Origin of the sequence: Alloprevotella sp. OH1205_COT-284 (assembly GCF_003859795.1) — a bacterium.
Lineage (GTDB): Bacteria > Bacteroidota > Bacteroidia > Bacteroidales > Bacteroidaceae > Alloprevotella.
The window spans coordinates 1-57,671 of the sequence record NZ_RQYI01000011.1 but is presented as its reverse complement, the minus strand read 5'-3'; the positions used below and the strand labels follow the sequence as shown (position 1 = coordinate 57,671).

Sequence of the window (57,671 nt, the reverse complement as noted above, 5' to 3'; positions counted from 1 at the left end):
AAATCCGTGGTTTCAACGGCATGAAATCTTTTGAAAACACAACCAACCTCAACGCCACCTACGTCAGCGACAACAATCGCCTCGGCTTCACCATTTTCGGACAAAACCGTCATCGCTCCGGCTACGACCACGACAACGACGGCTACACCGAAACCCCCGTGCTCCAAGGCCGCACCGTGGGAATGCGCGCTTTCGCCAAATTCTCCGACTATTCGCGCCTCACGGGAGAACTCCACAGCACCGGTGAATATCGTCGCGGAGGCGATCTCCTCAAAAACGAACCCCACAACGCACACATCGCCGAACAACTCCGCCACAACAACCTCAGCGGAAGCCTCAACTACTCACAGGTATCCGAAGACGGACGTCATCGCTTCAACGCCTACACTTCTTTCATGAAGGTGGATCGCAACAGCTACTATGGTGGTGGAGATCTGCTCGTTTCCGATCTTATCGAATCGGCAAAAACAGCTCCTCTGACTCCCGAACAGGCCGAAGAAATGCAAAAACGCCTCATCTCCTACGGACACACCGAAGGCATGACGTATGTCGGCGGCGGACAATACTCTTACGATTTCGAGCGTTTCCTCTTCATGCCCTCTCAACTCACGGCCGGATTGGAATATTCTCACGACCAACTTGATGACAAGAGCGGCTATCGTCCTTCTTTCATCAGCCAAACTGTGCATACATCGAGCGGATTTCTGCAAAACGAATGGAAGACCGATGTATGGAGCTTCCTCATCGGCGGACGCCTCGACAAGCACTCCATGCTCAAAAAAGCGATTTTCAGCCCTCGCGCCAATATCCGCTTCAACCCCTCTCGCGATCTCGTGCTCCGCGCCAATTACAGCTCCGGCTTCCGTGCTCCTCAACTCTTTGACGAAGACCTCCACGTAGACAATGCCGGCGGCGATCTCATTATCTCCGAAAATGCCGATAACCTGCGCGAAGAACGCTCCAACAGTTTCAGCGCATCGGCCGACTGGTACACGCGCCTCGGCAATAATTGGCAGCTGAACCTCACTCTCGAAGGCTTCTTCACGCATCTCAAAGATGCGTTCAGCTCCGTACAGTCGAAACGCGACATCAACGGCACGGAACACATCGTGAAAACCCGCACCAACTCCGATGGAGCGAAGGTCTACGGCACCAACCTCGAAGGCCGCCTTTCCTACCGCAACTTGTGGAGTTTGCAGGGTGGCGTTACACTTCAAAAGAGCCAATGGGACGTGGAGCAGCAATGGAACGAAGACGACAGCTACAAAACTCGTCGCATGTATCGCACGCCCGATACTTACGCCTACTTCGTGACCACTTACAGCCCCAACAAGCGTTTGGACATCTCCCTGACCGGAAACTACACCGGTTCGATGTTGGCCGGCCACGAAATCCCCACCGAAGATGATGGCAGCCTCACCCAATTCAACGGTGCTCCTGCCGCCATTATCCACGCCGACCGCATGATGACGGGCGAAGGACAAACCGCCACCACCTATGGCCCTCGCACGTTTAAGACGCCTTCGTTCTTCGAGCTGGGCATGAAGGTGCAATACACGATCCCCGTTTACAAATACTACTCCATGCAGTTGTATGCCGGCGTTCAAAACATCTTCAACGCCTACCAAGACGACTTCGACCGCGGTCCCGGTCGCGACTCGGCCTACATTTATGGCCCGACCGCTCCTCGCAGTTTCTTTGCCGGTATCAAAATCAACTATTGATCTCACACGCCCATGGGGCGCACAGTATAGCTTCAAAAGAGTTCGTGTCAAAAGCTTTATCTTGACACGAACTCTTTCTTGTCGGTAGCCTATGTCTGCCCCGCAAGCACTTTTCGGACATGACCGGTGGGAAGCCGACATCCGACCGGCGGACATCCACAAAATGAGCGAAAGGGCAGGGGGAAATTCTGCAAAACACCTGTCATTTGCTCAGAAATCGTTATTTTTGCAAAACACAACCCGACGCGCCTGCGCAAAGACGCGGCGAAAATCACAAAGACACGATGAGCAAAGACCCGAAAGACACGGAATTTCAAACCGAAGACCTCACCGCACAGCGCGAACTTCACGAAACGGAAGACGTCGATACGGACGCTCCGGCCGAGCATTCCGGCTACGACCCCAATGCCGCCGACGGCGAAGAGAACATCAGTGTGCATCCCCTCAAAGGAATGTACCAAAACTGGTTTCTCGACTATGCCTCCTACGTTATTCTCGAACGTGCCGTTCCGCATCTTTACGACGGATTGAAACCCGTGCAGCGGCGCATTCTCCACACGATGAAGCGCATGGACGACGGCCGCTACAACAAAGTGGCCAACATTGCCGGCGAAACCATGAAGTTTCACCCTCACGGCGACGCCTCCATTGTCGATGCGCTCACGCAGATGGGACGACAAAATCTGCTCATTGACTGCCAAGGGTCGTGGGGCAATATCCTGACCGGCGACGAGGCGGCCGCTCCCCGATACATCGAAGGGCGGCTGACGAAGTTTGCGCTCGACGTGCTCTTCAATCCCAAAACCACCGAATGGAAACTCTCCTACGACGGCCGCAACAAAGAACCGGTCGCACTGCCCGTGAAGTTCCCTCTCCTGTTGGCGCAAGGAGCGGAGGGCATTGCCGTCGGACTGAGTGCGAAAATCCTGCCCCACAATTTCGGTGAGCTTTGCGATGCGGCCATTGCTTACCTTCGCGGTGAGGAGTTTAAGATTTATCCGGATTTCCAAACGGGCGGTCTGATCGATGTTTCGCGCTATAACGACGGACTTCGCGGCGGCAGCGTGAAGGTGCGCGCCCGAATCGAAAAGCGCGACAGCAAAACCATTGCCATTACCGAACTGCCTTTCGGAAAAACCGTCGACAGCCTTTGCGAAAGCATTAAAAAGGCGGCCGACAAAGGGCGTATCAAAATCCGGCAAATACAAGATTTCACCGCCGAACAAGTGGAGATATTGGTGCATTTGGCACCCGGAGTGTCGAGCGACAAAACGCTCGATGCCCTCTATGCGTTTACCGACTGCGAGGTGAGCATATCGCCCAACTGCTGCATCATCGACGATGCCACGCCGAGATTTGTGACGGTGAGCGAGGTGCTCAAAGCCAATGCCGAAAACACCAAGGAGTTGTTGCGCCGGGAGCTTGAAATCCGCCGCGGCGAACTCTTGGAAAGCATGATGTTTGCCTCCTTGGAACGCATCTTCATCGACGAACGCATCTATAAGGACAAGGCTTATGAAAACGCGGCCGATCTCGACATCGCCTTGAAGCACATCGACACACGGCTCGAACCGTTCAAAAAGGACTTCGTGCGCGCCGTCACTCGCGACGATCTTCTCCGCCTGCTCGAAATCAAAATGGCGCGCATTCTCAAATTCAACAAAGCCAAAGCCGACGAACTCATCGCGCGCATCAAAGCCGAAATTGCCGAAATCGACCACGACCTCGCCCATCTCACCGATGTAGCCATCCGTTGGTTCACCCTCATCAAAGACCGCTACGCGGCCGAACATCCCCGATTGACGGAAATCCGCTCTTTCGACACCATCGAGGCCGCAAAAGTGGTGGAAGCCAACGAAAAACTCTACATCAACCGCGCCGACGGATTTATGGGGACGTCTTTGAAAAAAGACGAGTTTGTCGAAAACTGCTCCAATATCGACAATGTCATCATCTTCTATCGCGACGGCACCTACAAAGTGACGCGCGTGTCCGACAAGGTTTACATCGGCGAAACCGAGCGTTCGAAGGCCGAAAAGCGAAAGGCCGAAATCATCCACATCGCCGTCTTCAAGAAAAACGATCAGCGCACCATCTACAATGCCGTTTATCGCGACGGCAAAGACGGAGCCTACTACGTGAAACGCTTCAACGTGACGAGCATCACGCAAGATAGGGAGTACGACCTGACGACGGGTGCTCCCGGCTCCAAGGTACACTATTTCACGGCCAATCCCAACGGCGAGGCCGAAGTCATCAAGGTCACGCTCAAACCCAATCCCAAGCTGCGCCGCATTTTCTTCGACAAGTCGTTTGCCGAGTTGGCCGTGAAAGGTCGTGGTTCAAAGGGAAATCTGCTCACGCGCCTTGACGTACACCGCATTACCCTCAAAGCCCACGGTGCTTCAACCCTCGGCGGCCGAAAAGTGTGGTTCGATCACGATGTGCAGCGGCTCAATTTCGACGAACGCGGCGCATTTTTGGGCGAGTTTCACAGCGGCGACATGGTGTTGGTCGTGCTCGAAAACGGAGATTTCTACACCACCAACTTCGACCCCAACAACCACTATGAGGCGTCGGGCATATTGCGGGTGGAGAAGTTCTCGGAAGAAAAGGTTTGGACGGCCGTCCTTTATGATGCCGACAACGACAACAACCTCTACGTGAAACGCTTCACCCTCGAACGCACCGCTCAAACGCGCCATCTCAATTTCATGGGCGAAAATCCCGATTGCCGTTTCGTGGCACTCTCCGACCAAGCCTTTCCGCGCTTCCGCGTCACCTATGCCGCCCCCGACGATTTCCGAGAACCCTTGGAAATCGACGCCGAGGAGTTTATCGGCGTGAAAAGTTTCAAGGCGAAAGGCAAACGCGTGACCACCCTCAACGTGGCCAAGGTGGAAGAGCTCGAACCTACCCGATTTCCGGAAATCGAGGAGCAGGTGTCCGACGATGAAACCATCGAACCGGAAACCATAGATCCGGACAAAAGCATCGCCACGCCTCCCTCACAAACCGAAAACGACATCATGGACGAACTGACGGGGCAACTCAAACTCTTCTGATTTCCCCCGTTTCGCATTGACAGCCGACCCACAGAAGCGGCAGGCCTCTCTTGATCGGGAAGGCCTGCCGTTTTCAGATCGGACATTTGTCGGGGGAGAACTCTTCAAAAGACGACGATGCAATTCGGGCGGAAAAGCGCGACAACCTGCGAGTTGAAAAAAACTGCCTTTGAGCCGGGAGGTTCTACCTCTGAGTTGGAAAATTCTACCTCAAAGGTAAATCATTCTGCCTCCTGTCTGCGCGCAGCACCCCCTGCTCTCGCGCGCACGCGCGTATACCTATGGATAGCATTTTGCCTTCACTGCCTTCGCAAAACGAATCAAATCGTTGAATGTCAGTGAATTTCGTGCGAAGGCAAGTGAAGGCAAAATAAAATTTCCTCTCCCAACTGCTTGTTGTCCAGTTTGTTATCGCGAAATTTTGCTTTCACACCCTCGAAAAAGGCCGCTTTGCGCACCGCCATGGTGAAAGCAGGTGAAAGCAAAACGAGGATTTTGCCTTCACCGAGAGTTTTTGATTTTCAGTTTGTTACAAATTCGTCGGGAAGTTTGCCTTCACTTGCCTTCGCACGAAATGCGCTGAAAATCAAATCGGTATTCGCTTTTGCGAAGGCAAAACGGCAAAAAACAAAATTATGGGGTGAAAGCAGGGGTGTCGGCCTTGCCGGACGATGCAAAGGCGAACAAAAATAGGTGTGCAACGCTCCGAGGTTGTCGCAAAAGTTTCCGACCGATAATCAAACACGTTTTTTCGGTGTGGCAAGCTTCGAAGGGCAGGGGAGTGGCGGTCAGAAAATCGTCAAAACAATCCCGCTCCGGTCTTTGGTCGGGGCGAACAACGGACACGCCTCTTTGAACGATTGGAGGACGGGGCATTCTTGCATCGCGAATTTCCGTGCCGACGGTGTTTCTTGTGTTTGAGAAACATTGGAGGACACCGAGAGGAACGCCCTACATTTCTATGGCAGACCTTCCCCTCAAAAAAAGTAAGTTCGGACATCTGCCCGTCAATCCGTTTCGTAGGGAACGAGAAAGACATCAGCGGAAGGAATGACGAGCGGGCTTCCGCGTGGCATAAGTTTGTGAACGGTCTTTCGCTCCTGCTCAACTCCGCGTTGCCTACCGATAAAAAAATAAAAGGAATTTGGGCTAATCACCCTTTATTTTTAACTTTGCAGAGAACCCCGATCTTCCCTCTTCCTTTGACGCTCTTCATGGACAAACGGCAAGAAGGAAAGGCAAAGAAATGTAATTTTTCCATGATACGCATTCACCCCTCTTGGCATCAACGTCTGAAATCGGAATTTGAGGCTCCTTATTTTCAAGAGCTTTCTGCTTTTGTCCGCACGGAATATGCTTCAACGAGATGTTTCCCTCCGGCGTCAAAGGTTTTTGCCGCTTTCGACCATTGTCCTTTCGATGAGGTGAAAGTCGTGATCCTCGGACAAGATCCTTATCACGAACCGGGGCAGGCCGAGGGTTTATGCTTCTCCGTTCCCGACGGCGTCGCAAAACCGCCCTCGCTGCTCAATATCTTCAAAGAAATAGAGAGCGATCTCGGCACACCTTCTCCCGAAAGCGGCAGTTTGTTGCGCTGGGCGGATCAAGGCGTTTTGCTGCTCAATGCCACACTCACCGTCAGAGCGCATCGCGCCGGCTCGCATCAAGGCCGCGGTTGGGAACTGTTCACCGATGCCGCCGTGCGCCGCCTTGCCGAAGAACGGGAGGGCTTGGTGTTTATTCTTTGGGGGAGTTACGCGCAGAAAAAAGGCGCTTTCATCGACACTTCCCGACATCTGGTGCTCAAAAGCGCACACCCCTCTCCGCTGTCGGCCTATCGCGGTTTCTTCGGCAACCACCACTTTTCGCGCGCCAATGCCTATCTGTGTCAAAACGGCAAATCGCCCATCGTTTGGTAGGCTGCTCCGCATCACCGTAAAAAGTAAATCGAGCACAGCTTGCAATGCTTTGCCAAACCTCATTATTCCCCAACATCTGCCATGCTTCCCATTCTTCAAGTGGGCGACGTTTTGCTCTCGCCCGACATCCTGACCGAACATTTTTGCTGCGATCTCGAAGCCTGCGGCGGTGCTTGTTGCATTGAGGGAGATGCCGGCGCGCCGGTGACGGTCGATGAAATCGGGCATTTGGAGCGTGTGTTGCCGGCTGTTTGGCATGATCTCGATCCACGTGCCCGAAAGGTGCTCAACAAACAAGGAGTGGCCTATCGTGATCCCGACGGAGAGCTTGTCACAAGTATCGTCGGAGGAAAAGATTGCTGTTTCACCTGCTATGATGAGCGGGGCGTTTGTTTGTGTGCCACGGATCGTGCCCATCGGGAGGGGCGTATAGATTGGGCGAAACCCATCAGCTGTTATCTCTATCCGATTCGTGAAAAACGCTTGTCTAATGGCACCGTTGCCCTCAATTATGACCGTTGGACGGTGTGCGCGCCGGCACGAAAATTGGGAAATGAACTTGGACTGCCCATTTACGTGTTTTTGAAAGAACCGCTCATTCGTCGTTTTGGCAAAGAGTGGTATGCCGAACTCGAACAACTTGTGGCCGCTCTCAAAGAAGAAGGGCTTTTAAGCTGATTTCATCGGGCGTAGAAACAGAAATTGCCGATGAAACCATCATTTTTTGAACAATATCCGATACTATGAGAAAAAAACTTTGCAAATTCTTGCTTTCCGCATCGTTTTTGCTCGTCGCCTTTTCGGCGGCCGCACAAAACTATGACCGACAATGGAAAGCGGTGGAAAAAGCCCTCGACGAGGATCTTCCGAAAACGGCACTCACCCATCTTGATGCCATCCGAAATGATGCACTGCGCACAAAAAACACGCCCCAACTCATTCGTGCGCTTTTCACTGCCCAAGTCTTGCAACAAGAGGTTGCACGCGACAGCGGAGCCGTTTATCTCAAACATATCGAGACGGCATTGGCACAAGAAACGCGTCCGGTGGAACGTGCGCTCTACCAAAATGCTTTGGCGCGTTTGCTGCTTTTGCAAACGGTTGATGATTCCGATGAAACCGCCATTCACGTGAAAAAACTATTGGTTTCATCGATGGAAGAGGTCGATAGGCTCGGAAAGGCTCGGACGAAAGATTTTTTCCCCCTTTTTGAAGTCGGAGGTAGCAGTAGAACTGTTTATCAAGACGACTTGCTTTCCGTGCTGACCTTGTCTATGATTGAAATCATTGATGAGCATGATGTCATGAAAACCATGTTTTCCAATGGTTTTATCGATAGTTTACTGCTCAAAAACCTTGAATTTTATGAGCGTGAGCAAAATCTCCGGGCAATGCTCTTCACAGATTTGCACAGAGCTGATTTGCGAGCTGACAAAGAGCGAAGCGCATTTTTAGAGAAAATACGTCTTCGATATATAGAACTTCCGGAAAATGTGAATACTTATTCCCGACTTTGTCAAGAATTGGAAGCAGATCGTTTGGATGAAGCCGTCGCCTTGGCGAGAGAAGGGATGAATCGTTATGGCAGAAATCGTACCGTCGAACTTGATGATTTTTTGAAAAGAGTGGAGAACCCTCAACTTGTACTTTCTTGGGAAAATTTGTTGTCATTTTCTGAAAATACGGCTTTTTATCCCGGTTTGAAATACAAGGCCAAGATACGTTCACAGAACATTCGGACGCTTCAAGTGCGTTTTCATCGTCTCAATGGTGTCCGTGGCAACGATCCGCGTTTGATCGATGCTTTTGAAAGTAATCGAATAGAACGGTTGTTCCGGCAAGTTTCTTCCACCGAAGAACTTTCGCTTCGTCGTACACTCAAATCTGTTCCGGCATATCGTGAATATGAAGATTCTATTTCGTTTCATTTTCCAAAAGCCGGCGTATATCTGATCGAATTGTTGGCCGACGGGCATCGTAAAGATGTACAGTTGGCGTATGCCGCTAAGGCGCAGCGTCTGATTTTTCATGCTGTCAGCCATGACGGTTCTGTTTTACGCACTCGTTTTGTGGATGCCGTCAGTGGAAGTGCCGAAAGTTTAGATAACGACAGTATTTATCTTCCGCCGCTTGACTACGGTAATTATAATTCCTATGGAGATAAACTTCCTTTGACTTCTCCGCGTCGTGAGGGAAAAGTCAGGTTATTCACTGATCGCGCAATTTATCGTCCGGGGCAGGCCGTGGAAATTTCCGGATTGGTCTATGCGCAAATGGAAGATAACATTGAAGTGGTGAGCGGATGGAAGGGGGAATTGATTGTCTTTGATGCCCAAGGTAAAAAGCTTGATGCACTTTCGGTTTCTTCCGATGAAATGGGGGTTTTTTCTACAAAGATCATCCTTCCTAAGTATTGCAGGCCGGGACGTTTTTGGGTATTTCTTCCGCCGAAAAGAGATTTCCAAGCTCGTATTCATTTTCGTGTAGAAGAGTATAAACGTCCCACTTTCAGCGTGACTATCGATACTCTTGCCGCTACACCGTATTTGGGGGATCGTGTGACGTTCAGAGGGCATGTCCGTACTTACAATGATCTTCCTTTGGAAAAAGCGCGTGTAAAGTGGCAACTGAAATCCAACTCTTTGTGGAGAAATCACGCTCAGAACCAATTGGTTTACAATCAGTCTGGTGAGCTGTCGACCGATGAAAACGGCTTTTTTCAAATCGAAGTACAATTGGGAGATACTATTTCCCCAAAAAACTCCCACTATTTCACGTTGTCGGCCGAAGTGTTGGCAGAGAATGGGGAAACACAAATTGGCACCAGAAGCGTGCTCGTGCGTTCATCGAAGCCTTTCCCAAAACCGACAGAAGCAAGAAAGCCGATAGAGGTGATTGCCGATAAAGAGAAAGGAATTTTCAAGGTCGCTATCAGTGCTCCGATGTTTGTACACTACGATCTTGTTTCCTTTGAGGGCGGATTGCTTGAAAGCAAAATTTTCGCCGTGACTGACAGTGCTACTTTTATTCATCAATGGAAAGATACTTATGGAGATGCTGCCGTGGCTTATTATGCTGCCGTTAAGAATGGAAAGCTTATTTCCCAAAAGATACTTCTCGAACGGCCACGCCCTGATAAGCGTCTCGTTTTAAGTTGGAAAACTTTCCGCTCTCGATTGCAGCCCGGGCAGGAAGAGGAATGGACGCTTTCGGTGAAACATCCTGATGGAAAAACTGCAACCGCGAATGTGTTGGCCACATTATACGATGCCTCGCTCAATACTTTTGCCACGAATAAATGGAACTTCTCTCTTTATTTCAGTCGCAATAAACCTCTTGTTCATACGCAATGTTTTTCTGCTTATACACCTTCGCTTTCCGCAACTTACGAGGTGAAATATCGCGACGTCCCCCTGCTTTCTTGGACACGATGGCGCGAAGATATGTTTTCCTACAATCGGAGATACACCGTAGGATTCGGAGCGAAGAAACCGGCTCTGCGTATTCGCGGATTGTCGAAAGTGAACGAGATGACCGGCAATATTTCTGTGTCTGTGTCTGAGGATGCAGAAACAGCTCCTCAAACAACCACGGCAGAAGAAAAAAGCGATACTTTCGATTTCGACGCAATGACGATCAGACGAAATTTCGATGAAACCGCCTTTTTCCTTCCTCGCTTGCGCACCGATAAGAAAGGAGAAGTCACTCTTCGTTTCACGCTCCCCGAAAGTCTTACGCAATGGCAACTGAATGTGTTTGCTCATGATGCCGAGTTGCGGCATGCGCTACTGACGGAAAATATCGTTGCCCGAAAACTCCTCATGGCAGAAGCCGCCCTGCCTCGTTTTCTGCGTGAAGGCGATGAAACCGACTTTTCGGTGACGGTGAGAAATGTCGATGAAATCGAGCAAAAAGGCATTTTGCATTTCATATTGAGCGATTCCAACGGAAAGATGCTGAAAAAGTTCCGTAAGCCTTTCGAGCTTGCTCCCGGCAAAAGCCTAAACACGTCTTTTTCTTATGCCGTGCCCACGGGACACACCGAACTCATTGCCCGAGTCATCGCAAAATCCGAAACTTACAGTGACGGAGAAGAGCGCGTTATTCCGATTCTTTCGCGCCAAATTACGCTCACCCACGCTGTTCCTTTTACGGTGAAATCGGGAGAGAATTACACGCAAAAAGAAACGGAAGCTCGCCGACGCCTATTAGGAGAGTTGGAAGCCGGTGTACATCCCGAATTATCCGTGGATACCTGCCGTGATGCCCGAAGTGAAGTGACGAATGTCGTACCGAAATTATTAGAAAATAAAGGCGAATCCTCCATAGACAAGGCCATCGCCCTTTATGCCATTGAATTGGTCGCTGCTCTTCCGCAGTATCTTGCGATCGAATCTGCTGAATTGGCCGCACGGCGTGCCGAAGCGGTCGATCGTTTGCGAGAACTTCAAAGTGGAGAAGGTGGTTGGGCATGGTATCCGGGCATGCACACTTCCGCATGGATAACGGCGGACATCACCTTGTTGCTCGCTCGTCTTTCCGTACTGACCGGAGAACAGCATTTCCGCCCGATGTTGCAGCGTGCCGTGCGATATCTTGATCATTTTATTCGCAATGAGGTGGAAAAGATGAAAGAAGAAAAACAACCTTCTTTTTATCTCGGAGAAGTTCATTGGCGATATCTCTACATCGATTGTTTGCTCGGTCGCAAGCCGTCGTCCGACGTGAATTATTTGCTTTCGCGCGCAGCACACCACCGTAAGGAAATGTCAATGTATGGCAAGAGCGGACAAGCTGTGGTGTTGGCCGGAACAAAGCACGATGCCGAAGCTCGATTGGCACTCCGAAGTGTGATTGAACACACGGTCTTTTCGGAAGAAATGGGACGTTATTTCGACACCGATCGAGCCTTGCAGGGATATGCAAGCTATCGTATCCCGACGCAAATCTTTGCCATGGAGGCTCTCGATCGTCTGACAAATCCGGAAGAAGCATTGGGCGGAATGAGCGTCCGGCAACTTGTGGACGAAATGAAACTCTGGCTTCTTCAATCGAAGCGCACGCAGGTTTGGAACACGTCGCGCGCCACGGTCGACGCCGTTTACGCTCTGCTGCGCCAACCCGATGACGCCAACGCAGGTTTGGCATGGGGCGCCGTGACGGCCACCTATCGCCTGCCCGCAGCCAAGGCCGCAGCCAAGGGCAACGGTTTGCACCTCGAACGCCGTCTTGAAATCAAAAAAGGCACTGAGTGGCAGCCTGTCGCGCTCAATCAAAAGGGCGAAACCGACACTCCGATCCACATCGGCGACCGCGTTCGCTGGGTTTACACTCTCGTCGCCGATCGCGATTTCGATCACGTCGTTTTGCGCTCTTCACGCCCGGCCTGCTTCGAAACGGCTCATCCGCTTTCGGGCTATTCTTGGCAACATTCATTGGCTTTCTACCGCATGGTGCGCGATAGTGCAAACGAGTATTTCACGGAGCATCTTGCCAAAGGCCGCCACGTCTTCGCCGAGGAGATGTTTGTCGATCGCGCCGGCCGCTTCGACGGTGGTCTCGGAACGCTCGAATGCGTCTTTGCTCCCGAATTTACGGGCAACTCCTCCCACATCGTAGTCAAGACCCTCGGTCGATAACTTTTTCTTTATGCCGGACATGGCCTTTGTTGGTCGTGTCCGGCTTTTTATCGCTGTTTTTGCAACCTTTGGAATGTCAAAAGCTATGGGTATAAAAGTTAAAACCCTGATTATGTTGCAGAAAAGGTTGCTGCCGCTTTTTTGATGTAGTACCTTTGCCGACGCTAATATGGCAAGGCCGAGTCGAAAGTCCTGTTGCGACAACGACTCCTCATTTTTTGAGTGCAGGCCGATAGAGCGTGGAATGCGTTCTCGTCGCCACCTTGTCGGAAATCAAATTATAATGACTTTTAAAACTCTTTTCCTCTGTTCGATTGCAGTTTTGGCTTTTGCCAAACTGTCAGTGGCACAGAACGAAACGACGAAAGTGGGCAACGCCACTTACTACGGCGACAAATGGCATGGCCGCCGTGCCGCCGATGGTTCAATCTTCAATCAAGACTCTTTGACTTGTGCACACCGCACGCTGCCTTTTGGCACACTGCTCCATGTGCGCAATCCGAAAAACGGCAAAGAAGTCGTGGTGAGAGTGACCGACCGCGGCCCTTTCCGCCGCAACACCGTGATTGACCTTTCCAAAGCCGCTGCCAAAGAAATTGACATGATTCGCGTCGGAGTGGCCAAAGTGGAAATCACCAAGGTTGGCTTCATCCCGAAAGATTCCGAAAAGGGACAAGCTGAAGAAACTCCTGCACTTCCCGAACTCCAACTTTTGGATCCGATGACGGGACGCTACTTCACGATGACCGAATGGCAGCAACGCGCCAATCATCGTCGAGAAATGGCCAAAAACAATGTCGCGAAACAAAGCGAAAATTTCGTAGCCAAGAAGGAGCAACCACGCTATCGCGTGCAACCGCAACGCTCCATGGCCGCGGCGCAGAAGAAATAACAAGATCGTCCAAGATCTCCGTTCGGGCTTGTTCGATCACTTCCAACAACAAAGGGATGCTTCCGAGGAGGCATCCCTTTGTTGTGTTTTTCGATCTCACTTGTTTTGAGCGGGCGGTTTTGAAACCGCTGCAAAACTACGCCGTCACTAAAATATGAAAATTGATTATCAGATTATTATGTGCGTGGAGTTGGGTGTTTTGAAGGGGCGGGCTGTTTTGAGGAGTTGGGCAGTGTCCTTTGAGGCAAACTCCGCCCAAGAACGAGGCGTTTTTCAAGAAACGACTTTCAGCGTGTTGCCGTATGGTTTGAAGCGATAGGTCTTGCCCTTTTTTGTCGGTATGACGATGGTCTTTTCTCCATAGCGCAAAGTACAATCTTCGCCGGCCAGCGAGGTCACGCTGACGCTGCTCAGCTTACCGTTGCTCCATGTCATATCGACCACAAATGCCCCACGCGCACGCAGACCGCTCACACAGCCGTTTGCCCAAGCATCGGGCAGGGAGGGGAGCAGGTGCAGGCAGCCGGCATGACTTTGCAGGAGCATCTCGGCAATGCCGGCCGTGCCGCCGAAGTTTCCGTCGATTTGAAAGGGTGGGTGCATATCCCAAAGATTGTCGGCGGTGCCGTCTTTCAGCAAATTGGCAAAGAGTTTATAGCTTCTGTTGCCGTCGTGCAGTCGTGCCCATTGATTGAGTTTCCAGCCCATAGACCAACCCGTTGCTCCGTCGCCGCGATGATTGAGCACCACGCGCGAGGCTTCGGCCAGTTCGGGAGTGGTGAGCGGTGAAATCGTCGATCCCGGATGAAGCCCGAACAGATGATTGACGTGTCTGTGCGAAGATTTCGGGTCGTCGATGTCCGTGCTCCATTCCATGAGCTGCCCGTAGCGTCCGATTTTGTAGGGCAGCAAACGGTTGAGAATGTCCATCCAAGTGGCCACATCCCTTTCGTCCACTCCGAGTGCGTCGGCGGCCGAAATGGCTTGCAGCAGGTTTTCGCGTATTACGCCGTGGGTGAACGTCGTTCCCTCATCGACGGGGCCGTGTTCGGGCGAAGTGGAGGGTGCGGCGGTCAGAGTGCCGTCGGCCTTTTGCCACAGAAAATCTTCTGAAAACTGTGCGCACTCTTTGAGTACGGGGTAGGCCACTTCGCGAAGAAACTTCTTGTCGCGCGTAAACTCATAGTACTCCCACAGGTGCGTGGCGAGCCAATGCGCAGCCACGGGGTTGTAGTTCCACGACATATCTTTGTCGCGCAGCGGCGCGGTGAAGCCGAACGGGTTTCCGCTGATTCCGGCCATCCAGCCGCGGGCGTTGAAATAGCTTTTGGCCGTTACGGCACCGGGTTTGCGAAGCGTGTTGATGAAATCGGTGAGCGGTTCGGTACACTCCGGCAGGGCGGTGGTGAGTGCCGGCCAGTAGTTCATTTGGAGATTGATGTTGTTGTGATAGTCCACTCTCCACGGCCCATCGACGTTGTTGTGCCAAATGCCTTGCAGATTGGCCGGCAGGTTGCCGGGGCGCGAGGATGCGATCAGCAGATAGCGTCCGAATTGAAAATAGAGTTCTTCAAGCCCTCTGTCAATCGCGCCTTTTCGATAGGCTTCCAGTCGTCGGTCTGTCGGCAAGGCATTGGGCTGTGCGGCCAGATCAAGACGGACGCGGCGATAGAGGGCGTGATAGTCTTTGAGGTGTGCGGCAAAGAGCTTGTCGTAGCTTTTGTGGGCGGCACGCTTCATCCATTGTTCGGTCGTGGCGTCGGGATTGGTGCCGACATAGGCCTTGTCGTCGGTGAAGTCGGGATTGTAGTTGATGCGATAATCCGTGTCGGCGGTGAGGAGAAAGAGCACTTCATCGGCTCCCGAAACGGTCAATCGGCCGTTGGCGTTGGAGAGGTGTCCCCCTTTCGCGATAGCCCGCAGGCGCACCACAAAGGCCATGCCGTTGTTGTCGAGTTTGGCGCGATACACCAGGCCGTTGTCGCCCTCGGCACTGATCATACCCTCGGCGCAGGGATTGGGCGAATAAGACAAAGACAGGTTTTGCCGACCGGGTCGTGAGGCCGAGAAACGGATGGCGATGACATTGTCGGGATAGGAAGCAAAAGACCGCCGCTCGTAGCGAGTGCCGTCGGCCGCGGTGAAATTGACCGTCGCAAAAGCCGAGTCTACCGAAAGCGCGCGTACATATCGGCTCACGCCGCTCTCTTCGATGCCGGTGCCGATGAGCAATTCGCCCATCGTGGTGAACGAACCGAAGCGGAAGCTCTCTTCTCCGCGGGCATTATAGGCCGCTTTTCCGTTGAAGTTGTCTTGTGTGAGCCGTGCGGCCTTGTCCCAATCTCCGTCGGTGAAGGCACGGCGTATTTCTTTCAACACGTGTGCGCTCTGCTTGTTGGTGTCCCAATAGTGGGCAGCACCTCCTTTCACGCCCGGCCCGCCGCGCCAGAGTGTTTTTTCGTTGAGTGTGATGCGCTCTGTCGTCACCGACCCCAGCACGTTGGCTCCCAAGCTGCCGTTGCCGATCGGCATCGATCGCCGTTCCCATTCTTGGTCGGGATTGCGTGCTCCGTCGCCGGCCGAAACGGGCTTGTTTTGCGCATTGAACTTTTCGGGCTGTCCGCCGAACCATACGGATGCTCCTTTGAGCGAAGAGGGGGTGTCGAGCCAAATGGTGTGTCCGGCCGGCACTTGGGCAAAAGCCGCCATTGCGGCGACGGAGAGAAAAGAGGTGAGAAGTTGTTTTCGCATAAAGTCGATAGGCTTATTGTGCGTTGAAATGAGTGTAAATCGCCTCGGCGAGAGCTTTCATCTCTTCGGCGGCGAGTTGAAGTTTGGGTTTTCGGAAATCCATGTCGCTCTCCTCGCGAATGGGAATGAGGTGAATGTGTGCGTGAGGCACTTCGAGCCCGATCACGGCCATTCCCACCTTGCGGCAGGGCACGACGGTTTCGAGCGATTTGGCCACGCGTTTGGCGAAAATGTGCATTTCGGCGAGTGTGGCGTCGTCGAGGTCGAAGATATAGTCGGTTTCCTGACGGGGAATGACGAGAACGTGTCCTTTGGCCACGGGATTGATGTCGAGAAAAGCATAAAAGCGTTCGCTTTCCGCACATTTGTAGGAGGGGATTTCTCCTGCGGCGATTTTGCTGAAAATAGACATAAGCGCGTTTTTGGGGGTTATATGACGCGAATATAAGCAAAAGAAAGAGGATAAAGAAACCTTACGGCTCGAATTTGTTGTCATTTTTCACGCATTCGACTCTCTTCGATGAAAAAACGGAAAGTCCGCTGCGATGCCCCGAGAATAATTTGTAGTTTTGCATCCAAGATGGAATATGAAAAACTCGCCTATCAGCTCCGCCTGATCACCCTTTTGGCACAAGGCCGCTTTCTCACCGTTTCCGAAATGGCCGACCGCACCGGCCTGCATCCTCGCACGGTCTATCGCAACCTCGTCCGCTTCCCCGATGTCGGGCTTCCTCTCGAAAAGCGCGGTCGTCGCTATCGGCTTTCGCCCGAAGCACCGTTTTTGGAAGCAGTCAGTGCACGTTTGCATTTCTCTCCCGATGAGGTGGTGACCCTTGCGCAAATCCTCACCTCCGTTAAGACCCGTTCGGCACAAGTGACCCGATTGCGCGAAAAGTTGGCTCGCATCCACGACGGAGGTGTCCTCATTCCCCACGATGTCGATGAAACCGCCGGTGCCAACATTCGTGCCGTCTTTGAAGCCATTCGTCAGCAGCGTGTTGTTTTGCTGCGCGGATATGCCTCGCCCCACAGCCGCCGAAAGCGCGACCGCATCGTCGAACCCTATTCTTTCCTGCCGGGCAACAGAGAGGTGAGGTGCTACGAGGTGTCGTCGGAAATGAACAAAACCTTCAATCTCTCGCGAGCGGACGAGGTGGTTTTGCTCGATTTGCGCTGGGATCACGCCGACCGCCACAAACCGCTCTACGTCGATCTGTTTCATTTCAGCGGCGAGGAGCGCACGCGCATACGGCTTCGGCTGGGTTTGCTGGCCAAGTCGGTGTTGTTGGAGGAGTATCCGCAGGCCGACGCCTTTCTTTCGCCGACAGACAGTGAACATTGGTTGCTCAATGCCGAGTTTTGCTCGATGAAGGGAGTGGGGCGGTTTGTGCTCGGTCTCATGGAAGACATCGAAGTCGTCGATTCGCCCGATTTCGAGCACTATCTGCGCACAACCATGCAGGCACGGCTGCAACGGCCGCTGTCGGTGGAAGTGCACTAAGCCGAGCGGATGAAAAAAGGTAACGAATAGAATTTTCTACCTTTGAGATAATTTTTTCTACCTCAAAGGTAAATCTTTCTATCCCCAAGGTTGTACAATCTGCTCCCCGTTGGCATGCCGAAACGCCTCCTCTCGCGCGCACGCGCGTACACTTGTGTTTGAATTTTGCCTCCGCTGCCTTCGCAAAACGGGTCAAAGTGCTGACTGCCAGTTTGTTTTCAGTGAAGGCAAGTGAAGGCAAAATGAAAATCTCTTTTTCAAACTTTTGAAAATCAGTTTGTTGTTGCTCTTTTTTGCTTTCACCGCCTTGGAAAATGGCATTTCTGCGCACCACGACCGTGAAAGCAAGTGAAGGCAAAACCCTCATTTTGCCTTCACCGTATATGTGTTGATTTTCAAGGAATTAAGAAAGTGCCGGGAGCTTTGCCTTCACTTGCCTTCGCACGAAACTTGCTCTTGGTCAGCAGGATAGATGTTTTAGCGGAGGCAAAACGGCAAAAAAACAAAATTATGGGGAATAAATCGCCCGAAAAGGGCAACCCTCATCGGTCGGCGTCGGTTTTATTGTCCGACGCTTTTTCGACTTCCGCCCTTTGGGAGGTTCTCGTCGTGGCTCAATGAGGCTTTCACGATGTTCTCCACCGTTCGGCCGCGGAGGGTGCGCTGTGTGGGAGTTCTGTGGTCTTCGTTCGATGAAACCGTCGTTTTTTCGATGTCTTCCTCGAATTTTGCTTTGTTCGATGAATGGGCTTCTTTGGCAAGCATCGATATGGCGCACTCCAAAATGGTGTCGATGCCCCTACTGAAATCTGCCGATGAAATGGATATTTTTTGATCCGGCTCAATGCCAAATTCGGTGTGTTGCATGTGGCGGTCGTAAATCGGGCTTGCCGAGAAACGAATGCTCCAACCGCCCGGCAGCTCCGAACTGAACGGCATGCCCGAACCGCCTCCCGTCCGATCGCCCACAAAGGTTACATTGGGCAATGCTTTCATAAACATGACAAAGGCGTTGGCCGCACTGTATGTGCGCCGATTGGCCAAAACCACCACGGGCTTTTGCCAACGCAATCCTTTTGCCGGTTTCAGCGTGATGGCCTTGGGCGAAGAGAAATCGGCATGCCCGGTGCCGGTTTTGTGGCTGATGTAGCCCACAACGAGCGGGGCATTGCAAAAAGAGGAGGCCAAATCCATGGCGGCCGACAACCGTCCGCCTCCGTTGTGGCGCACGTCGATGATCAGGCCGTCGCAAGCCGAAAGATAGAGCATGACCTCATGGAGATTGCCCTCGCCGATGTCGTTCATGAAACTGGCACAGCGCACATAGCCCACGTTGTTGCGCAGCACCCTGTATTTCAAATTTCCGGCAATTTGGTGTTGCAAGGCCGTGCCGAGATATTTTCGTTCGAGCGAGTCGCTGTAATTTGAAGGATAGGATTCGTACCATTCGGCGTAGCGTCCCACATCAAACGGAGTACGAAGATTGACGTGCCCATCACGCAGTTCGCGCGTCATTTTGGCAAGGATTTGAAAGAGGGCACGTTCGGAAAGAGAATTGTGCACTCGGTGCGAATAGCGATTGTGCACTTCCTGCCAGTCCAAACCGTATTCTTCGCGTTTGAAGTCGAAGAAGCAATATCGCTCGTCGATGATTTTCCACAAGGCTTCGAAATCGCCACGCGGAGAAACCTCGAATTCATCGGAGGTGATGCACGATGAAATCGCAAAAAGCAAGCTGAAAAATGCAAGGGAAATCCGTTTCATCAGTCGAAAAACTTAAAGGTGCGAGTGTAGCCCAAAACAAACATGGAGTTCCAAGCGTGTCGTTTCAAATGATTGAGATGACTTTGGCGGTAGTTGAGATGAATGCCGACCGACAACCTGTTTCGCCCGAAAGGAAGGGAAAGCGTAGACAGCGCACGCATCGAGGGAGCGTTGCCGAAGTAGGTGAGGCAGACGTTGTGGTTGGTGTGTCCGAGTTCAAAGATCTCATAATAGGTTTGGCCGTATTGTGGCGAAAACATCACTCCCGCCAAAGGCAGATCGAGCTGTGTGCGCCACAGCCATCGCTGTTGCCAAAGTCGGAAACCATATTCTGCAATCGAAGAAAAGGAGAGATCGGCGGCAAGACGGCCTTGTGCCGGGTTGTTGCCGTTGCGCGAACTGTATGTTCCGCCCAAATGCAAACCGGCCAAACCTCCTAAAGCCACACGCAGACGCCCGTTTTGATTGCCACCGCCCGATGAATTCGACCATGTCCGGTTGAAATGACAGCCGAAAGCGGCTTCAAGCTCCATGTCGATGAATTCGCCGTTTTTCTTGGGGTTTTTTGCCGAGGTGAGGTTCAGCCCTACCAACTTCAAAATCGAAATTCGTGCGGTTTCATCGTGAGTCGGGCTTTCGGCGAGAAAAACGTAGCCTGCGGTGAAACCGGTATAATCGAGCGGCGAAAGATAATTGTCGTAAAGGTGGTTTCGGCCGATTCCACCGAGGTGTGTGTGGCGATGAACCCGATGAGGCCGCTCGCTTCGCATCACCTCGCCGAATACATTGAAGAAAGGCAGGCAGGTCGTGTCTGCCGATTGTCGAGAAGGCTCGATGAAAAGGCTATCTGCGTTTTCTGCGAGTCGGTTGGCCGAAAGCGGAAGGATACTCCACCCAACGAGAAAGAGAAGAAACAGCTTTTTTTTCATGCGAAGAAGATATTTTCGATTCGTTGCCATAGGCGTCCATGGCCACCACGACGTAGTTGTCGTGGAGATGTCGTGGGAGTGCGGGCGTATAGTCGTGTGTTGTGCCGCGGAGGCGCGCCGCCACCAATTCCGCACCTTCGGGCGACGAGCGATAGATGTTGTAGGAAACGGGAGTGGCATCGGCCACCGCCGCCCAACGAAAGCGGAGCGTGCGACCCTCGATCGAAACGTTGAAGTCGGGAGCCGAGGGCGGAACGCTGTCTGCCCACGTCATGGCGGGCGTCAGTGCCGGTCGGGCATAGAAATCGCGTGTGATGTCGAGAATGCCTTTGTGGTTTTCCAACAGGAAGCGACTGCGAAAGAAGGCATGCCCCGACAAACCGTGGCTGCGCAGAAAATTCATCTGTCGAAGAATGCGCACGACGTCCCAATCTTTTTGTGAGGGCGAAAGAAAATAGATGCCCAAGCCGGGCACCACGGGGCGTCCGTGGGATTCTTGCAACCAGTTCATGGCGAAGGGGTAGAAATGCTCGTTGTCGAAATACATCATAGGGAAGAGTGCGTCCATCCACCCCTCTCGCAACCACAGTTGTGCGTCTTGCGAAACGGTATTGCGGGCGTTCCAGCCGCGCGAGGTCTGACGTGGAAGATCGGCGTATTTTCCCAATGGCGAGCACGTCAGGCGCACCCAAGGGCGAATGCTGCGAATGGTTTCGTGAACGAGGCGCACGGTGCGCGTCACATTGTCGCGCCGCCATTGTTCTTTGGACGTTCCTTTCCCATATCGGGCATAGGTTCGGGCATCGTTGAAGGGGATTTCTTTTTCCGGATAGCGGATGTAGTCCAAATGAATGCCGTCCACCTCATAGCGTTCCAAAATTTCCCGACAGAGGCCGGCGATATATTCTGCCGTTTCGGGCACTCCGGGATCCATCATCCAGCGGTCGCCGCACTTGACGCATAAGTCGGGGCGACGCACCGGAAGGGCTTGGCGACCCAACTGCCGGGCTTGTGCCACGGAACAAATGGGATAGACCACGAGGTAGGCGTGAAGCTCCATGCCGCGAAGATGAGCTTCTTCTATGGCAAATTGCAACACGTCATAAGGAGGGGCTACGCCCGGCGTGCCGGAAAATGCACCGTCCCAAGGCTCATATTGCGAGGGGTAGGCCGTGGTGGAACGAATGCGCGCCTGAAACAAAATGGTGTTGATGCCGGCGGCCTTCAAACGGTCGAAGGCGGCTCGAAGGGCTGCGCGCTGAATTTCGGCTTTATATTCCGTTTGGGCATACAGGTTGCCCGGCCAATCCATGCCGCCGAGCGTACAAAACCAGACGGCGCGATATTCGCGGTCGGTTGAGTGCAGCGGCCACTTGTCGGGGAAGAGGGAAGAAGCTTGTGTTTGAAACCAAGCCAAGCAGAACATCGAAAACAAAAGAAGAGCCTTGTGCATCTTTGGGAACGGAAAAGGTTGAAGAGATGAATGAAGATGAGGGAGCGAAGAGAGGAAGGGATGATCAAAATTTCTCGAAAAGCGATTTCAGTTCGGCGTAGGGCGTGCCGAGTTGTTGTGCTTTTTCGAGATCTTTGCGTGCGGCGTGTTTCAATCCGAGGCGGAGGAGGACGGCGGCACGTTCGACGTAGGCTTCGGCATGTTGGGGAGCGATCTCGATGACCTGATCATAGTCGTCGCGTGCGGCGTCCCATCGTTCGGCGTCTTTCTCGCAGGAGGCACGAGCCATAAGGGCTTCAACGGAGCGCGGACAGCGTTGGAGGAGAAGATTAAGCCGTGCCACGGCCTCTTCTTGTCTTTCGAGTTTCCTCAAAGCCAAGGCCGAGAGCACTTCCGCCGATTCTTCAAAGGGCGACATGTCGACTATCTCGGAAAGGGCTTGCAATTCCTGTGTGTGTTGCGAGAGGTGGGAGTGGGCGGCACTTTTCAAATAGAGCGCACGTTTGCGGTGCGCGGTGTCGGCCGGTGTGATTTGGGAGAGCAGGGCGGTGCAGTCGTCGAGCAGGGCGGAAAATTGGCGAGCTTCGTAGTAGACCGTTGCACGATCGAAGCGCAAGGCGATGTCTTCGGGATGTTCGTCTAAAATCTCCGAAAAACAGCGAATGGCATCTTTGTGTTGTCTTCTCGCCCAAAAAATCTTTCCCAAAATGTGGCGCAAAATGTGGTTGCCGGGGGCATCGGGGCGCAGTTTCAAGGCGCGTTCAACATGTTGCTGGGCAACAGAAAGGGAGTCGAGCAGAAGAAGGTCGAACGCTCGCCCGATACACTCGCCGTATTCCAACGAATCTCGTAGGGCAAGGGCGCGGTCGCGGGCTTGGATGCGTGTTTTGTGGAGAGGGGACACGTCAAGTTTCGAGGCATGCACTTTGCCCGTTTTCAAGTCAATGGCGGTCTGAGAAAAGGCACTCGTCATCGAGATGAGGAGAAAGAGAAGGGTGAGGAGAGGTTTCATAAAAAGAGAGCGAGAAAGTTATTCGTCGGACAACTGTTCGACAGCTTCAAAAACGAGATGAGGCTCAAAACCTCTCGATGCGGCGAAGCGAAGCAGCTTTTGCGACGCGGCATAGGCTTCGCGTTTGTCGTCGGGATTGAAGCGGAGCGTTTGTTGCTTGGAGCGGAGCAGGCGGCGCAAGGTTTCGGCGTATTGCTCTTCGTCGATGGTTTCGGCCAGTGCAGACTCAATGTCTTTTCGGTCGATGCCTTTCAGACGGAGTGCCTGTGCGATTTTCAGCCGTCCCCAGCGGTCGTATTCAAACTTGTCGTGTACAAAGGCGCGTGCAAAGCGGGCTTGATCGATGAAGCCCTCGCTTTCCAAACGTTCCACCACAGCTTCCGCAACCGAGGCCGGCAGCTCCGTGTCGCGGAGTTTCGTCTCGATGTCTTTGCGGCAGGTTTCACGGCGTGCACAGCGTGAGGATGCCCACTGAAAGGCGGTGTTGAAATCGGTGATCTTCATGAGAGAATGGGGAGTGTCGGAGAGCGACGAGAAGTGTCGGCGGTTTCCGCAAGACGGGTTGCGCACACAAGATGAACAAACTATTTTTTCAGCAATGCCCTCACCACAAACCAAGCGTGTTGCAAGAGGGTGGGGAGAAAACCATAGTGTTTGCACATGATGTGGAAACGTTCTCGAAGCGAATCTTTGTGGTGGCGTGTGGTCATGCCTTCCGATAGGTAGTCGGCTATGACGAGGTGGGTGTTGAGGAGCGGTAGGCGATGCCCGTGAGCTGTTCGCAAAATGCGGATGCACCAATCGAAATCGGCCGAAAAACGATAGGAAAGGTCATAAGTGTTCATCCGGGCAAGATCGGTGCGTGCGAAAAATGCCTGATGACACACCAGCATGCCGTGGCGGAAAGACCGCCAGTTGAGGCGTTCGGGCGGCGACAGACGGCGACGGCGCAAAAAGCGGCCTTCGTCATCGACGAGGTGGGTGTCGCCATAAATCACGGCAGGGAGATGGGCTGAATCATAATGCCCTTCGGACAATAATTGTGCGATTTGCGAAAGGGTGGAAGGGCAGTGAAATTTATCGCCGGCATTCAGAAACAAGATGTATTCGCCCGTGGCCAGTCGCAAGGCTTTGTTCATCGCGTCGTAGAGCCCTTGGTCGGGTTCGGAAAGGCAGACAATCTCGTGAGGAGAGGGCAGATGGGAGTTGCGCTCCTGATAGTGGTGTATTTGAGCCAGTGTTTCGTCTTTGGAGCGACCGTCAATGATGAGGTGCTCGATTTTGGCGTAGTCTTGTTCCTCGACACTCAGAATGGTGCGGCGCAAAAAGGCTGCAGCGTTGAAACAAACGGTGGCTATGGTGAATTTGATCATCTGTTTTCGCGATAGAGTTGAAGATGTTGTTGGGCAACGGCATGCGCGCTGTAATGATCCACGGCGTCGACTCTTGCGGCATCGGCCAGTTGCCGGGGATTTCGGTGGTCGAGCACAAAGACGATGCCTTCGGCCAAGGAGGTGGGCGATTCGGGCTGTGCCAAAAAACCATCTTCCCGGTGACGGATCATTTGCGGAATGCCTCCTACGCCGAAAGCCACTACGGGGAGTGCACAGGCTTTGGCTTCGGCAATGATGTTGGGGAGGTTCTCGCGACGCGAGGCCACGACCAAAACGTCGGCGGCATGAAACAAACGGCGCATTTCTTCGGGATCGTCCACATAGCCCCGGCAGGTGTGGGGGAAGGACAAGGAACGCGCAGCGGCTTCTCCTTCCGCCCCTACGATGAAGAGGTGGGCTTCGCGGTTGTCGGTGGAAAAATGGCGGTCGAGAGCCTCAATCAGCAGGTCGAAACCTTTAATGGGGTCGGTCACTTTGGCGGCGGCGAAAAGGATAATCGACGCAGAGGGAGGGATGCCCCATTGCGTGTCGAGCGCACTGCGCAAAGATACCTTCTCTTTTTCGGACGAAGGGGCATAGAAGTCTGTGTCTATGGCGTTGGCAATGGTGTGTACGCCATGTCCGAGCGTGAGAGGGGATTTACGAGCCATAGCGGCCAACCACTCGGAGCAGGCCACAAAGTCGATGTGTCCGGCGGCATAACAGTAGAGCTTTTTGAGATAGGTGCGATTCGACAAATCGGACGCCCCGCTTAAAAAAGGCACTTTTCCGCCGAGCTGTTGGCAGTGTCCGCAGCGGTCTGTCCAACGCAAGCACTCGTAGGCATGGTGGCAGCAGCCGGTGATCGGCCACATGTCGTGGAGTGTCCAAATCACCCGTTTTCCGGAAAGGAGTATGCGACGGATGTCTGAGAGCGACAGCAAACCTTGATTGATCCAATGGAGGTGAATCACATCGGCACGCTGAAATTCCGGCGTTTGCGTGATGTCAAACCCCGTGTTGGCAATCGAAACCTTGAAGAGCTTTCGACGAGAAAAACCGTTGCACAACCAAATGACGATGCGTTCCCACAGAAATCTGAGTGCGGCACGCCACTTCTTGTCCGCCGTGATGACATGAGGCGATTGCGTTGCACGATCGCGAACGAGCATAGTGGCCGAAACGCCCTCGGAGCGAAGGGCGTGTAGCAAACGAGATGCGGCAATGGCCGCACCTCCCTTTTGTTCGGCGGTGTTGATGATGAGAACTTCCACGGACGGAGGCTATATGAGCTACAAATATAAATAGTTTTGTCGAAATGACCAAGTGGGCTTCCGAAAAGGCGGCCGCGAGATAAACACCGGATTTGTCGGACGGAGGTGTTGGAATCGGATTTTATGGCCGGATGTTACAGCCGGATTTTATGTCGTCGGCTACACTTGTTCCTCTTCCGGGTTGCTGTCGGTTTCCTGTTGTCGGCGGGTGGGGGGAGTGATGGCGTATGATTGAGGATGGCGATGCTGTCCGAAACTGAGGTGAAAGCCGGCATCAAGCAGCTGTTGAGCCAAAGCCGGTCGGCCGCGAAAACCGTGTATTGTCCAAATCTGTGTGGGACGAAGGTGTTTTCGGGCGGCGAGAATGAGGTCGAAGGAGCGAACGATGTGTAGGGTCATCGGTCGGGAAAATGTTTCGGAAAGTTTGACTTGGGCTTCAAACACTTGTTGCTGCACCTCGATTCGTGCGCCTCGGCATCGGTCGAAACCGCATTCGCCGATTTGTACGATTTGCGGATGTGAGAGCAAGAGGTTGTGCAGTCGGGAGAGGTAGAGCGGGAGGGAGAAGTCGCTGTCGCTCGTCCACCACGGGTGAATGCCGGCAGCATATAAACCGTCGGGATGAGGCCGAAACTCTTCGGGATGCAGCAAGATTCGCCGTGGCAGACAGACGATGCCTTGGCCGGGAGGCGTTTTCGGATCGTGGGTGTGGAAGTCAAAAAAAGACATTGGGAGGAAAAGAAGGGGTCAAGGCACCGGGTCGTGTCCGTGTCCGCCCCACGGATGACAACGCAGCAGGCGGCGAATGGCGAGATAGAGCCCGCGAAAAGGGCCGTGTTTGCGCAATGCCTCGATTGCATATTGAGAGCAAGTGGGTTGAAAGCGACAAGAGGGCGGCAGAAGAGGAGAGAGGAAGAGCTGATAGAGGCGAATGGGGAAAATGAGCAGTCGCGACAGCCATTGCAGAAGAAAAGACATGGGGAGAATCAGCTGGTGGGAGGGGTGGAGGAGTTGGCGAAACGATCGGCCGTCCGTTGGAGCAAGAGCAACAGACGTTTGTGGATGAAAGTGCTGTTTTCGGGTTTGTCGGAGAGCCAGATGAATGCGATGTGGAGTGCCACGTCGGCAGGGAGGAGGGCGATGAAATCGTTTTTTTGTAAACGGTAGCCCTCACGGATTTGGCGTTTGACACGATTGCGGTCGACGGCATGTCGGAGTTTGCGCTTCGACACGCTCAGCAGTACTTTCACACGTGTTCCACTGCCGTCGTAAGGCATCGGGCGAACGACGATGCGAAGCGGAAAGGCCGAGTGTGAGTATCTTCCGGGAGAGAAAAGGGCTTCGATGTCGCGTTGAAGACACAGATGTTCTGCTTTGGGAAAAGTGTGGCGCATGGGCGGTGAATGGAAAAAAACGTAAAGAGATGACCGGGAGAAAAGGCATTAGCCATCAACCTTCGTTGCCGCAGGTGGCGGTGGCGGGGTTGATGGCTAATGTCTTTCGGAGATGTTGTTATTTTTTGTTGGCTTCGGCGATATAATTGCCCAATCCTTCGGCGATGGAACCGGTGACTTTGAGGTCTACCCGCAATCCTGCATCTTCGATGGCCTTGGCTGTGGCGTCTCCGAAGCAGCCCAAACGGAGGTCGCCCTGTCGGAAGTCGGGGAAATTGTTGATCAAGCTCTGCACGCCGACGGGAGTGAAAAGGAGTATCATGTCGTAATCCTTGTAGTAGTCCGGCTCGAAGGTGGTCTGTACGGTGCGAAACATGACGCACTCGGTGTGTTTGAGCTTTTTGGCATCGAGCAGAGGAGCCGTGTCAAATGCCGCGCCTTCGGAGAGGGGAATCAGATAATTCTCGTTTTTGTGCTTGGCCATGACGGTGAGCAGTTCCGGCCAGCGGCCGCTGCTGCCGAAGAAAACTTTGCGCTTCCGATACTGAACAAACTTTTGAATATAGAGAATGACTTTCTCGGAGATTCCGAAGTATTTCATATCTTCCGGAAGCGTGACACGCAACTCTTTGCACAAATTGAAGAAATGTTCAATGGCGTGGAGAGAGTTGAAGACGATGGCACTATGGTCGAGAATATTGATCTTCTGACTGCGAAATTCGCGAGCTTCCAACCCTTCTACTTTCACAAATGGATTGAAAGTGAATTGTACCTTGAACTTTTGAGCGAGATCTTGGTAAGGGGATTTGTCGGAGGTCGGTTGGGGTTGCGAAACGAGAATTTTCTTGATCATCTTCTATAAAAGGTATTGTACAGAGGGATTAGGCGAGAACAACCAAACTGCGGCTGACTCCTACCAAGAAACCCCACAAAAAAATGAGGGGCACTATTTCAAGAGCGCAAAAATACAAAATTATGTGTAGGTTGCCTAACAACGTGTTGAAAAATATGCGATAACACTGATAGAATAACAGGCTTTTGACAATCGCCATGAGCAAAATGTAAGTTGTTTGCGTTTCGCGAAAAGGCAGATCGAAAAATACGACCAATAAGCTCAATGGTAATAATAAACAACCGGTTGAGAGAATCGATACGAATAAATGGTTGTCCCATTGTTTGCTACGTTCTGACGAAAAGAATACGCTGTTTACTGCACGATAGAGAAAAATTTTGACTGAATAGTAAACGGCAATGATGACCGTGGAGGATAATAGAAGCGTGTAGGGCGACAGTTGGTAGAAGACATCGGGCATTTGCTCTTGCGTGTAGTCGAAATAAATGACGGCTTGCAAGAAGCAGGTTTGCATGATGAGAAAAAATTTGCCTCTCAGAGCACCCACGCGATCGGTGAAAAGATTGGTGTGAGGGCGATGAGCGAAAAAATCGCGCAACATCGTGCGCAAAAAATGCCACGAAGACGCTAACACCCAAACCATTAGAAAAAAACTGAGCATCAGGGCTGCCGTGACATAGTCGTCGGTACGAAACTTATAGGGTGCCGGATCGCCGGCAATTCCTTGCGGACGATAGGGAACGGATTCGTGTGTCCATGTGATGTCGCGTGAATGGGAGTTCCACAAGGTGCGAAATCCTGCGAGGAAAGTGCTGTCGTGCGGTAGCGGAAATTCGGGAGCGTCGGCCGTCGGCAGCTGTGTTTCAAATTTCCGTAAGACGGAAGGTTCTCCTCCGAAATGCGATTGCATGACGGAGTCGGCCGCTTCGTAGACAACAAAATCGACCGACCTTTTTCGCTGCATACCGTCGTCGGGAGCAAGCGTGTCGGCTTGCGTCGGAAGGGCGGTTGGAGATACGATGGTGAGAGAGTCGGTCACGGCGAGAGGTTTTATGCGTTAAAGTGCGGCATATTTACGCACGGCACTGTTCCAAAGAGGTGTTTCTTCGCAAAGGCGGAGGGCCTCGCCGGGCGTGGCGGCCACTTGCCAAATGTCGCGATGTTGCGGCCGCATGAAGCGTTGTCGAACACAGCGGTCAAACAAGTCGAGGAGCGGGTCGTAGAATCCGTCGATGTTGAGCACGACGATCGGTTTGAAGTAAAGCCCGAGCTGTTTCCATGTGATCACTTCGAGCAATTCTTCGAGTGTCCCCACCCCTCCGGGACAAGCGATGCAGGCGTCGCTGCGTGAAGCCATCGTTTCTTTGCGGGTGTGCATGTCGGGCGTGACGATGAGTTCGCTCATTCCCTTGTGTTGCCACTCCTGTTCGATCATAAACTGCGGAATTACCCCGATGCTCGTGCCGCCTGCCGACATGCAGGCATCTATGGCGGCGCCCATCAGTCCGGTGCATCCTGCGCCATTGATCAGCGTATGCCCCCGCCGGGCAAGGAGAGTTCCGAGCTCGGTGGCGGCATCGTGATATATTTCGGGTATCTGCCCCGATGAGGCAGCATAAACGGTGATGTTCATAAACGAGGATCAAAGGCCGAAAGCGGCGCGAATGTCATCGACGCGATCGAGTTTTTCCCATGTGAAGAGTTCCACTTCCATTGCTTTGGGGGCTTGTCCGCGTTGATGAAAAGTTTTCTTTACGATGCGGTTGCGACGGCCGAGGTGTCCGTAGCGAGCGGTTTCTTCGTAGATCGGTTGGCGCAGGTTGAGGGAGCGTTCGATCGCTGCCGGTCGCAAATCGAAGAGTTCTTGTATTTTGTGGGCGATTTCGCCGTCGGACATGGAAACTTTGCTGCGGCCGTACGTATCGACAAATACGCTTACGGGGTCGGCCACGCCGATGGCATAGGCCAGTTGCACGAGCATTTCGTCGGCCACGCCGGCGGCCACCATGTTTTTGGCAATATGGCGTGCGGCATAGGCTGCCGAACGATCGACTTTCGAGGGGTCTTTTCCCGAAAACGCACCGCCTCCGTGAGCCCCTTTGCCGCCATAAGTGTCGACGATGATTTTTCTGCCCGTCAGTCCGGTGTCGCCGTGAGGGCCGCCGATCACAAACTTGCCCGTGGGATTAACGTGATATTTTATCTCGCCTTTTTCAAACAAGGCCTTCACTTGGGGCGTATTGACCCGATCGCGCAACACGCGGGGAATGAGGATGTTGACCACGTCGTGGTGAATACGTGCCAACATCTGCTCGTCGGCCGCCGCTTGCGAACCGGCTTCTGCGGCCGAGATGAAATCGTCGTGCTGTGTGCTTACGACGATGGTGTCGATGCGCGAGGCCTGTCCGTTCTCGTCGTATTCCACGGTTACTTGGCTCTTGGAATCGGGGCGCAGATAGGTCATTTCTTTACCTTCGCGACGAATGTCTGCCAATACGATGAGGATGTCGTGTGCCAATGATAAGGGGAGGGGCATGTAGCGGTCGGTTTCGTTGTTGGCATATCCGAACATCATGCCTTGATCGCCGGCTCCTTGGTTTTCGGGATTTTCGCGTTCCACGCCGCGGTTGATGTCTTCGCTTTGTTCGTGTATGGCGGAGAAAATACCGCAACTGTCGGCATCGAATTTATATTCGGCTTTCGTGTAGCCGATGCGTCGAATGGTGCGACGCACCACATCTTGCAGATCGACATAAGCCTCTGTCTTCACCTCGCCGGCCACTACGACCTGTCCGGTGGTGACGAGGGTTTCGCAAGCAACTTTCGAGTGAGGGTCGAACGCCAACATTTCGTCGAGAATGGCGTCGGAGATTTGGTCGGCCACTTTGTCGGGATGTCCTTCCGAAACGGATTCCGATGTGAAAAGGTATGCCATGATGTTGAGTGAGTTGGGGGTTGATGAAAAAGTGTCGTTTGCACTCGGCGAGAAAAGAAACGGAAGTGCCCGACGAATAAAAAAAATCCTGCTCCTCGCCGAAGCGAAAGCAGAACGGGACAAGTGAATGGGAAAATGCCTCTGTGGAATGTCGCCGTGTCTTTCGACATAATCAAAATTCTCTCGGTTAAAGGCGACTATCGTTTTAGCATTTTTTTCTGAGGTTGCAAGCAGTCAAATCTGTCCTCGTTCGTTTGTGAGTGCAAAAGTACGTGCTTTTGCGGTGTTGTCCAAATATTTTGTGTGTTTTTTATCGGATTTTCGTTGTTTGTAACCTATTTGTCTATACAAGTTCTGCAATGCACCTCGAAAACGGCATCTTCGCGAGGCAACTTCTTCTCCTTGGACGCTTGCTGTGGTGCATCTGTTTTTGATGTCGGTGCTTCTCCGTTGAAACCTGCCTTTGTTTCTTTTAGCGGAGGCTTGTGGAAATAAATACAATTATAAAGTGTGTGTGCGAGAGAGGGGCCGTTTTTCACTCCGATGGGAGCCGGAGGTTATTACCTTGGAGGAAGAATGTTCTACCTCAGAGGTAGTTTTTACCGGCTCAGAGGTAGTTTTTAGGGAATCAGAGGTAGTTGCGACCGTCTATCTTTCCGGCGATGATCATCGGTCAACGGTCATCGTTTTTATTACGAGTATTCCTCTCTCGGAAACTTGTGGGATCATGCCGCAAAAAAAACGTGTCGCCCCCTCATTCTTCTGTCTCGGCTTCGGCAAGTGTGCGAATGTTGCGCGTCAATCCTTCATATTTGGCACGTTTCACGGCCGATCCCTTAAACAATTTTCGATATTCCTCAATGGTGAGTTTTTTCCAATCCTCGAAAGTCATGTTCAGCAGTGCTTGTGAGGGTTGAAAGTCGGTTTCGGCCGTGGGGCGTGCCCATTTGTTCCACGGACAGCAGTCCGAACATCTGTCACATCCGTAGAAGGTGTTGCCCATTTTCCGCCCCGTTCCTTCGGGAAGGTTCTCTCCCCGATATTCTATGGTCAGATAAGACAGACAGCGACGTGCGTCAAGTCCGTTTTCTTCCGACAGGGCTTGTGTCGGGCAGGAGGTCAGGCATCGGCGGCAAGTGCCGCAGCGATTTTTTATGGGGCTGTCGTAGTTGTCGGCCGGAAGAGTGAGCAGGAGTTCGCCGAGAAAGAAATAGCTGCCCGCACCGGGAATGATGAGTTGGGTGTTTTTCCCGATCCAACCCAGTCCCGAACGCCATGCCCAATACCGCTCGTCGATGGGAGCCGTGTCTACAAATGCTCGCGAACCTGCCAGCGACGGCTCTCCGTATTTCTCTGCGAGTATATGGAGCAGGGCATGCAACCGTTGTTTCATCACGTCGTGATAGTCCCTGCCTCGGGCATAGCGCGCTATGGGAATGTGGCGTTCGCCGCCGTGTTCGGTGTCGGGTACGAAGGTGTAGTAGTTTAACGCCACCGAAACGACGGTTTGTGCTCCTTCCACAAGCAAACGGGGATCGCGCCGTTTGTCTTCGTTGCGTTCCAGATAGCTCATTTCGGCATGGCAACCCTCTGCCACCCAGCGTTCGCGCCGTTGCGCTCTTTGTTTGTCGATGGGAGCTGCCGCCGAGAGACCGCAAGCAAAAAAGCCGAGGCGGAGAGCTTCGGCTTTTATGAAATCGGAAGAGAGCGTGGTCGGCATGGGAAAGAGATCAGAAAACCTTGAAAGCATAACCCTCGTTCTTCAACCATTCGAGCGACAACGGCAGGGCATAGCGTATCTTCTCGTAGCTTTTCAGCGAATCGTGAAAGGTGATGATGCTGCCGGGTCGGGCGTAGCGTTTGACGTTGGCCAACACTTCTTCGCCATTGAGGCGTGTGCTGTAATCGCGTGTCACGAGATCCCACATCACCACGCGGTATCGGCGGCGGATGGCGTGATATTGTTTCCATTTCATCCATCCGTGTGGCGGCCGAAAGAGATCGGTGTGCAGATATTCGTTGGCTTTCTCCACATTGCGCAGATAGGAACTGATGCCGTGGAGGTGTCCGGAGAGGTGGTTGTAGGTGTGGTTGCCCAACCGATGACCGGCGGCTTTGACACGTTCGAAGATGTCGGGATGTTTGCGAATGTTGTCGCCCACCATGAAGAAGGTGGCTTTTGCGTCATATTGCGCCAAAACATCCAACACCCATGGGGTGACTTCGGGAATGGGACCGTCGTCGAACGTGAGGTAGACCGCCCGTTCTCGCGGATTCATCCGCCACAGGGCGTGCGGATAAAGCCAACGGAGAAAGAAGGCCGGCTGCTCGATAATCATGGTTAGAGGTCTTCGTCGGTGAAGAGTTGTTTCTGAGGGGCATCGTTGGCCTGCATTTGTCGCTGCATCATGCTGCGAGCAAGGCGTTGGCCGGCCTTGGTGCTCTCGAAACGGTGCAAATACAGGTCGAGCGCATCGGCCTGTTTGGAACCGCAGGTTTTCAAACTGCGATGTGCTGCGGCCAAATAGAGGTAATGCAGTTCGATGTTGCCGATGTAGCTTTCCATGCGGCTGTCGGAAAGGCTGTTGAACCACTCCAAGTATTCTTGTGAAGTCTTGACGATGCTTGCCAAAATGCGTTCCGCCTCTTGGGGGCGTCCCACGGCGTGCCAGTATTCGGGCAGGCGAATGGCCATTTCGCGCGGATCAAATCCTGCCATGTAAGGCTCGTAGGGGATGTTGTAGCCCGGCAATACCTCTTCGCTCTTTTCGAGGGCTTTGAGGGCTTTGTCCTTCTTGCCCTCTTTGAGCAGTGCGCCGATGAGTTGTACAAACTTTTGGCGATGTGTCTGACACATGCGCATAATGGTTTGGTCGATGTAGATGCCGCGTTTGGCCATGTTGCCGTAGCGGAATCTGTTCATCATGTTGTCGTACATCCGCTCCGTATCTATGGCCTTTCCGCCTTGATTGAAGGGCGTGATGCGGTTGGCGAGGCCTTCGAGCGTGAGATAGTTGTCGAGATGTGCATGATTTTCTCCTCCGAGTGTGGCGCTCATGTAGAGGGGGCGCGTCCAATTGTGGTTGGCCAACATTTCGTAGACCATCATTTCGCTCTTGGTCAGATGTCGTTTCCCTTTTAGCGAAATGTGCATCTTTTCGGGGATGCTGTCTTTGCCGTTGGGGAGCATCATTCCGCTTTTGAGAACGGCCTCCTTGTCGATGCTGACCACCACCGAGTCGGTCGGGATGAAACCAAATTCGGGATTGCGCACGAATTTGTCGATGATGTATTTCAATTCGAACGGATCTTCGTTGCTGCCTTCTTGGCGAAGTTGGTCTTTGAGTTGGAAGAGAATGTCGTTGTGCGGACGGATGACGACGCGATCCTTACCCATATTGTCCACATATTCCCAGCGTTTCCAAGTGATGGGCAGTGCGGGGCTGTCCCATGCCGGACGCACCATTTGGTCGATGTACCAGTCGGTGTGGAGATACGACAGGTTGCACACACGGGCGTCGGTGCGTTCGCCCTCCACGTCTTGGCCGTACCAAAGGGGGAAGGTGTCGTTGTCGCCGTTGGTGAAGATCACGGGATTTCCCTTTTTGTCAAGACTGTTGAGGTAGTTGAGACCGAAGTCGCGTGCCGCATATCGGTCGGAACGATCGTGGTCGTCCCAAGTCTGGCTGACCATTTGGAGCGGAACGGCCACGCCGAAAACAACGGCAATCGCCGCAGCGGCAAGATGAGAAACCTTGGCATAGCGTCGGAGCAAATCGGCCACGGCAGCCACGCCCAATCCGATCCAAATGGCAAAGGCATAGAAAGAACCGGCATAGGCATAGTCGCGCTCGCGAGGTTCGCTCGGCGTTTGGTTGATATAAAGCACAATGGCCAATCCCGTCATGAAAAACAAGAAGAACACCACCCAAAATTGCTGAATGCCTTTCTTGCCGCGATAGGCCTGCCAGAAAAGACCGAGCAATCCGAGCAAAAGAGGCAACATGAAGAAGACGTTGTGCCCTTTGTTTTCGCGCAAAACGGTCGGGAGTTTCGACTGATCGCCATAGAGGGCATTGTCGATGAAGGGGATACCCGTGATCCAGTTGCCGTGTTCCAACTCGCCGAAGCTCTGCACGTCGTTTTGGCGACCGGAGAAGTTCCACATGAAATAACGCCAATACATGAAGTTCACCTGATAGGACAGGAAAAAGCGCAGGTTGTCCCACTGTGAGGGCATTTCGCCTTCAAGGTTGTTGTACACCTCTCCGTCGCGTTCAAAAGAGAAAATCACGGGATGCGTTTTCACACCTCCCAACCAGTCCTTGTAGTGTCGTTCATGGCGGTGGGAGTGCATGCGCGGGAAGAGCATTTTCAGTTCGGAGGGATATTTGAGTTGCGCCTCGACCTCGACCACGTCGTAGCGGTCGGGCTCGTCGGGGGTGAGCTTTTCGTGGCGTTGCACGCGGTCTTCTTTCATCACCTCAATCGGTTCGGAGGTGAAGGCTTCTCCGTAAAACAAAGGCTTCGTGCCGTATTGCTCGCGGTTGAGATAGGCGCCGAGCGAGAAGATGTCTTCGGGCGAATTTTGATCCATCGGAGTGTTTTGCGTCGAGCGAATGACGATCACCGCATAGCTCGAATAGCCGATCATGAGCATCAGCATGCAAAGCAGCGAGGTGTTCAGAAAACGCTTGCGCACCACATATTGGTTTTCTTTTTTCCAAAGCAGCAGGGCGGTGAGTGCGGACAGCAAAACAATGCCAAGGCTGATCGGAAGAAGATAGCCCTTGCCGTAGAAGGGAATGCCGAGCATGGCTACGCTGGCCACATACAACCCCACGATGAGGCGGCGATTGTGTCGGGTGGTAGACCAAATGGCGGCACACACCACGCCGATGAGCAGGAGAATGTAGATGACCATGCCCGAATTGAACGGCAGGCCGAGGCCATTGACGAAAAGCAATTCGAACCAACCGCCCACTTTCACGATGCCGGGCACGACGCCGTAGAGCACCGCGGCCACCAACACCAAGCTCACTCCCAATGCAAAGAGGCTGCCTTTAAGATTGGCATCGGGAGTTTTCTTGTAATAATACACCAATCCGATGGCCGGCAAACAGAGCAAATTGAGCAGGTGAACACCAATGGAGAGGCCGGTGAGATAGAAAATCAACACCAACCAGCGGTCGGAGTGTGGAGCATCGGCATTGTCTTCCCATTTCAAAATGAGCCAAAACACCAACGCCGTGAACATGGAAGAATAGGCATAGACCTCAGCCTCTACGGCCGAAAACCAAAAGGTGTCGCTCCATGTGTAGGCCAAAGCTCCCGCCAGACCGCAGCCGAGGATGACGAGGGTTTGCGCCGTGGTCTGCACCACGCCGTCGGTGCAAATGAGTTTGCGTGCCAAATGGGTGATGCTCCAAAAGAGAAACAGAATGCAGAATGCCGACAACAGTGCGCTCATGATGTTGAGCCAATAGCCGGCTTGTTCCGGCGACGAAGCAAATTGCGAAAACAAATTGCCCGTCAGCATAAAGAACGGCGCACCGGGCGGGTGACCCACTTCGAGTTTCACGGCTGTGGTGATAAATTCCGGGCAGTCCCAAAAGGAGGGGGAGGGTTCCACCGTGAGGCAGTAGGTCACGGCGGCTACCAAAAACACCGCCCAACCCGAGAGATTGTTGATCAGTTTAAAGTTTTTCATGAAAGTAAAACCGGTGTATGTTGCGAGGACGTTTGTTCGGATAAGAACACTTCATCGTGCAAAAATACAAGTTTTTTTTGAATGCGGTTGTTTTAAGGAGATTTATCTTCGTCTTTCCACATAATTCGCACATGAGAATTTCGCGCATACGGTCAAAGGATTGCCGAATGTTCCGAATATACACACGAGCCTTTTTTGATATGAACTAATTTCTCAATCTTTGTGGTGAAATTCGAAAACAGACTAAGAACAATGAAGCTTACACACTTTTATAGGACAGTATCCATCGAAATTGTCTGTCGGCACATTACCCTCTATTCTTGAAGGCCAAGACACCACGCATGAGAAAAGTCCTTTCAGACAAAGGTCGAAAGGGGCAGAATGACCGAGAAGAAAAGCAAACAGGAAGTTGGCGAATTTAGGTCTTTGATAGATTTTTCTACTCGTTACTCCGTTTATTCTACTCCTTAGGTAAGTTGCGTTCCGACGCCTTAAAGTCTATCCGGACAAGCCGAAGAGCAGAGGAGATTATTCTTCATTAAAAAAAGCGACTTTCAGCCTTTACCAAGAGTTTTTATTCTTTTTGTCTACATTCTCTACACAACCCAATTAAACCACAGATATACAAATAGTTGCAAATGTAGACAGCATGGTAAATCAACTACACTCGTTTCTACATCCTACACATGGCATCGGGAAAGCATGCAAAGGCTCGAAATCGCAATAATGTATAAAATGTATAATGAGTAGGTTTTTGGAAAATCCGTCTACATTCTTTTTTGCCTGTGTATCATTGACTTCACCTTTTTCAGTGTATATTCGCAAACCGAAACCTACATTCGCATTCCATTGAATTTCAGCAACGTATAAGGGGAAATGTATGTTTTCCGACGATTTTACAAAAAGATCATTGGGGAAGCCCGCATAATGGGCTGTCGCCCTCCCCTAAAAACCACCCTTGATGCGCAACCAAGGGGGCATTCGGCCACATCAGGAAAAAACGGGAATGGTTTTCATAGGTTTCGCGGTGTAGAGCGTGGGGGAGCCGCGACCTCATTTTGAATGTACGGCGATGCAGTCTTTTTTGAGAAGAAAATCTTTTTCGGCTTGGTAATCTGTATATAATATACTAATTTAGTCGTCTCTTAAATAGCCGCCCCTTAAATAGCCTTGACAAGCGAGAAATTATCCATCCATGACCTCTCGCTTGTCAAGGCTATTTAAGGGGCGACTAAGATTGAGAACTTTGGAGCTTACACATTTTTTCGGACATTACCGCTTCAAGAGTTTCAATGTCATAGCCGCTACCTTATACGAACTTTTGTGAAAAGTGTCGCCTCGTCCTTTCGGAGCGAAGCGACACTTTCTGCAATGGTCGGTGGCAAAAAGCCTATTCGATGATCAGGCCGAATTCGGCACCGGAGGCGAAATCTTGTCCGTTGTGGCTGTTGAGTGCATTGAAACGGATGTAGCGCGCTTTGACGGGTTTGTCGAAGAGTACGCGTTGCGCTTTGGCCGTGTTTTCAAAGCGGCTCTTCACCACGGGGGCACCCCAGTTTTGGCCGTCGTTGCTGACGTAGACCTCATAGTCTTTGATGCGACCGTTTTGGCCGTTGGCGCGGCCGGTGTAGACAATGCCTTTGAGGGGCTTGGCTTCGAAGGTGTCGAAGTCGATCCAGTGGGGGTATTGCGCCACGGTTACGGAATACATGGTGTGCCAAATGGTATTGGGGTCGCCGTCGATGAAGTTTTCAACGCTGCCTTCGCCGTATTCCTGACTCGAACAGAGCACGACGGCGAGCGGTACGCGGTCGAACTTCTCGAACTTATGGGTGGTGACGAAGTTTTTGTTGTCCTTATACCATGCTCTCACGACACCGCCTTTTTCGAGATTGACGGGGGAGGTGTAGGGTTGCGCCTTTCCGCCGTCGATGCTGTACATGAGTTGGCGTGTGTTGTCGGGAGTGGAGAGGATGAGGCGTGCGCCCGAATTGCGCGAGATGCCGATGGGCTTGACACCGGCGGCACTCACCTTGACGGCCGACGGCCGGTCGGCGGAGTACGGCCGGATGATGAAACCGAAATTGTAGGTGTCGGCCTTTGTGCAGTCGTGGCTCAGAGGGCCGCCCTGTCCGCAGCTGTTGCCGCCGAGGCCGGTGACTTTGGCGTCGAGGTGGAGATGCGTGGCCGTGGGCACGGGAAGTTGGTGGGGATGTGCGGCCTCCATGAGTTCGAGTTGGCTCCAAGGCAGGGCGGAGGTGCTCATCGTGCCGTCGGCAATGAAGGCGGCTCCGCGACCGCTTTCGTCGGTCAGGGCGCACCAACGCACGTCTTCGCGGTTGCCCATGGATTGGGGTTTGGGCAGCATGATGTCTTGTTCGCCCACGATGCCGTTGTGGAGTTCGATGAACTGCCCGGTTTTGCGGTCGTTGTAGTTGTTCACGGGACCTCGACCGTAGTAGGAGAAGCGATTGAAGGCCGTCGGCAGGCGGAGGGCATAGCCGAGTCGGGGCAGATCGACGGAGGGACGGTTGGAGCTGATGGAGCTTTGCAACTCTATGCTGCCGTCGGGATAGAGGGTGTAGATCTGGTTGCCGATGAACTTAAAGTCGGATTCGCCGAAGGGACGCGTGGTGTCGTCCACGATTTTGTAGGTTTCGTCGATGTCGCGATCGAGGTTGGCGTAAGTGTCGGTGCCGCCATAGGGGGCTTGGCTCTCGACAACGGCGTTGATGATGAGCGTGCCGTCTTTGCCGGATTGCGTGGTCAACGAAACGGCTTTTTGCCGGAGGTTGTGAAGACCGAGTTGCGGCCAGCAGTAGTCAAACCAGTTGTCGTTGTCGGTGCGGGCGCGGAAAGCGTCGATTTTGGGGCCGTTGCCCGCTTCGATGATGGTTTGCGTGCCGTAGCGGAGGCTGTGTATGGCACCGCTGCGGGTGTCGAACACGACGGTGTAGTCCTTGCCGGAGATCGTCATCTTGCCCTCCTTGTCGGTGGTGGGAGCCGGCACGGAACCTTGCTGAACAGAGGCCACGGAGGGGGCTTTGGCGGCTGCTTGAACGGGGAGTTGCTCTTCCATTTGGACGTAGCCTTGTTTTGCCCAAGGACGGTCGGCAGATTGGAGGAACTGCACTTTTACGAAATATTCCTTGGAGGGGTCGAAGGCGTGCCCGGCATAGTCGAGGCGAACGGCCTTGCGCTCGCGAGCGGCGATGCGGCCTGCGTTCAAGGGGCGGCCTGCGAGGGCGGCCACGGGGCGGCCGTCTTCGTGGAGTGTCCAGCGGATGTCATAGTCGGAGAGATCGGTGAAGTAGTTTTTGTTGAAAATCTCGATCTTGCCGCTTTTCGCGTCAAGGGCTTTCACGCCGACGTTTTGATACACTTTCTTCACTTCAAAATACTGCGCCTTGGGGGTGAGGTCGGGACGCATCACGCCGTTCATGCAGAACATGCCGTCGTTGGGCTTGTCGCCGAAGTCGCCGCCGTAAGCCCAATAGGGTTTTCCGTCGGGCGTGTAGTTGATGATGGATTGGTCTACCCAGTCCCAAATGGCACCGCCGATGAAGAAGTTGGTGCTCTCGATGGCTTCCCAGTAGTCGATGAGGTTGCCGCAGGCGTTGCCCATGGAGTGGGCATACTCGGAGATGTGGAAGGGATATTTCACTCCGGGCGTCTTCCCCTTGACGCGGTTGCGCACCTTGGCGATCGAGGGATATTGGTCGGAACCCATGTCGACAATGGAGTTGTTGCGCTCATATTGCACGGGGCGGCTCGTGTCTACGGCCTTTATGGCTTTGTAGGCCTTGACGAAAGTTTCGCCGGGGCCGGCTTCGTTGCCCAAGCTCCAAATGCAAACGGAGGGGTGGTTGATGGTGGCGTGTACCATTTCGAGGTTGCGGCCGACGTGTTGATCCTCAAATTCGGGAACGTGGCTGAGCGATTCTTTGCCGTAGTAGTATTGGTGGCTCTCGATGTTGGCTTCGTCTTCGAGATAGAGGCCGTATTTGTCGGCGAGGTAGTAGAAGTAGGGCGCGGTGGGGTAGTGGCTGTTGCGCACGTGGTTGATGTTGCCGCGCTTCATGAGCATCACTTCGCGCTCCATTTGCTCGCGCGTGATGGCGTGACCGCGAGAGGGATTGTTCTCGTGGCGATTCACGCCTTTCATCTTGATGGGCTTTCCGTTGAGGAAGTAATAGCGTCCTTCGAGGCCGAATTCGTCTGCCGAGGCCGGAGTGTCTTTGATTTCGATCTTGCGGAATCCGACGATGGTCGAGAAGGTTTCGAGCACATTGCCCTTTTTGTCTTTGAGCTGCCCGACGAGCACATAGCGGTGAGGAGCTTCGGCACTCCACTTCTTGACGTTGCCGGCTTGGAGCTCGACTTGGGCATCGACCTCTCCTCCTTTTTTCACGACGGCCACGGACACGACGGCCGAAATGCCTTCGACGGCGCGGGTGGCTTCGCCATAAAGTTCTTTTTCAAAGAGTTTGTAGCTGACGTTGAGCTGTTTGACGTCTTTGGAAGAAAGGTTGGCCACGGAGGTTTTGATGCGGAGTGAGGCCTTTTGGAAATCGGCGTCGAAATCGGGAATGGCAACCACGTCGCGAACCTGCACTTTGGGCTTGGCGGTGATCGAAACGCTGCGGAAAATGCCGGGCAGACGGAACATGTCCTGACTTTCGAGGAAAGACCCGTCGCTGTTGCGATAGACCTCGACGGCCACGGTGTTGTCGCCCTTCACGAGATAGGGCGTGATGTTGAAGGCGGCGAGGTTGCGCGAGTTTTTCGAGAAACCGATGTATTTGCCGTTCACATAAAGATAGAAGAAGGAGTCTACGCCGTCGAAGTTGATATACACTTCACGACCGTTCCACTCGGCCGGCACGGTGAAGTTGCGACGATAGCTGCCCACCTCGTTGCGGTGGAGGTAGGTGAGCCAGTCTTTGCGCGGTTCGCGCATGACGCCCTTTTTCCAGTCGCCCACGGCCAGTTCGTGGTGGAAGATGACGCGTTGGTTGCTGTAAATGGGTTTGCCGTATTTCAGCGTGCCGTCTTTTTGAATGCCGGCCACGTTCCAGTTCATCGGCACTTGCACCTTGTCCCAGCCCGACACGTCGTAGTCGGTTTTGTAGAAGTCTTTGGGGCGTTGGTCGGGCGTGGATACCCAGTTGAAACGCCATTCTCCGTCGAGACTTCTCCAATAGGCGGAGGCTTCGGGGAGCACGTTTTGCGCCGAACGCTCGTCGGCAAAAGAGAAGAACCAAGCGCGTGGACGCTCTTTGTTGAGGGCTACCTTGACGGGGTTGTCCCACTCGTCGCCTTTGGGGGTGGTGACGGTGCGGTCGTACACAAAACCTCCGAGAGGCGTGTTGTCGGCAAAGGCATGAGCCGAAGCCAGCATCGCAGTCAGAATAAAGGCAAATGTTGTTTTCCGATTCATGGTTTAGAAAGATAAAGATGATTTTGGCTGCAAATATCGGCAAAAAAGTCAGATAATCATGTGTTTATAAGAAACTTTCGAACTTCCGGAAGCCGTCGGAGCGGTCGCCTGCCATTGTTCGCGGTTTCTTGGGAAGAAAGCGGACGCCGACAGTGGCTCGGGCAGACTTATCGCACGGCAATACATTCGATTTCGACGCGTGCCTCCTTGGGGAGAGTTTTGACAGCCATGGCCGAGCGCGAAGGATAGGGAGCGCGGAAGAAAGAGGCGTAGACTTCGTTCATTTCGGAGAAGTCGGTCATGTCGGCAAGAAAGACAGTGGTTTTCACGACGTTTTCGAGTGTCAGTCCGGCTTGGGTGAGGATGTTTTGCACGTTGGTCAGCGACCGGGCGGTGAGTTCTTTGATTCCGCCTTCGACAAATTCGCCCGTGGAGGGATCGACGGGGAGCTGTCCGCTCACGAAAATCATGCCGTTTACTTCCACTGCCTGCGAATAGGGGCCGATGGCAGCAGGAGCCTGTGTGGTGGAAATGGGAGTTTTCATAAGAATAAAAAATGATGAGGGTGATGAATTAACCGAAGAAAAGATAGCAAACGCCAATGGCGGCTACGATGCCGGCGAGGTCGGCCAGCAAACCGGCGGCCACGGCGTGGCGTGTGTGGCGAATGCCGACGCTGCCGAAATAAACGGCGAGAATATAAAACGTGGTGTCGGTGCTGCCTTGGAAAATGCACGAAAGGCGTCCGACGAAAGAATCGGCACCATGGGTGGCCATGGTATCGACCATAAGACCGCGTGCGCCCGAACCGGAAAGGGGTTTCATCAATGCGGTGGGCAGTGCTCCCACCCATTCGCTGTCGAAACCGAGACCGGACACAATCCACTTCATGCCATCGACCAAAAAGTCCATTGCGCCTGCCGTGCGAAATACGCCTATGGCCACGAGAATGGCTACCAAATAGGGAATGATGCGCACCGCTGTTTCAAAACCGCTTTTAGCTCCCTCGATGAAAGCGTCGTAGACATTGACGCGCTTCCGCATGCCGGCCACGATGAAGACGGCGATGAAGGTGAAGAGCAACACGTTGGCCGAAGTCGTGCCGATGCGGTTCATCATCACGCTGTCGAGCGTGGAAAAACCGTAAATCACGGCCGCGACGCCCAAACTGACGCTGCCGACGGCCAAAAGGAGGGTGCGGTTGAAGAGGTTGATGCGTTGGAAGATCGACGTGACAATGATGCCGGTGAGTGTTGAAACGAATGTGGCGAGAAGAATGGGAATGAAAATGTCTGTGGGATTGGCTGCGCCCTGCTGTGCGCGATAGACCATGATTGACACGGGGATGAGGGTCAGGCCGCTGGTGTTGAGCACGAGAAACATAATCATCGCATTCGAAGCGGTTTCTTTTTTCGGATTGAGCTCTTGCAAACGCTCCATGGCCTTCAAACCGAGCGGCGTGGCGGCGTTGTCGAGGCCGAGCATGTTGGCGGAGATGTTCATGAAGATGTTGCCCACCACGGGGTGCCCCTCCGGAATTTCGGGGAAGAGCCGCTTGAAAACAGGCCCTAATGCTTGTGCCAAAGCATTGACGACACCTCCTTTTTCGCCGATTTTCATGATGCCCATCCAGAGGGAAAGCACGCCCGTGAGACCGAGCGATATTTCAAAAGCGGTTTTGGAGGTATCGAAAGTGGAACTCATAATGGCCGGAAAAACGTCGTAGTCGCCCAACACGACGAGGCGAAACAGGGCTATCGCAAAGGCGATGAGAAAGAAAGCGATCCAAATGTAGTTGAGTACCATGGTGAGCGTTGAGAAGAGGGGGAGAGGGCGGATGTAACGAGGCGGTGCAGGGTTGGAGATCAGGACGATTGCAGGCAGAAGCCGCCGTCGATCAGCACGATGCGACCGCTTTCCGCCCAACGTTGCAAAATGTCGGCCACTTGATCCGTGTCAAATCGGCCGTCCGTAAATTCGGCTGCCGGATGAGGCCGCCTGTCCGAAAGGATGTTTGAGAGTTCTTTTTCGATAGAGGTCGAGGACTGATTGGAGGCGTCGTCCGGTCGGCACACATCGCAGTGTCCGCAGGGCACACCCTTGTCGTCGAAGTAGCGTAGCAGGCGAATGCTGCGGCAGGTGATGCCGTCGGCACAATAGTCGAGCATGCCCTTGATGCGCCGTTCGTATTGTTCGCGCCGTTTTTCGTAAACTTCCGGTGTGAGGGCGATGCGTTCTTTGTCTTCGCGAGGCGAGAGAAAGGTGATGGAACTCACCGATTTTCGGGGTATGTAGTGGGCGATGCGTGCACGGCCGAGGCCGACCAACAGGTGGTAGACGTTGTCCTCCGACAAGTCGCATTGCTCGGCCAATAGCTTTTCGTCAATGAAAACATAGTCGGAGAAAAGCCCCGTGTATTGGCGCAGGAGTGCCGTGAGCACGCGGTCGGATTCGGGGTTTTGCGCGCGGTGATTGTAGAGTTCTTCGCGCCGAACGATGATCATGATTCTCGACGTGCGATGCTCTTCGTCTTGCCAGGCCATATAGCCGGCACGCTCTAAAATGGCGAGGGCATTGACCACGGTGAGCGGAAAATAGCGGAAGCGGCGGCAAAACTCTTCGAGGTTGAAGTCGAAACGTGCTCCCTCGCCGTCGCCCACGGCCATTTGGTAGTAGCAGCCAATGTCTTCGTAGACGTTGCGCACGACCTCTTTTTTCGGAAATGTCTGTCGTATGCGTTGCTGCATAAGCTTGTGGTCGCGCCCATTGACCAAGAGCACGGCCGTGCCCATTCGGCCGTCGCGACCTGCGCGTCCGGCTTCTTGAAAATAGGCTTCGATCGAATCGGGCGGATCGAGATGTACAACCAGCCGAACGTCGGACTTGTCAATACCCATACCGAAAGCGTTGGTCGCCACCATAACGCGCACCTTGCCGGCCTGCCATGCTTCTTGTCGCATCTCCTTGTCGGTGGACGGAAGTCCGGCATGATAGTAGAAAGCCGAGATGCCCTGTTGTTGCAAAAAGAGGGCAGTGTCGCGCGTGCCGCCGCGCGAACGGGTGTAGACGATCGCCGTGCCGGGATGGTCGTGGAGCAAACGTATGAGTGTGCCGTTTTTGTCGTCGGTCGTTTTCACGCGATAGGCAATGTTGTCGCGGGCGAAACTCATGCGGAACACGCGTCCGTCTCGAAAGTGCAGTTGTTGGCAGATGTCTTCGAGTACTTGTGCCGTGGCCGTGGCCGTGAGGGCGAGGACCGGCGTCTGCGGCAATCGGCTTCGCAGGTCTTTGATTTTGAGGTAAGACGGCCGAAAATCGTAGCCCCATTGCGAAATGCAGTGTGCTTCATCAACGGCGATGAAACTGATCTGCATATAGTTGAGCTTGAAGAGGAAAACCTCGGTGTGGAGACGTTCGGGCGAAAGATAGAGAAACTTATAACTGCCCAAAACGACGTTGTCCAACTCTCGGACGATGTCTTCTCTCGAAAGTCCCGAATGAACGGCGGTGGCTCGTATGCCTCGTGCGCGGAGGTGCTCTACTTGGTCTTTCATCAAGGCGATGAGCGGTGTGATGACCAGGCAAGTGCCTTCGAGCATGAGTGCCGGCACCTGAAAGGCGATACTTTTTCCGCCCCCTGTGGGCATGAGTCCCACGGTGTCGTGTCCGTCGAGAATGCTATCGACAATTTGCCGCTGAATGCCTCTGAAATCATTGTGTCCCCAATATCGCCGCAACACGCTGCGAGGGTCGTCGTCCGGCGAAGGGTCGTCTTCTTCTCCGCCCGATACACCGGGGGAGGGTGTCGGCTCGTCAGTGTCGATGGGCAACTCTGAGGGAGTACCCAGCAGTTGTTGGAGTTCCCGATCTTGAAGAGAGAGAGAGTTTTCGATGATAGAGGGAGTGTGGAGTGTTTTCGTAAAGAGGCGGGCGTTCGGGCGAAAGACGGTTCGCAGGCCTATTCGCAGGGGCGGATATCTTCTATTTGCAACTGCACTTCGCCTCGCTTGTGGGTATTCTCCTCCACGTTGTAGCAGATGTCGAAAGCGCGTCGCGTTTTGATGTATCGGGCTTGCGAACTCTGTCCGAAAGCGATGCCGTTCATGATGTTGTTCGACTTGTTGTCCACCAATTCCAATTTGATGTGTTCCTGCCCTCTGCCGACCACTTTCGACGTGCCGTAGTCGTAGACGCGGTGGGTGCAGAAGGTGGGACGCTCGTTGCCCGGCCCGAAGGGAGCGAAGCGTTTGAGCTGTTGGTAAAACGCGAAGTTCACGTCTTTGAAATCCAACACGGCCGTGATATCGAGAGCTGCCCGGGTCTGTTCGTCGAGGATGTGTTCGGCCACATAGGCCTCGAAGCGGCGTGTAAATTCGGGCACGTGTTCAACCTTCAACGTCAGTCCGGCCGCATAAGTGTGTCCTCCGAAGTTTTCCAACAAGTCGGCGCAGCTCTGAATGGCTTTGTAGACGTCGAAACCCGTGACCGAACGTGCCGATCCGGTGGCCATGTCTTCCGATCGAGTGAGTACGACGGCCGGCCGATAGTATTGCTCTGTAACACGTGATGCGACGATACCGATCACGCCTTTGTGCCACTCCTCGTTGTAGATGACGATGCCGCGCCGTTCCTCCAACCCCTTCATGTTGCGTACTTGCTCGGTGGCTTCTTCCGTCATTTGCTTGTCGAGGTCTTTGCGTGCCTCGTTGTAGAGATTGATGTGAGAGGCCAGTTCGAGTGCGGCGGAGTAGTCGCGTTCGACAAGGAGCTTTACTGCCTCTTTTCCGCATTGCATGCGTCCCGAAGCATTGATGCGCGGCCCTATTTTGAAGATGATGTCATTCATCGAGAGTTCGCGGTCGGTGAGTCCGCATACTTCCATGATAGCCTGCAAACCGATGGAAGGGTTACTGTTTAGGCGGCGCAGGCCGTGGTAGGCCAAAATGCGATTTTCTCCCATGATGGGAACGATGTCCGAGGCGATCGACACCGCACAGAGATCGAGTAATTCGTGCAGACGATTGAACTCGATGCCATTGCTGGCAGCAAAGGCTTGCATGAATTTGAAACCCACTCCGCACCCTGAAAGATGAGTGTAGGGATAGTGGTTGTCGCGCCGTTTGGGATTGAGAATGGCCACTGCCGGTGGCAACACGTCGTCGGGCACGTGATGGTCGCAGATGATGAAATCAATGCCGACTTCTTTGGCGTAGGCTATTTCTTCCACGGCCTTAATGCCACAGTCGAGCACGATGATGAGTCGCACTCCTGTTTCGGCCGCAAAGTCGATGCCGCGTTTCGACACGCCATAACCCTCGACATATCGGTCGGGGATGTAGTAGTCGATGTTTCCGTAGTAGTGACTGATAAACTTATAGACCAACGCCACCGAAGTCACACCATCCACGTCGTAGTCGCCGTAGACCATGATCCGTTCCTTGCGCATCATAGCACAATTGAGACGGTCTACGGCAGCCTGCATGTCGTTCATGAGAAAAGGGTCGTGGAGTTCAGTGAGCTGAGGGCGAAAAAAATGCCGAGCATCGGCCGCCGTGAAGATACACCGTTGGCGCAGCATCAGTCCGAACACGGGGTGTACCCCGATCTCTGCGGCTAAACGGGCGGCCTCTGCTGCTTCTTCGGGCGGTAGAGTCTCGTAATTCCACAGGTAGTTCATATATATATATGTTTTGTTTTCGGATTGGAAGGTCGGAGGGCATATTTGCAAAGTTTTGAAAAATGCGCTTTGAAGGAGGATGACCTTCGAGAAAAGTAGGGAAGACGGTGTTTTTGATGCAATAAACCGCTTTCATACAATTCAGCACGCTAATTTACGTATTTAATTCTGTTCCTCGTCTTTTTTTACGCTTTTTTGCGTAGGCGATAAGTGTGTTAGTATGTCGAATAGGGTATAACCTTCCCTTCTTATCTGAAACGACATTCATGTTAATATCCGATTATGCTGTGCTGTGGCAGACTATAAGTTATAATAAAAGAAAAGGTATGGTGTGCCAAGTTGCAAATTCAGAGTTTGAAATTAGAATCATATTGCTTGTGTTGAGAATTGCCCAATTCAGCAAAAAACTGAATTGGGCAATTTTATGAAGAACTTTTAGAGGGATTGCTTTGTCTTGTTTTTTTAAGTTTCAAGTACGTTCTTGCAATTCTTTATTGTAGTGACATGATTATAGTCTATTTAATTCTTCAATATTTTTCTCTACCTTATTAGATTTCTGTTTTCCAAATCTATAACTGAAACGTAAAATGATTTTACGGCTTTCCCCATATCCCCAAGATGATAGTTTCAAAGCATCTTTTGTTCCATAGTTATCCCATCGCTCAGAGTGTAAGGCATCTGTCATCAGTAGAGCTAATCGCATGTCTCCTTTATGCCAGCTCTTATTGAAACCAAAATCTATTCCTCCTGTTGATTTATTAATTTCATAACTTCCTCCTTGTCGTTTTGAATAATATCGTCCTGATAATTCAAAATTTATACCGCAAGGTAGATGTATGTTATTGCTTGCAGACAAGATACAAGATGGACGTTTGTATTCTTGTCTATATATTTCATAATTCAACTTATTCACAAAGTAATAAAGTCCCATATTTGTACTAAAATCCCACCATGAAGTAAGATGTTTAGAAAAAGTTGTTTCTAATCCGACTTGATGCTGTGTTCCAATATTCTTTGTGGTCATAATCGTCTTGTTTTTCTCAAATACATCTGTAAGCGAAGTGAAATAATCATCAAGTTTGTTATAGAGTAAATTTAAAGATAAAGTTTCCCATGTATAGCTTAAAATTATTTTATTGCTGATTTGAGGTTTTAGAAAAGGATTTCCTTTCCAATAAGATTGCTCATCAAGCAAATATTCAAAAGGGTTAAGCTCTTCATATCTTGGTTTGTCTTGTCGTCTGCTATATAATAGTGCTATTCTATTCTTTTCGTTGATTGTGTATAATATAGTCAAATTGGGGAATAAACGTAAATGGTTTCTATGATTATCTTCTATTTCTTGATGAGTGTGAGCATTTAACTTGTTGTATATATACGTATACTCCAAGCGTAATCCACAGCTTAATTCGAATTTTCCCCAATTATGTGTGTATTGCGTATAACCTTCAATATTTTTTTCATTGTAATAGAATATATTTGAACGTTGAGGGTCAAGGGTTCCATTCTTCTTGAAAAGAAAAGTGTTATCGCTTTTTATAAGGGATGCTTTACTCCCGACAAGTAGCTTATTTCGCTCATTAGGATTGTATTGGTAGTCTGCTAATAATGCGTAAATGTTGATGTCCTTATTGGGCTGAGAATAATACAGATCGGACCGAAGCTGCGTATTGATTGCTGAAAAATAATCATTGGGCTGTTCACAACGAGCCATGCCGTCAAAATGTGTCCAATCTGCAGAAAGAGAAAAAGACTGTTCTTTTGATGGTTGGTATAAATAATTCGCACTATTGTTGTATCGGATGTTTTTCTGTTCTATATAATTATTGCGTGCTTTCAGAATACCATCCAATACGGATGTCCCTTTGTAGATGTACGTTGTTGTTTGGGTTTCGCCAGGTCCGGTCAGTAAACTCACGGAGCTGTTAAAGAAAATCTTACTCTCGTCGTTGGGTTGCCAAGAAAAATCAATACCGGAAGAATATGTATTTCGTTTATCCGTATCTGCTGTTTCTGAGAAACTTTTGTTTCCATTCTGCCTTTTTTCATAACCATAATTCATCGCATAATGGCCTATGCTATGGTTATAGTTAAAACCTAATTGCCATTTGTTTGTGCCATAAGAAAAAGCAATATCAGAGTTCTGTTTTAAGTTTTCCCAATAGGAAACACCATGCGATGTCCTTAGAGAAAAAGAGGATAATTCAGATGGTTTCAAGATGATATTGATAATACCTCCTGCTCCATCGGCTTCAAAACTGGCATCAGGGGTCGGAGAGGTTTCTATTCGAGAGATTTTCGATGAGGGCAAGGAACGAAGATAAGACGATAGCCCATCTCCTTGTAACATTAGCTTTCTTCCATTGATGTATATGGCAGTGCCTCCAAGTGTTGCCAAAGAAACATCGCCTTTACTATTTACGGAGATGCCGGGAGAATGTTTTAAAACATCTAAGGCGTTTCCTATATCTGCCAAAAAAGATTGCGAGACATGAATTTGTATTTTTCCATTATATGAACTTGTCATTGGATGAGATTTGCGAGCTGTGATTACTACGTCTTTTAAGTCGATTTCATCCGGCTCCAATTGAATGTCGGGGATATTCTTGACTTCTGCGATTGTAATGTTTCGTTTAATTTCTTTGTAACCCAACATTCTTACATATAAAAGAAATTTCCCTTTTCGTAATGGGAAAGAAAACAGGCCATTACTATCCGTAAGCGTGGCTTCTATAAGGATGTTTTCAGGTAAGGAAACTAACATGACGACAGCAGCATCAACTCCTTGATTCTGCTCGTCTATAATCTTTCCATTGATATTATTTTGGGCACTGACAAATACACCATAGCCTATCCCTATGCAAGAAAGTAAAATCTTTACAAGAAAATTATTCATCGTTGTTGTTTTTATGGTTTAAGTATATGTCCCCGAGATAGAAGTCTTTCATTAGGCGGTATTGGCTTTTTGTCGGGAAGAGTTTATTTGGCAAAAGCCTCGTATCCTATGGCTGTTTCAAAATCTTATGATTTATTTTTCTGTGGTTGTCGCTAATTAGAATTCAATCGCCATGCTTTTAGTAAAAAGAGGATCATAAGAATCCCCCTCCTTTGTCGTTTTTTGAATCCATACGCTTTCTGAATTATGCGTACATACACTATTCGTTACAAAGGTAATCAAAATATAGATTGAGCAGGAAAAATATAAGAAAATGATTATCATTCTTATTTCTCTTACTCTCCTTATGAATACAATATGTTTCTGCCACTGCGTGAGATCTGCCCTTGCTTCTTGCTGCTCGTTGCTTGGGTTCTCCTACTCGTTATGTAGAAAATCTTACTCGTTATGTAGAAATTTCTACTCGTTACCTATTTTCTTCTGCGCACTGTATGTTTTTCTCTGCATCGCTCGCGGTCGTTTCTCCGCAAGTTTCAAAGAAAGATATGAGCATGGGATAATTCAAGGGCAATATGCGTCGTTGCACGCTCTAAGCCCGTTGTCGTGTTTTCAAAATTCGCGGTTTTATTTTTAACACGCGTAGTTGCGGTTTGTCTGTTTCCGTCAAAATGTGTCGCTACCTTTGCACCGTCAAATCTTCTTGTTTTGCACGTCGGGGGAGAAGTCGTTTTTTATAAGATGAGCCTATTGAACACTCCCCGGCGTCTGTTTAATTAAAAATCAATGCCATGAACACCACTTTTGTTTCCGCCTCTTCCGCAGCCTCTCGTCGCGCTGCTGCTTTTCATTCCGAACATCGCGCAGCCTTTCATATCGTCGATATTCTCGTTCGCCGTCCGTGGGTGAAGCGCATGGCCGTGTTCTACTCCGGCCTGTTGGGAGAAGACATCAGTCCTCGTCTTGCCCTTTGCTTGCTGAATACGCAACTGTCGTTTTCGGTGGCTTTGTTGCCGTTTTCTTTTCCCGTTTGGTGGCATGTTCTGACGGTCGCCTGGTGTGTGTGGAGCGGTGGAGCGACGTGGCGTTTGTATCGCAAAGTAGCCCGTTTCTGATTCTTTTGCTTTTTTGAACATTCCGTCCGAATATGAAAAATCGGTCTGTCTTTTCACCGAAAAGACAGACCGATTTCTTGTATCTCCGCATCGAGACGTGGGCGCAAGGGTAGGCGTGGCGAAAAGTGGCGGCCTACTTCCATTTTCCGTAAGGGGTTTGAGTGAGCGATGCGTTGTAGTAGCGTCGGTCGCCCGTTACTTCTTCTCCCAGCCAATCGGGGTGTTCAAAGTGTTCGTCGGGAGTGGACAGTTCGATTTCTGCCATAATGAGGCCTTCGTTGTCACCTCGAAATTCATCGACTTCAAACGTGTGTTCGCCGCAGGGCACGAGCCACCTCGTCTTGTCGATTGCTCCGGGCAGGCAGAGTTTGAGAAGGGCGAGTGCCTCGTCGGTGGTGATTTCTTTCTCAAACTCATAGCGCGAGAGTCCGCCGTCGAACGACGGGCCTTTGATCGTGATGAAGCCGACTTCGCCGTTGAGGCGCACGCGAACGGTTCGTCCGCCGTCGGCACAAAGGTAGCCTTGCACGATGCGTGAGTGCGAGCGGGCATGAGGGCGAAAATCGCCTTTCACGAGAAATTTGCGTTCGATTTCCAACGACATATTGTCGGTTTTTAAGACACGAGAAAGAAAATCATGCCCAATATCGTGAACAAGATCAAAACGGCGATGATCGCTCCGAGAACGAGTCGGCCTTGTCGGGCTTCGCGGTCGGCCTTGCGTAGTTTCCGCCGCGTGGTTTCGAGGTGTTTTTTCATGGTGATGAGGTTTTAGGTATGTTGTCGGCGAGGTGCCGATGTCATGTCGTGTTCCCGAAGGGCGGGATTATTCGCCGTCGTCGGCAAACTCCATGAGGTAGGCTTTGATGAAGCCGTCGATTTTTCCGTCCATCACGCCGCCTACGTCCGATGTTTGAAATCCGGTGCGGTGGTCTTTGACGCGACGGTCGTCGAACACATAGGAGCGTATCTGCGACCCCCACTCGATTTTTTTCTTTCCGGCCTCGATTTTGGCTTGTGCGGCTTTTCGTTTTTGGAGTTCGCGGTCGTAGAGCTGCGAGCGGAGCAATCGCATGGCGTTCTCTCTGTTTTCGAGCTGTTTGCGGCTCTCGGTGTTTTCGATGAGGATTTCTTCTTCCTCTCCGGTGTCGGGATCTTTGTATTGATAGCGCAGGCGCACGCCGGTTTCCACCTTGTTCACGTTTTGTCCGCCTGCACCTCCCGACCGGAAGAGATCCCAAGTGATGCGCGAGGGGTCTACGTAGACCTCAATCGTGTCGTCCACAAGCGGAGTGACGAACACGGAGGCAAACGATGTCATGCGTTTTCCCTGTGCGTTATAGGGGCTGACGCGCACCAAACGGTGCACTCCGTTTTCGCTTTTGAGAAATCCGTAGGCCATTTCTCCTTCTATCTCCATCGTCACTGTCTTGATGCCGGCTTCGTCGCCGTCTTGCAGGTTGCAGATGGTGTTTTTGTAGCCGTTGGCTTCGGCATAGCGCAGATACATGCGCATGAGCATTGATGCCCAGTCTTGTGCCTCCGTGCCTCCTGCACCCGAATTGATCTTCAACACACAACCCATGGCATCTTCTTCGCGACGCAGCATGTTTTTGAGTTCGAGGGCTTCGAGGGCTTCGACTGCGCGGGCATAGGCTGCATCGACTTCTTCCTCGGTGACCATCTCGTCTTTGTGAAACTCAAAAGCCAGTTGCAGTTCTTCGGCCATGGAACGCACCTCCTTGTAGCCCAAAATCCATTTCTCCAAACCCTTGACAAGTTTCATTTGCTCTTCGGCGCGTTCGCGATCGTCCCAAAAAGAAGGGTCTTGCGTGCGGATTTGCTCCTCTTCGTGTTGCAGGGTTTTGGCTTCGATGTCAAGGTATCGGTAGAGTTGCTCTACGCGGTCGTGTATGGCTTTGAGTTGTTCGGCTGTGATCATGAGCGGATTTTATGTTTTGTCTGCAAAATTACGGCAAAAGGCATAGATGTCAAAATTTTATCGTCAAAAAGGAGAGCTTTCGGGCGGTTGTCCGATGTCGGAAAACGACTTTTTTCATGTTGGGAAATCGAGGGGCGAATGTCTCACTCCCCGACTGCCATCGGTGGTGATTGCGGTCGGGGAGTGGGATAGGGGCAGGGTGGGAAAAACCGCTATTTTTGTTCGGCTTCGGCTTGCAGATAGATCTGTTCGATTTCGTCGGCATAGTTTTTGTAGACCACTTGCCGTCTGACTTTTAGCGTGTTGGTCAGTTCGCCGTTTTCCATGGTCAGCGGCTCCGACAGTAAGACAAAACGTTTGATTTTTTCGTAAGCCGCCAAATCTTGTTGAAGGGTTTCGATATGGTTGGCCAAATAGCGTATCACCCGATTGTCTTTGCACAACTCTTCACGCGAACCATAGGAGATGCCCTGCACCTGTGCGAAAGATTCGAGTACGGGGAATGAGGGCACGATCAGTGCCGATACGAATTTACGTTTATCGGCCACGACGACCACCTGCTCGAAATGCCGATCAATGGTGAGACGCCCTTCTATGGCTTGCGGAGCGATGTATTTTCCGTTGCTGGTTTTGAAGAGGTCTTTGATGCGTTCGGTGATATAAAGTTCTCCGTCTTTCACATAGCCTGCATCACCCGTGTGCAGCCAACCGTCGGGAGTGAAAGCCTCTTTTGTTTCGTTTTCTTTTTTGTAGTATCCGGGTGTTACCGTGTTGCCACGCACAAGGATCTCATTGTTCTCTCCGATTTTTACTTCCACGCCCGGCAGCGGTCGTCCGATCGAACCGAGGCTGACGGGGCGGTCGGGGTGATCGAAGCTCACGGTGGCACAGGTTTCGGTCAGCCCGTAGCCTGCGAGCATTTTGAAGCCGGCGGCGTGCACGAAGCGTTCCACTTCGTTGGAAATACTCGCTCCGGCCACGGGAAAAAAGTTGGCGCGATCCAAGCCGAGCGTGTTGCGCAGGAGGCGGATGATGGTTTTGTCGTAGGCCGAATATTTCAATCGCAATCCGAGAGGCACTTTCTGCTGTTTGGATACATATCGTTCCCAAACCTCGGCTCCCGTTTTGAGGGCATCTTTGATGAGTGCGCGCTGCACGGTGCCGGCCGTTTCCGCTTTGTCGAGCACTCCCTGATATACCTTCTCCCAAAACCGCGGCACGGCACACATCAAGGTGGGGCGCACTTCTCTCATGCTCTTCTGAATGTCGAGCGGTCGGAGGTTGATGGCCAGTTGCACGCCGCAGGCTATGCAGAGCTTCGTCCATGCTCCCTCGAAAACGTGGCAGAACGGCAGGAAGTTCATCGTGATGTCGTTTTCTCCCATCGGGAGCAACTCCACATGCCCTTTGAGGGCTGCCTGATATTGCGAGTGGAGCATCATCACGCCTTTGGGCTGTCCGGTTGTTCCGCTGGTGTAGAGAATGCCGGCCAAGTCTTCGTCGGCAGCATTCTCGGTGCGTTCTCTCACCATTTCCTCGGCGTCGGGCTTTTCGTCGCCAAGACGGAGAAACTCGTCGAAATAGATCGACAACGTGTCGTTGTCACTTTTTTTGACCGAGCGGTCGAAGATGATGATGTGTTCGAGCGAATGGCAAAGGCTGATCACGCTCCATGCTGCATCGTATTGTTGCTGTTCGCCCACGAAAAGAATGCGGACGGAGGCATCGTTGATCATGTATTGCACTTGTGCGCCGCTGCTTGTCGCATAAAACGGCACGATCGCTCCGCGCATGCCGAAGGCACCAAATTCCACAAAAAGGTATTCGGGCTTGTTTTGCGAAAAGATGGCAATGTTTTCTTGTACTCCCACGTTCAGGGCGGCAAGCGACCTCGACACTTGTCCCACCCTGCGGGCAAATTTATTCCAAGAAACGGGTATCCACCGATCGAGAGCATAATTGCGATACTGAATGGCGGTGCGGTCGCCGTAGCGCGCGGCGGATTTTTGCACCAACTGAGAGAGATGGCAGAGAATGGGCATGACAATGTGAATGGTTTGATTTGCAAGGCAAAAGTAGCATTTTATTTTTTCTTGACCACATTCTGTTGCACATTTCTTTGATTTTTGAGCATAAAAAGTTCTTTTTCTCCGTAAACCGCATCTTGTTTTCCGCTTGTTTTCGTGTCTTTAAGAAAAGTGCTGCCTGCTTTCGGTCGTCGAAGTCCGAACCGAAAAGTCGGCGATAGGCCGCCGCTCCCACTCTTGCGTGCCTGCTTCTGTCTGTCTGTCGTTTGCGGCCGTTGCGTTGTTGGCTTACGCTAAATCGGCCAACGTCAAAACGGGGAAAGGCACATTCGTTTTCGGTCTTCAAAAGAGCTTTGGGTTGAAAAATCAACCGCCTGCCGAGGGCGTCGTTTAGTGTTCAATCCCCACTTGTGAACGGTCGTCTGTTTTCGGCCGCCCGCTGCTTTCGTTGCGTTTTCGATGAAACCGCCCTTTTTGAGTGTTTTCTACCCCTATTTTTTTATTTTTGCCGTTTTGCCTTCGCTTGAAGGCGTATGACTTTGATAGTTAGTGAGTTCCGTGCGAAGGCAAGTGAAGGCAAAAAATAAAAGTCGGTCTTAACTATTTGATATACAGTACTGCTTTGGTGAAGGCAAATCTTCGTTTTGCCTTCACCTCCTTCCGCACTCGCGGTGTGTAACAACGGCTTTCTTTGAGGCAGTGAAGGCAAAAAAGCGTTTTACGGAGTTGATTTACAGCGTTGTGTGGGCTTCGTCTTATTTTTGCCTTCACTTGCCTTCGCTTAAAACAGCTTGATAGTCAGGGGGTTTGAACTGTTTTGCGAAGGCAGTGAAAGCAAAAAACAAACACAAGGGAACGCGCGTGCGCGCGAGAGCGGACGATTTTTCGCTCCGGAAAGAGATAGATTTCCTTACCTTTGAGATAGAAAATTCTACTCCAAAGGTAGAATTTTCCGACACTGAGGTAGTTGTGCTTTTCCTTCCGATTATTCGACGGCCTACGGCGTATGATAAAATCAGGAAATATCTTTATACAAACAGCCACTACCCTCAAATCTTATTGACTCATCGGATAGTGGCTGTTTGGGAAAATTATTTGCTGAATATTAGTGATTCGCGAATTGTTTAAGGGGTTACTTATTGTAATCCTAGGTCTTTCAAATTAACCCCATTTACTGATTTAATATCATTGGTTTTTATCGTTGCTGATTTAGCTGCGATTTTTGTTAATTTAGTAACGATTTTCCCTAATCTCTTGATTTGTTTACTGTTCATTTCTGATTTACTTCCATCCAATTTTTCTTGCATAGCTTGCGCTTCCGCTAATGCGTTCATAGCACTTTGAGAGTCCATATTACCGGATTTCATTTCAGTAAGGAACTTATCATATTCGTTTACAAGAGCTTCATAATCATCTAAAAGAGCATCCCAATCATTGTCAGAAGATGAAGAAGAATTGGCATTTATAGTAGATTCCTCATTAATGTTTGATTCAAGTATTAATTTGAATGTTTTAGCACCTGCATATTTATCAGGCCAATCTTTTAATCTTATAGACATTGTGCCAATTTCTCCAGACTTCAATTCCATAACGTCAAATGGGATTGGTGCCCATGAAGAAATATCTTCAAGAGATGGGTGCATCTCAGACACCAATACTTTCCCGTTTTTGTCATAAACTTCATAACCAACACCTATTTTACTGTAACTATGTCCTTCAAGCTCGTTCCGTTTTACTTTAAATTCAAATTCATTGGAATGTTCGGGGAATTTGTAATCTTCTTCAACAAGCTCATACAAAGCACCAAGTGTACCGTCAATTTCGGTAGTTACCGGACGAAGTGTCTCAGGTTGCTTTTCTTTGCAGCTAACCAGACTTAATGTAAGCAATGTACTTACAGATAAAATAATACCTAACTTTTTCATTGTTTTAAAAAAATCTTCACCAGCCCCCGAAAGAAGGTATTACCATTATTTAATAATGAAAGCGTGGGGGCTGCTAACTTATTTCAACCGATAGGCGTCTGGAATGCCGTGAACTAAAATAAGCAACAGTCCCTCACGCCATATTACATGACGCGAGAGATGCTAACTCATTCTCATTCACTTTTTTAGTTTTCCAGACTTTATCGGTGAGAATCAGTTAAACACTTTCGTGTAATCTATTCTACTATGTCTGCCATATTTCTATGACGTTGCAAAGATAGTTATTTATATCGATTTTCAAAAAAAAACTTCAAAAATCATATATTAGAGACCTCTGCAAAACTATTTTCTTTGTTTATTTTGTTAATTCTTTCTTTTTTGTATCTTTACCCTATGAAGATCTCCCCCTGCTCCCAACTTAGTTTTGCCGACCAAATCGTTTCCGCTCGCAAAGTAAAAGATGT

At 51.6% G+C, this 57,671-nt stretch carries 38 protein-coding genes and 1 pseudogene (1 of these 39 running past the window's edge); 9 read left to right on the top strand and 30 right to left on the bottom strand.

From position 1 onward, the window contains the following. The 7 genes from EII14_RS04460 to EII14_RS04430 form a co-directional block, all read left to right on the top strand. Positions 1–1,724, top strand: the 3' portion of a protein-coding gene (locus tag EII14_RS04460) for a TonB-dependent receptor (protein WP_124931360.1). Its footprint begins 757 nt before the window's first position; the window shows 1,724 of its 2,481 coding nt (coding positions 758–2,481); the start codon falls outside the window, past its left edge; its stop codon occupies positions 1,722–1,724. A gap of 284 nt (positions 1,725–2,008) precedes the next feature. Beyond that, the gene (locus tag EII14_RS04455) at positions 2,009–4,789 is read left to right on the top strand and encodes a DNA gyrase/topoisomerase IV subunit A (RefSeq protein ID WP_124931359.1); all 2,781 of its coding nucleotides are present in this window, start codon (positions 2,009–2,011) and stop codon (positions 4,787–4,789) included. Positions 4,790–5,251: 462 nt separating this feature from the next. Then, positions 5,252–5,482 carry a hypothetical protein gene (locus EII14_RS04450; RefSeq protein WP_124931358.1) on the top strand — a complete coding sequence of 77 codons (231 nt, stop codon included), beginning with the start codon at positions 5,252–5,254 and terminating at the stop codon, positions 5,480–5,482. A 566-nt stretch (positions 5,483–6,048) separates the two neighbouring features. Then, a complete protein-coding gene (gene ung / locus EII14_RS04445; RefSeq protein WP_124931357.1) occupies positions 6,049–6,708 on the top strand; it encodes a uracil-DNA glycosylase in 660 nt (219 codons plus the stop codon). An 81-nt stretch (positions 6,709–6,789) separates the two neighbouring features. After that, positions 6,790–7,386 (top strand): DUF3109 family protein, encoded by a 597-nt coding sequence (locus EII14_RS04440; RefSeq protein WP_124931356.1) that lies wholly within the window; start codon positions 6,790–6,792, stop codon positions 7,384–7,386. A gap of 65 nt (positions 7,387–7,451) precedes the next feature. After that, complete coding sequence (locus tag EII14_RS04435) at positions 7,452–12,347, top strand: alpha-2-macroglobulin family protein (RefSeq protein ID WP_124931355.1); 4,896 nt, start codon at positions 7,452–7,454, stop codon at positions 12,345–12,347. A 283-nt stretch (positions 12,348–12,630) separates the two neighbouring features. Next, a complete protein-coding gene (locus tag EII14_RS04430) occupies positions 12,631–13,239 on the top strand; it encodes a septal ring lytic transglycosylase RlpA family protein (protein ID WP_124931354.1) in 609 nt (202 codons plus the stop codon). Positions 13,240–13,512: 273 nt separating this feature from the next. Here EII14_RS04430 and EII14_RS04425 read toward each other — a convergent pair whose 3' ends face one another. Together EII14_RS04425 and EII14_RS04420 are read right to left on the bottom strand one after the other, a co-directional pair. After that, positions 13,513–15,990 carry a glycoside hydrolase N-terminal domain-containing protein gene (locus EII14_RS04425; protein ID WP_124931353.1) on the bottom strand — a complete coding sequence of 826 codons (2,478 nt, stop codon included), beginning with the start codon at positions 15,988–15,990 and terminating at the stop codon, positions 13,513–13,515. A gap of 13 nt (positions 15,991–16,003) precedes the next feature. After that, complete coding sequence (locus EII14_RS04420) at positions 16,004–16,402, bottom strand: HIT family protein (protein WP_124931352.1); 399 nt, start codon at positions 16,400–16,402, stop codon at positions 16,004–16,006. A 168-nt stretch (positions 16,403–16,570) separates the two neighbouring features. On the opposite strand from EII14_RS04420, the gene EII14_RS04415 reads away from it, so the two are divergent. Then, positions 16,571–17,491: a YafY family protein gene (locus EII14_RS04415; RefSeq protein WP_158608321.1), complete on the top strand. Its 921-nt coding sequence runs from the start codon at positions 16,571–16,573 to the stop codon at positions 17,489–17,491. Between the two features lie 771 nt (positions 17,492–18,262). On the opposite strand, the pseudogene EII14_RS04410 reads toward EII14_RS04415, so the two are convergent. The 23 genes and pseudogenes from EII14_RS04410 to EII14_RS04300 all read right to left on the bottom strand — a co-directional run. Beyond that, positions 18,263–19,255, bottom strand: a pseudogene (locus EII14_RS04410) (S41 family peptidase); the annotation flags it as partial. Next, positions 19,255–20,184: a DUF3316 domain-containing protein gene (locus tag EII14_RS04405; protein ID WP_158608320.1), complete on the bottom strand. Its 930-nt coding sequence runs from the start codon at positions 20,182–20,184 to the stop codon at positions 19,255–19,257. The pseudogene EII14_RS04410 and the gene EII14_RS04405, both read right to left, overlap by 1 nt. After that, on the bottom strand, positions 20,099–21,637 hold the full coding sequence (locus tag EII14_RS04400) for a glycoside hydrolase family 10 protein (RefSeq protein WP_233569367.1): 1,539 nt from the start codon (positions 21,635–21,637) through the stop codon (positions 20,099–20,101). The genes EII14_RS04405 and EII14_RS04400 overlap by 86 nt, the downstream gene beginning before the upstream one ends. Positions 21,638–21,701: 64 nt before the next feature. Continuing rightward, positions 21,702–22,649, bottom strand: coding sequence for a lipopolysaccharide assembly protein LapB (locus EII14_RS04395; protein ID WP_124931348.1), 948 nt, complete (start codon positions 22,647–22,649; stop codon positions 21,702–21,704). 18 nt (positions 22,650–22,667) lie between these two features. Beyond that, positions 22,668–23,153, bottom strand: coding sequence for a regulatory protein RecX (locus EII14_RS04390; protein WP_124931347.1), 486 nt, complete (start codon positions 23,151–23,153; stop codon positions 22,668–22,670). An 80-nt stretch (positions 23,154–23,233) separates the two neighbouring features. Continuing rightward, entirely contained in the window at positions 23,234–24,022 is a 789-nt protein-coding gene (locus EII14_RS04385) for a glycosyltransferase family 2 protein (RefSeq protein WP_124931346.1), read from the bottom strand. Further along, positions 24,019–25,296, bottom strand: coding sequence for a glycosyltransferase (locus EII14_RS04380; protein WP_124931345.1), 1,278 nt, complete (start codon positions 25,294–25,296; stop codon positions 24,019–24,021). The genes EII14_RS04385 and EII14_RS04380 overlap by 4 nt, the downstream gene beginning before the upstream one ends. 159 nt (positions 25,297–25,455) lie before the next feature. Further along, positions 25,456–26,025, bottom strand: a complete 570-nt coding sequence (locus EII14_RS04375) for a TatD family hydrolase (protein ID WP_124931344.1) — start codon at positions 26,023–26,025, stop codon at positions 25,456–25,458. A gap of 18 nt (positions 26,026–26,043) precedes the next feature. After that, on the bottom strand, positions 26,044–26,274 hold the full coding sequence (gene yidD, locus EII14_RS04370; protein WP_124931343.1) for a membrane protein insertion efficiency factor YidD: 231 nt from the start codon (positions 26,272–26,274) through the stop codon (positions 26,044–26,046). 8 nt (positions 26,275–26,282) lie between these two features. Then, positions 26,283–26,690, bottom strand: coding sequence for a ribonuclease P protein component (locus EII14_RS04365; protein WP_124931342.1), 408 nt, complete (start codon positions 26,688–26,690; stop codon positions 26,283–26,285). A 118-nt stretch (positions 26,691–26,808) separates the two neighbouring features. Beyond that, entirely contained in the window at positions 26,809–27,543 is a 735-nt protein-coding gene (locus EII14_RS04360; protein ID WP_124931341.1) for a uroporphyrinogen-III synthase, read from the bottom strand. Between the two features lie 28 nt (positions 27,544–27,571). Beyond that, complete coding sequence (locus EII14_RS04355; protein WP_124931340.1) at positions 27,572–28,582, bottom strand: DUF4271 domain-containing protein; 1,011 nt, start codon at positions 28,580–28,582, stop codon at positions 27,572–27,574. Between the two features lie 18 nt (positions 28,583–28,600). Continuing rightward, a complete protein-coding gene (locus EII14_RS04350) occupies positions 28,601–29,176 on the bottom strand; it encodes a TIGR00730 family Rossman fold protein (RefSeq protein ID WP_124931339.1) in 576 nt (191 codons plus the stop codon). A gap of 9 nt (positions 29,177–29,185) precedes the next feature. Further along, on the bottom strand, positions 29,186–30,478 hold the full coding sequence (locus EII14_RS04345; protein WP_124931338.1) for a methionine adenosyltransferase: 1,293 nt from the start codon (positions 30,476–30,478) through the stop codon (positions 29,186–29,188). 754 nt (positions 30,479–31,232) lie between these two features. Next, positions 31,233–32,198: a tRNA epoxyqueuosine(34) reductase QueG gene (gene queG, locus EII14_RS04340; RefSeq protein ID WP_124931365.1), complete on the bottom strand. Its 966-nt coding sequence runs from the start codon at positions 32,196–32,198 to the stop codon at positions 31,233–31,235. 10 nt (positions 32,199–32,208) lie between these two features. Further along, the gene (locus EII14_RS04335) at positions 32,209–32,817 is read right to left on the bottom strand and encodes a polysaccharide deacetylase family protein (protein WP_124931337.1); all 609 of its coding nucleotides are present in this window, start codon (positions 32,815–32,817) and stop codon (positions 32,209–32,211) included. Between the two features lie 2 nt (positions 32,818–32,819). Next, complete coding sequence (locus EII14_RS04330) at positions 32,820–36,188, bottom strand: DUF2723 domain-containing protein (RefSeq protein ID WP_124931336.1); 3,369 nt, start codon at positions 36,186–36,188, stop codon at positions 32,820–32,822. A 1,390-nt stretch (positions 36,189–37,578) separates the two neighbouring features. After that, positions 37,579–41,628, bottom strand: a complete 4,050-nt coding sequence (locus EII14_RS04325) for a glycoside hydrolase family 2 TIM barrel-domain containing protein (protein ID WP_124931335.1) — start codon at positions 41,626–41,628, stop codon at positions 37,579–37,581. Positions 41,629–41,795: 167 nt separating this feature from the next. Continuing rightward, entirely contained in the window at positions 41,796–42,173 is a 378-nt protein-coding gene (locus EII14_RS04320) for a RidA family protein (RefSeq protein WP_124931334.1), read from the bottom strand. 28 nt (positions 42,174–42,201) lie between these two features. Then, positions 42,202–43,434, bottom strand: coding sequence for a nucleoside recognition domain-containing protein (locus tag EII14_RS04315; protein WP_124931333.1), 1,233 nt, complete (start codon positions 43,432–43,434; stop codon positions 42,202–42,204). A 59-nt stretch (positions 43,435–43,493) separates the two neighbouring features. Beyond that, positions 43,494–45,368 (bottom strand): ATP-dependent DNA helicase RecQ, encoded by a 1,875-nt coding sequence (locus EII14_RS04310; RefSeq protein WP_370241902.1) that lies wholly within the window; start codon positions 45,366–45,368, stop codon positions 43,494–43,496. A gap of 218 nt (positions 45,369–45,586) precedes the next feature. Further along, a complete protein-coding gene (gene recJ, locus EII14_RS04305) occupies positions 45,587–47,305 on the bottom strand; it encodes a single-stranded-DNA-specific exonuclease RecJ (protein WP_124931332.1) in 1,719 nt (572 codons plus the stop codon). 508 nt (positions 47,306–47,813) lie between these two features. Further along, positions 47,814–50,201, bottom strand: coding sequence for an outer membrane beta-barrel protein (locus EII14_RS04300; RefSeq protein WP_124931331.1), 2,388 nt, complete (start codon positions 50,199–50,201; stop codon positions 47,814–47,816). 788 nt (positions 50,202–50,989) lie between these two features. Here EII14_RS04300 and EII14_RS04295 point away from each other — a divergent pair. Beyond that, a complete protein-coding gene (locus EII14_RS04295) occupies positions 50,990–51,313 on the top strand; it encodes a hypothetical protein (RefSeq protein ID WP_124931330.1) in 324 nt (107 codons plus the stop codon). Positions 51,314–51,446: 133 nt separating this feature from the next. On the opposite strand, the gene EII14_RS04290 is transcribed toward EII14_RS04295, so the two are convergent. The 5 genes from EII14_RS04290 to EII14_RS04275 all read right to left on the bottom strand — a co-directional run bounded on the left by EII14_RS04290 (position 51,447) and on the right by EII14_RS04275 (position 57,207). After that, the gene (locus tag EII14_RS04290) at positions 51,447–51,917 is read right to left on the bottom strand and encodes a CYTH domain-containing protein (protein WP_124931329.1); all 471 of its coding nucleotides are present in this window, start codon (positions 51,915–51,917) and stop codon (positions 51,447–51,449) included. A gap of 11 nt (positions 51,918–51,928) precedes the next feature. Beyond that, a complete protein-coding gene (locus EII14_RS09300) occupies positions 51,929–52,072 on the bottom strand; it encodes a hypothetical protein (protein ID WP_158608319.1) in 144 nt (47 codons plus the stop codon). A gap of 67 nt (positions 52,073–52,139) precedes the next feature. Further along, positions 52,140–53,255, bottom strand: a complete 1,116-nt coding sequence (gene prfB, locus EII14_RS04285) for a peptide chain release factor 2 (RefSeq protein ID WP_124931328.1) — start codon at positions 53,253–53,255, stop codon at positions 52,140–52,142. Between the two features lie 212 nt (positions 53,256–53,467). After that, the gene (locus EII14_RS04280; protein ID WP_124931327.1) at positions 53,468–55,297 is read right to left on the bottom strand and encodes a long-chain fatty acid--CoA ligase; all 1,830 of its coding nucleotides are present in this window, start codon (positions 55,295–55,297) and stop codon (positions 53,468–53,470) included. Between the two features lie 1,121 nt (positions 55,298–56,418). Then, entirely contained in the window at positions 56,419–57,207 is a 789-nt protein-coding gene (locus tag EII14_RS04275) for a hypothetical protein (RefSeq protein WP_124931326.1), read from the bottom strand. Positions 57,208–57,671 lie beyond the last annotated feature (464 nt).

What these genes read in the sequence shown, in the direction of transcription:
- EII14_RS04330 (WP_124931336.1), bottom strand. Translation starts at nt 36,188, where the DNA reads ATGAAAAACTTTAAACTGATCAACAATCTCTCGGGTTGGGCGGTGTTT.
- EII14_RS04345 (WP_124931338.1), bottom strand. Translation starts at nt 30,478, where the DNA reads ATGGCATACCTTTTCACATCGGAATCCGTTTCGGAAGGACATCCCGAC.
- EII14_RS04385 (WP_124931346.1), bottom strand. Translation starts at nt 24,022, where the DNA reads ATGATCAAATTCACCATAGCCACCGTTTGTTTCAACGCTGCAGCCTTT.
- EII14_RS04280 (WP_124931327.1), bottom strand. Translation starts at nt 55,297, where the DNA reads ATGCCCATTCTCTGCCATCTCTCTCAGTTGGTGCAAAAATCCGCCGCG.
- EII14_RS09300 (WP_158608319.1), bottom strand. Translation starts at nt 52,072, where the DNA reads ATGAAAAAACACCTCGAAACCACGCGGCGGAAACTACGCAAGGCCGAC.
- EII14_RS04295 (WP_124931330.1), top strand. Translation starts at nt 50,990, where the DNA reads ATGAACACCACTTTTGTTTCCGCCTCTTCCGCAGCCTCTCGTCGCGCT.
- recJ (WP_124931332.1), bottom strand. Translation starts at nt 47,305, where the DNA reads ATGAACTACCTGTGGAATTACGAGACTCTACCGCCCGAAGAAGCAGCA.
- EII14_RS04375 (WP_124931344.1), bottom strand. Translation starts at nt 26,025, where the DNA reads ATGTCTTTTTTTGACTTCCACACCCACGATCCGAAAACGCCTCCCGGC.
- EII14_RS04350 (WP_124931339.1), bottom strand. Translation starts at nt 29,176, where the DNA reads ATGAACATCACCGTTTATGCTGCCTCATCGGGGCAGATACCCGAAATA.
- EII14_RS04275 (WP_124931326.1), bottom strand. Translation starts at nt 57,207, where the DNA reads ATGAAAAAGTTAGGTATTATTTTATCTGTAAGTACATTGCTTACATTA.
- EII14_RS04425 (WP_124931353.1), bottom strand. Translation starts at nt 15,990, where the DNA reads ATGCGAAAACAACTTCTCACCTCTTTTCTCTCCGTCGCCGCAATGGCG.
- EII14_RS04320 (WP_124931334.1), bottom strand. Translation starts at nt 42,173, where the DNA reads ATGAAAACTCCCATTTCCACCACACAGGCTCCTGCTGCCATCGGCCCC.
- EII14_RS04440 (WP_124931356.1), top strand. Translation starts at nt 6,790, where the DNA reads ATGCTTCCCATTCTTCAAGTGGGCGACGTTTTGCTCTCGCCCGACATC.
- EII14_RS04395 (WP_124931348.1), bottom strand. Translation starts at nt 22,649, where the DNA reads ATGAAACCTCTCCTCACCCTTCTCTTTCTCCTCATCTCGATGACGAGT.
- EII14_RS04365 (WP_124931342.1), bottom strand. Translation starts at nt 26,690, where the DNA reads ATGCGCCACACTTTTCCCAAAGCAGAACATCTGTGTCTTCAACGCGAC.
- EII14_RS04430 (WP_124931354.1), top strand. Translation starts at nt 12,631, where the DNA reads ATGACTTTTAAAACTCTTTTCCTCTGTTCGATTGCAGTTTTGGCTTTT.
- EII14_RS04435 (WP_124931355.1), top strand. Translation starts at nt 7,452, where the DNA reads ATGAGAAAAAAACTTTGCAAATTCTTGCTTTCCGCATCGTTTTTGCTC.
- EII14_RS04415 (WP_158608321.1), top strand. Translation starts at nt 16,571, where the DNA reads ATGGAATATGAAAAACTCGCCTATCAGCTCCGCCTGATCACCCTTTTG.
- EII14_RS04300 (WP_124931331.1), bottom strand. Translation starts at nt 50,201, where the DNA reads ATGAATAATTTTCTTGTAAAGATTTTACTTTCTTGCATAGGGATAGGC.
- EII14_RS04455 (WP_124931359.1), top strand. Translation starts at nt 2,009, where the DNA reads ATGAGCAAAGACCCGAAAGACACGGAATTTCAAACCGAAGACCTCACC.
- EII14_RS04290 (WP_124931329.1), bottom strand. Translation starts at nt 51,917, where the DNA reads ATGTCGTTGGAAATCGAACGCAAATTTCTCGTGAAAGGCGATTTTCGC.
- prfB (WP_124931328.1), bottom strand. Translation starts at nt 53,255, where the DNA reads ATGATCACAGCCGAACAACTCAAAGCCATACACGACCGCGTAGAGCAA.
- EII14_RS04405 (WP_158608320.1), bottom strand. Translation starts at nt 20,184, where the DNA reads ATGAAAAAAAAGCTGTTTCTTCTCTTTCTCGTTGGGTGGAGTATCCTT.
- queG (WP_124931365.1), bottom strand. Translation starts at nt 32,198, where the DNA reads ATGCCGACCACGCTCTCTTCCGATTTCATAAAAGCCGAAGCTCTCCGC.
- ung (WP_124931357.1), top strand. Translation starts at nt 6,049, where the DNA reads ATGATACGCATTCACCCCTCTTGGCATCAACGTCTGAAATCGGAATTT.
- EII14_RS04400 (WP_233569367.1), bottom strand. Translation starts at nt 21,637, where the DNA reads ATGCACAAGGCTCTTCTTTTGTTTTCGATGTTCTGCTTGGCTTGGTTT.
- yidD (WP_124931343.1), bottom strand. Translation starts at nt 26,274, where the DNA reads ATGTCTTTTCTTCTGCAATGGCTGTCGCGACTGCTCATTTTCCCCATT.
- EII14_RS04420 (WP_124931352.1), bottom strand. Translation starts at nt 16,402, where the DNA reads ATGTCTATTTTCAGCAAAATCGCCGCAGGAGAAATCCCCTCCTACAAA.
- EII14_RS04325 (WP_124931335.1), bottom strand. Translation starts at nt 41,628, where the DNA reads ATGAATCGGAAAACAACATTTGCCTTTATTCTGACTGCGATGCTGGCT.
- EII14_RS04335 (WP_124931337.1), bottom strand. Translation starts at nt 32,817, where the DNA reads ATGATTATCGAGCAGCCGGCCTTCTTTCTCCGTTGGCTTTATCCGCAC.
- EII14_RS04450 (WP_124931358.1), top strand. Translation starts at nt 5,252, where the DNA reads ATGGTGAAAGCAGGTGAAAGCAAAACGAGGATTTTGCCTTCACCGAGA.
- EII14_RS04360 (WP_124931341.1), bottom strand. Translation starts at nt 27,543, where the DNA reads ATGATCAAGAAAATTCTCGTTTCGCAACCCCAACCGACCTCCGACAAA.
- EII14_RS04390 (WP_124931347.1), bottom strand. Translation starts at nt 23,153, where the DNA reads ATGAAGATCACCGATTTCAACACCGCCTTTCAGTGGGCATCCTCACGC.
- EII14_RS04315 (WP_124931333.1), bottom strand. Translation starts at nt 43,434, where the DNA reads ATGGTACTCAACTACATTTGGATCGCTTTCTTTCTCATCGCCTTTGCG.